A 55780-nucleotide genomic window follows, 5' to 3' on the forward strand; every position below is an offset into this window, starting at 1 on the left:
ACCGCCGCAGTGAGTACCAAAGCCGCGACCGACCCGCGAACCGTGGGCACGCAGGTGGATGACGGCACCCTTGAACTGCGCGTGAACAGCGCACTCTCCAAAGACCAACAGATTAAGAAAGAAGCGCGTATTAACGTAACGGCTTATCAGGGCAAGGTTTTACTGGCCGGCCAGGCGCCGAATACCGAACTTGCCTCCCGCGCGAAGCAAATTGCGATGGGTGTAGAAGGGACGACCGAGGTATTTAACGAAATACGTCAGGGCCAGCCGATTGGCCTGGGTGCCGCCTCAAATGACACCTGGATCACCACCAAAGTGCGCTCCCAGCTGCTGGGTAGCGATCAGGTGAAATCCTCTAACGTGAAAGTGACCACCGAGAACAGCGAAGTCTTCCTGCTCGGCCTGGTGACCGAGCGTGAAGGTAAAGCGGCGGCGGATATCGCCAGCCGGGTGAGCGGCGTGAAACACGTGACTACCGCCTTCACCTACATCAAGTAATCTCCCCCGCCCTCTGCCGCTGGCAGAGGGCGCTCATTCCTCTCCCTGCGCCTGCTCCCTGATTTTCGCCGACGGAATAACATTGACTCCTGCCGGTGCTGCACCCAGCGCCTCCTGCAGCATAACCTGCGCCACATCCCGCGCCTCGACAGACTTCCAGTTGCCGGGCAGCAGACTGAACAGCGGGGAAAACAGCGACTCGCTGAAGCGATGCTTCTCCCGCTCCCCCAGCAGCATTGACGGACGCACAATGGTCAGCCGCTCCCACTTCTGGGCGATCAGGGCCTCTTCCATTTTGCCTTTCACCTTGTTGTAGAAGAACGGTGAATGCGCGTTAGCTCCCATGGCGCTCACTACCAGGAAATGCTTCGCCCCGAGTCGTTTGCCGGTCAGCGCAGTATCCACCACCAGCGTGTAATCGGCATGGATAAAGGCCTCTTTGCTGCCCGCCTCACGCCGGGTGGTGCCCAGACAGCAAAAGACGGTATCTACCGGATCCTGAACCTGTGCCAGCGCATCGGTCAGTTGCGGATCGTGGGGATTAAACACCCCTTCGATATCGCCCAGCGGGCGACGCGTCGGGGCGGCGATATAGTTGATCTTCTGCTCCTGGATTAGCATACGCAGCAGGTGCCCACCCACAAGGCCAGTCGCGCCGGTAATTAAAACCTGACTCATTACTCCTCCTTTGCAGATTAGTCCGTATGCGATTTCATGCCGCTCAACCACACTTAGTGGTCTGAACGTTAAGTATTTACCACAAGCTGGAAAAAAGCTGTCTGAAGCCAAAACAACGGAGGAAGCATGAGCAAGAAAATTGCGGTCTTGATTACCGACGAGTTTGAAGATTCAGAATTTACCTCACCTGCCGAGGCGTTTCGTAAGGCGGGCCATGAGGTGATCACCATTGAAAAAGAGGCAGGCAAAACGGTAAAAGGCCATAAGGGCGAGGCCAACGTGACCATCGATAAAACCATCGATGAGGTGAGCCCGTCTGACTTTGACGCCCTGTTACTGCCGGGTGGGCACTCCCCGGACTCGCTACGCAGCGATACGCGTTTCGTGACCTTTACCCGGGATTTTGTCTCCAGCGGGAAACCGGTCTTTGCTATCTGCCACGGTCCACAGCTGCTCATCAGCGCTGAGGTTGTGCGCGGACGTAAACTGACGGGCGTGAAATCGATCGCCATCGATCTGAAAAACGCCGGGGCCGATTTTCACGATCAGGAGGTAGTTATCGATAACGATCAGCTGGTTACCAGCCGGACGCCAGAAGATCTTATCGCCTTTAACCGTGAGGCGTTGCGCTTACTCGGCGCGTAGCCAGTGATGTTTTTTGCCAAAGCCTAACGTGTTGTCAGTGAACTTCAGTTCATCCAGACGGATCTCCCATACCGGAGCTGGCATGGCAGCGGCAACCGGAAAGCGACGAAGATAGTGCTTGCGCATCACGTCGCTTTCCTCTCCTTCCAGACGACGAATCTCCCCTTTGAACTGCACCCCGCGGATTAACGCCACGGTTTTGGGCTGCCCGTTGACGGTGCCTGCAACTTTCGCCTGTTTGCCGCTCATCTGCGCATGACGGGTTTTGTCTTCGCTTAAGATGTAGAACGCGACGCGCTGCGGGTCATAATAGTAAAAGGCATTGGCACACCACAGCTCATCGTCATGGTGTACGCACCAGGTGACCACGTGCTGCTTCGCCAGCCAGCGGTTGATGGCGGCCAGAATTTCCATTTCGCTTCTCTCTCATGCTAAGGTGCACTCACCTTAACATACTGAATCTGTCGCCGTGTGCTGGTTTCTCTATCTTGTTCGAACCGCTGATAATGCGCTCTATACGGGCATCACAACCGATGTGCCGCGCCGCTTCCTGCAACATCAGACGGGAAAAGGGGCGAAGGCGTTGAGGGGTAAAGGAGAGCTGACGCTGGCGTTTTCCGCGGTCGCAGGCGATCGCTCGCTGGCGCTCCGGCTGGAGTACCGCATTAAACAGCTCACGAAGCGCCAGAAAGAGCGCCTCGTCAGCGGAGACGGGACGTTTGAGGCGCTACGCGAGAGCCTGCAAAGGCCGCCGGTTAAAAGCTATTGAAGCGATCGTGGTATTCCACCAGGCCGCTCACGCCGTTAAGCGCATCGTCGGCCAGACGGTGGACCTGGAAAGCCGACTCGGTGCCCGGCCAGCGGCAACGCAGATCGTAATGTGCCGCTTTCTCGAAGCCTAAACGGCTGTAGAAATCCGGATCGCCCAGCGTCACGACCGCGGCGTAGCCAAACTCATTGAGTGAATCCAGCCCTTCGTAGACCAGCTGGCGCGCCAGGCCCTGTCCGCGATAGTTTTCATCCACCGCCAGCGGCGCCATGGCAACCCACTGCAGCTCTTCGCCCTGCACGATGACCGGGCTAAAGGCCACGTAGCCAACGACCTGACCTTCATCATCGGTGGCGACCAGACCCAGCGTAATCAGGCCGTCTTCACGAAGATCGCGAACCAGTTGCGCTTCACCTTCCCCTTCAAACGACCGGCGTAATAAGGCGTCAATACCCGGGGCATCGATGCCAATTTCTACTCGAATCAACATGGCTCACCTACAGAAGTGTGTTTACTTTCCGGCGGAGTTTTCAGACCCGCCTCGACAAAATCGGCCAGTTGCAACAGGGCCACGCGCAGCGGCTTCGGCATCTGTTCCAGTTCAATCGCATCCATCAGGTTTTTGACATACAGACCTAACTCGGTATCGCCTTCAATCACCAGACGACGCTGGAAGAAGAGCGTGTCGGGATCCTGCTTGCGTGCCGCGATCAACAGCAGATCGCTGGCGTCAGCGCTAAAGCTGACGTCCGCCTCGGCGGATTCGCGCACCACCAGCTGTTCATTTTCAACGGAGGTGTACCAGCGCAGACCAATATCCCGCACCTCGATACGTAACCAGCGCCCTTCAAGAAATTCCAGCTCGCCATCCGCCAGCGCCTGGCGGAATTGCCAGCTGAGCACCTGCTCCAGTACCTGGCGCTTCAGGGCAAAGGGCGCGAGCTTAACCGGCACGCTCAGCAGCGACGGGCCAAATTGTACGAGACGTGAACGCAGTTTATCCAGCACGAGCAATACTCCTGATATCTATGGTCCTGATATTTTGCCATATCCAGTCGTCGGTATAGCGGGGTAAATCAACAAACTGACATCCGGCGTAACCCATTATTGGTGTCATCAATACGCCATTAGCTGCCTTAAATCAAAAATTGTCGCCGGATGGTTAATTAAAATCCCTGTTCGATAACAATTTTGCATCCCTCTGGGGCTGCGAACGTCAGGATAAATTATGGAGCTGCTCTGCCCTGCCGGGAACTTACCGGCGCTAAAGGCGGCCATCGAAAACGGCGCCGATGCGGTTTATATCGGGCTGAAGGACGATACCAATGCCCGTCACTTCGCTGGTCTCAATTTTACCGAGAAAAAACTGCAGGAAGCGGTGAGCTTCGTACATCTTCATCGCCGTAAACTGCATATCGCTATCAATACCTTTGCCCACCCCGACGGCTATCAACGCTGGCAGCGCGCGGTGGATATGGCGGCACAGCTGGGTGCCGACGCCCTGATTCTGGCCGATCTCGCCATGCTGGAGTATGCCGCAGAACGCTATCCCCACATTGAGCGCCATGTCTCCGTACAGGCGTCTGCTACCAACGAAGAGGCCATACGCTTTTATCATCGACATTTTGAGGTGTCGCGCGTGGTGCTGCCGCGCGTGCTCTCTATTCATCAGGTTAAGCAACTGGCGCGGGTCACGCCAGTTCCGCTGGAAGTTTTTGCCTTTGGCAGCCTGTGCATCATGGCTGAAGGGCGTTGCTACCTCTCTTCTTATCTCACCGGGGAATCGCCCAACACCGTGGGCGCCTGCTCCCCTGCCCGCTACGTGCGCTGGCAGCAAACCCCGCAGGGGCTGGAGTCGCGTCTGAACGAGGTGCTGATTGACCGCTATCAGGATGATGAAAACGCCGGCTATCCGACGCTGTGCAAAGGTCGCTATCTGGTGGATGGCGAGCGCTACCATGCGCTGGAGGAGCCCACCAGCCTGAACACCCTTGAACTGCTGCCGGAACTGCTGGCCGCCAATATCGCCTCGGTGAAAATCGAAGGACGCCAGCGCAGCCCGGCCTATGTCAGCCAGGTGGCAAAAGTGTGGCGCCAGGCGATCGATCGCTGCATGGCAAATCCGCAGAGCTATACGCCAGAACCGGCGTGGATGGAGACGCTCGGCTCGATGTCCGAAGGCACGCAGACCACGCTGGGTGCGTATCACCGTAAATGGCAGTGAGATAAAGCATGAAATATTCATTAGGACCGGTGCTCTATTACTGGTCGAAAGAGACGCTGGAAGACTTTTATCAGCAGGCGGCAACCAGCCAGGCGGATGTGATCTACCTCGGCGAGGCGGTCTGTAGTAAGCGTCGCGCTACAAAGGTGGGTGACTGGCTGGAGATGGCGAAAACCCTGGCCGACAGTGGCAAGCAGGTCGTGCTCTCTACACTGGCGCTGGTTCAGGCCTCGTCAGAACTGAATGAGCTCAAGCGCTACGTGGAGAACGGTGAATTTCTGCTGGAGGCCAGCGATCTCGGCGTAGTGAACCTGTGCGCCGAGCGCAAGCTGCCGTTTGTCGCCGGGCATGCGCTGAACTGCTACAACGCCGTGGCGCTGCGCCTGCTGCTCAGACAGGGGATGACACGCTGGTGTATGCCGGTGGAACTCTCCCGAGACTGGCTGGTGAACATCCTGGCGCAGTGCGACAAGCTGGGGATCCGCAATCAGTTTGAAGTGGAAGTGCTCAGCTACGGGCATCTGCCGCTGGCTTACTCCGCCCGCTGCTTTACCGCGCGTTCAGAGAACCTGCCGAAAGATGAGTGCGAAACCTGCTGCATCAAATACCCCAACGGACGCAGTATGCTGTCGCAGGAGAAACAGCAGGTGTTTGTCCTCAACGGCATTCAGACCATGAGCGGCTACGTTTACAACCTCGGCAACGAACTGGCCTCAATGAAAGGGCTGGTGGATATGGTGCGTCTGTCGCCGCTGGGCACCGATACCTTCGCCATGATCGACGCCTTCCGCGCCAATGAAAATGGCGCAGCCCCACTGCCGCTGACGGCGAACAGCGAGTGCAACGGCTACTGGCGACGTCTCGCCGGGCTGGAGCTGCAGGACTAAAAAAGGCTCACTTTGTTAACAACGACTGTAAAATTTTAATGCACTATTAAAGATTCACCGTCGACAAAGTGAGCTGCTATGACTGATAAATCCATTCCGTTTTCGGTGCTGGACCTGGCGCCGATCCCTGAAGGCTCCTCGGCAAGGGAAGCCTTTACCCACTCACTGGATCTCGCCCGCCTGGCTGAACAGCGCGGCTATCATCGCTACTGGCTGGCGGAACACCACAATATGGCCGGGATCGCCAGCGCCGCCACCTCAGTGCTGCTCGGCTATCTGGCGGCGAATACCACGACGCTCCATTTAGGCTCGGGCGGCGTGATGCTGCCTAACCATTCGCCGCTGGTTATTGCCGAGCAGTTTGGCACCCTCAATACCCTCTATCCGGGCCGTATCGACCTGGGATTGGGTCGCGCACCGGGCAGCGATCAGCCTACCATGCGCGCCCTGCGTCGCCATATGAGCGGTGACATCGATAACTTCCCCCGCGACGTGCTTGAACTGGTGGAGTGGTTTGATGCCCGTGACCCAAATCCGCAGGTGCGTCCGGTGCCGGGCTACGGCGAGCAGATCCCGGTGTGGCTGTTAGGCTCCAGCCTCTACAGCGCGCAGCTGGCCGCGCAGCTGGGCCTGCCGTTTGCGTTTGCGTCGCACTTTGCGCCGGATATGCTGCACCAGGCACTGCATCTCTATCGCACTAACTTTAAGCCTTCGGCGCGGCTGGAAAAACCGTATGCGATGGTGTGCATCAACATCATTGCCGCTGACAGCAACCGCGATGCGGAATTCCTGTTTACCTCCATGCAGCAGGCCTTTATGAAGCTGCGCCGCGGCGAGACGGGGCAACTGCCACCGCCGGTGGAGAATATGCACCAGCTATGGTCGGCATCAGAACAGTATGGCGTGCAGCAGGCGTTAAGCATGTCGCTGGTAGGGGATAAAGCGAAGGTGCGTCACGGGCTGGAAGCGGTGCTGCGTGAGACGCAGGCTGATGAGATCATGGTCAACGGCCAGATCTTCGATCACCAGGCGCGTCTGCATTCGTTCGATCTGGCGATGCAGGTGAAAGAGGAGCTGGTGGGGTAGTTTTTTGCCGGGCGGCGCTGCGCTTGCCCGGCCTACTCCATCCCTGTAGGCCCGGTAAGCGAAGCGCCGCCCGGCATTATGTTCACTGATATACAGGCAGCAGATTTAAGCTCGACAGCACGTGGACCACTGCGTTGCCGATACCGAACACCAGGATCAGCGCAATCATCGGCTTGCCGCCCCAGACGCGGAATTTTGGGCTACCGAAGCGCTTGCGTGATTTACGCGCCAGCAGCGCCGGAACAATCGCCGCCCAGATCGTTGCCGCCAGCCCCGCATAGCCAATGGCATACAGGAAACCGTTCGGCCACAGCAGGCCACCAATGACCGGCGGCAGGAAGGTCAGCAGCGCGGTTTTCAGACGCCCCAGCGCAGAGTCATCAAAGCCACAGAGATCGGCCAGATAGTCAAACAGCCCCAGGGTCACGCCAAGGAACGAGCTCGCCACGGCGAAGTTGGAGAAGATCACCAGCAGCAGGTCCAGACTGCGGCTGTTGAGCACGCCACTCAGCGCCTGCACCAGCACATCAATATTCCCGCCCTTCTGCGCAATGCCGATGAACTCCGGACGCGGAATGTTACCCATCGTCCCCAGCAGCCAGATGACATACAGCCCCAGCGCCAGCAGCGTGCCGTAGACCAGGCAGCGGGTGATGGTGCGCGGATCTTTGCCGTAATATTTCATCAGGCTCGGCACATTACCGTGATAGCCAAACGACGCCAGACAGAACGGCAGGGTCATCAGCAGATAGGGTGAATACGACGTGTTGCTCTGCGCCACGTTAAACAGCGTGGCGGGCGTAACATGCCCCAGCAGGCTGCCGAAGGTCAGGAAAAAGGTGATGACTTTGGCGCCCAGCACAATGGCCGTCATCCGGCTCACCGCTTTGGTACTCATCCAGACGATAAACGCCACACCCAGGGCGAAGCAGAGCCCCGCCAGCCGCGCCGGTACGTTCAGCGACATCTCTGCGAAGGTGTGATGCAGAATCGAACCGCTCGCCGAGATATAGGCGTAGGTCAGGATATAGAGCACAAAGGCAATGGAGATACCGTTGACGATATTCCAGCGCTTGCCCAGCAGGTCGCGGGTGATGGTGTCAAAGCTCGACCCAATGCGGTAGTTGAGATTAGCTTCGAGGATCATCAGCCCCGAGTGCAGCATACAGAACCAGGTAAAGACCAGCGCCGCCAGCGACCAGAAGAACCACGCCCCGGACATGACCACCGGCAGGGAGAACATCCCCGCACCTATGATGGTGCCGCCGATGATCACCACACCGCCGAGCAGTGAAGGTGACGTTTGGGTGGTGGTTAGTGTCGCCATACAGCCTTTTCTCCAGTCAATAATTTGGGACCTGCATCTTAATGTGCTGCACTGTACCAGTACAATAGTACAAAAGGAATAAAAAAAGCCCCGATAAAAATATCGGGGCTGTATATTTTACTTTACGCTACAGGGCGTGAAGCTTACGCGTCACGACGACGAACCGGGCCATCTTCGCGACGTGGGCCACGGCTTTCACGACGCTCACCGCTGAAACGGCCTGCACCTGGTGCAGCCCCTTCACGACGAGGACCACGACCGCCTTCACGACGCTCGCCACCGAAGCTGCGGCCACCGCCACGACGTTCGCCGCCACGGTCCGGACGCGGCTGAGCATCGCCCAGCAGCTGCATGTTCATCGGCTTGTTCAGGATGCGGGTACGGGTAAAGTGCTGCAGAACCTCGCCCGGCATACCTTTTGGCAGTTCGATGGTGGAGTGGGTACCGAACAGCTTGATGTTACCGATGTAACGGCTGCTGATGTCGCCTTCGTTAGCGATCGCGCCAACGATATGACGAACTTCAACACCATCATCACGACCCACTTCAATGCGGTACAGTTCCATTTCGCCAGCATCACGACGTTCGCGACGTGGACGGTCTTCACCACCACGCTCTGGACGGTCGCCACGCGGGCCACGATCGTTGCGGTCGCCACGACGTTCGAAACGATCGTCACGGTCACGGAACTCACGCTTAGGACGCATCGGTGCATCTGGCGGCACGATCAGAGAACGTTCGCCCTGCGCCATCTTCAGCAGTGCAGCGGCCAGCGTTTCGATATCCAGCTCTTCGCCTTCGGCGGTCGGCTGGATCTGCGTCAGCAGCGCACGGTACTGATCCAGATCGCTGCTCTCCAGCTGCTGCTGGACTTTCGCGGCGAATTTTTCCAGACGGCGTTTGCCCAGCAGCTCTGCGTTTGGCAGGTCTGCTTCTGGAATGGTCAGCTTCATGGTGCGTTCGATGTTACGCAGCAGACGACGCTCGCGGTTCTCAACGAACAGCAGCGCACGGCCCGCACGACCTGCACGACCGGTACGGCCGATACGGTGAACGTAAGACTCGGAGTCCATCGGGATGTCGTAGTTAACAACCAGGCTGATACGTTCAACGTCCAGACCACGTGCTGCCACGTCGGTTGCAATCAGGATATCCAGACGACCGTCTTTCAGACGCTCCAGCGTCTGCTCACGCAGCGCCTGGTTCATGTCGCCATTCAGCGCTGCGCTGTTGTAGCCGCTACGCTCCAGGGCTTCTGCCACTTCCAGGGTCGCATTTTTGGTACGAACGAAGATGATCGCCGCATCAAAATCTTCTGCTTCCAGGAAACGCACCAGCGCTTCGTTTTTACGCATACCGTACACAGACCAGTAGCTCTGGCTGATGTCCGGGCGAGTGGTCACGCTGGACTGGATGCGCACTTCCTGCGGCTCTTTCATGAAGCGGCGGGTAATGCGACGGATCGCTTCCGGCATGGTGGCAGAGAACAGGGCGGTCTGATGACCTTCCGGGATCTGCGCCATGATGGTTTCTACGTCTTCGATGAAGCCCATGCGGAGCATTTCGTCAGCTTCATCCAGTACCAGACCGCTCAGTTTAGAGAGATCCAGCGTACCGCGTTTCAGGTGATCCAGCAGACGACCCGGCGTACCGACGACGATCTGTGGACCCTGACGCAGGGCGCGTAACTGCACGTCATAACGCTGGCCGCCGTAAAGGGCAACCACGTTTACGCCGCGCATGTGTTTAGAGAATTCAGTCATAGCTTCCGCCACCTGAACAGCCAGTTCACGGGTCGGAGCCAGTACGAGGATCTGCGGTGCACGCAGGTCCGGGTCAATGTTATTCAGCAGCGGCAGCGAGAACGCTGCGGTTTTACCGCTACCAGTCTGGGCCATGCCCAGCACGTCACGACCAGAGAGCAGATGTGGGATACATTCTGCCTGGATCGGAGATGGTTTTTCGTAACCCAGATCGTTAAGGGCTTCAAGGATAGGAGCCTTCAGGCCCAGATCTGCAAAAGTGGTTTCGAATTCAGCCATGTAGTACGAGTGCCTCAATGTCAATGGCGGCCAGTCTACATAACTTATCGTGAAAATTTTCAGTAATTTTCATTGAAAGTGTGAACCGGCTCAAAGTAGGTGTATTGACGAACAACAACGCCCTCACCAGTAAAGGTGATGGCAATCAAAAGATTACGGGCTGATGTTTATGTCGTCAGCTATTGCTGGTCCGATTCTGCCAGGTCGTCATGCTCCTGGCCCAAGAGCGATAATTCCAACAATGCATAACGGTGCTCAACGTAGTTGTGTACGTTGTTAGCAACCGCTAACTTGAACAGTGCCGTAGCGCTGTCCGTATCCCCCAGACTTAGGTAGTACTTACCTAAATAGAAGTTGGTTTCACTGAGATGCTCAGCGAGCGAGGTGTTATCCGTTGCGTCCGCCTTCAAGCGTTCCATTAGCGTTGCTTCGCTAATGTCGCCCAGGTAGAACTCGACAATATTCCATCCCCACTGCTCCTTGTCCGATTTGTCGAAGCGTTGCTTTAACGCGTCTTTAGCCTGCTTTTCGTCGAGCTTCTGCTCAACAATGAAAAGCCACAGGCTACGGAAAGGATCGTTAGGATCGTCTTGATAAAACGCCAGCAGATCATCTTGCGCTAACTTGTCACGACCGCCGTAATACAATGCGATACCGCGATTCAAGTGCGCGTAGTTGTAAGTTGGATCAAGCTCAAGTACAGAATCAAACGCTTCATAGGCAGCATCAAAATTGCCTGCCTGCGTTAAATAAATGCCTAAGTAATTGAATACTTCAGGCATATCCGGTCGGATCGCCAACGCTTGTGAAAAATCATTTCGCGCCAGTGCCCTCAGACCAAGACTATCATACAACACTCCGCGCTCATATAAAAGCTGTGCGCGTTCGTCATCGGTTAAAGCCCGACTGGCAAGAATTTGTTCCATGCGTGCCAGAATCACTTCCTGCTGCAAAGTCGGTTGCAGTGGCACTGCGAGGACTTCACTTTTACGCCAGGCAGAGTTGCTGCATCCTGCCAGCGTCAAAGCTGTCGCAACGAAACACCAGCGCAGAAAAGGCTTCATTTCCCACTCCCGAAGACAACTATTGGATGAACGTCCTGTCCCCCGGCGGCTTAACAAGGCGTCCTGCCTGATAACAAGCCCCCCGCTTGCACGGGGGGCAAACGGCAACCTTACTCGCCCTGTTCGCCAGCCGGAGCTTCCGGCGCAGCGGCAGGCTGAGACTGCTCGGTCGCTTCTTTGATGCTCAGACGAATACGGCCCTGACGGTCAACTTCGAGAACTTTAACCGGCACTTCCTGACCCATCTGCAGGTAATCGGTCACTTTCTCAACGCGCTTGTCAGCGATCTGAGAGATGTGAACCAGACCTTCTTTACCGCCACCGATGGCAACGAATGCGCCAAAGTCAACGATACGGGTCACTTTACCATTGTAGACACGGCCCACTTCGATCTCGGCAGTGATCTCTTCGATACGACGGATAGCGTATTTCGCTTTCTCGCCGTCGGTCGCTGCGATCTTCACAGTACCGTCATCTTCGATTTCGATGGTGGTGCCAGTCTCTTCGGTCAGAGCACGGATAACAGAACCGCCTTTACCGATAACGTCTTTGATCTTGTCCGGGCTGATCTTAATGGTGTGGATACGTGGAGCGAACTGAGAAATATCGCCACGCGGCGCGTTGATCGCCTGTTCCATCACGCCCAGGATGTGCAGACGTGCACCTTTAGCCTGGTTCAGCGCAACCTGCATGATCTCTTTGGTGATGCCTTCAATTTTGATATCCATCTGCAGGGCAGAGATACCTTCGCGGGAACCCGCGACTTTGAAGTCCATGTCACCCAGGTGATCTTCGTCGCCCAGGATGTCAGACAGAACAACGAAGTTGTCGCCTTCTTTCACCAGACCCATTGCGATACCCGCAACGGCCGCTTTCACCGGTACGCCCGCATCCATCAGTGCCAGAGAAGCACCGCACACGGAAGCCATAGAAGAGGAACCGTTAGATTCGGTGATTTCAGAAACCACACGAACGGTGTACGGGAATTTATCAGCATCTGGCATCACAGCCAGCACGCCGCGCTTCGCAAGACGACCGTGACCAATTTCACGACGCTTCGGCGAGCCAACCATACCGGTTTCACCTACGGAGTACGGAGGGAAGTTGTAGTGGAACAGGAAGCTGTCAGTGCGCTCGCCCATCAGTTCGTCGATGTTCTGTGCGTCACGGGCAGTACCCAGGGTCGCGGTAACCAGCGCCTGCGTTTCACCACGGGTGAACAGCGCGGAACCGTGAGTACGTGGCAGCACGCCAGTACGCACATCCAGACCACGGATCATATCTTTTTCACGGCCATCGATACGCGGCTCGCCTGCCAGAACGCGGCTACGAACAACGTTTTTCTCGATAGCGTGCAGGATTTCGCCGAGCTCGTTAGCGTCCAGGGACTCATCTTCTGCCACCAGCGTAGCGATGGTTTCAGATTTGATCGCGTCAACCTGGGTATAACGCTCTTGCTTGTCGGTGATGCGGTAAGCATCGCTCAGACGCGCTTCGGCCAGGGCTGCAACGCGCGCATTCAGCGCGTCGTTTGCCGCTTCTGGCTGCCAGTCCCAACGTGGTTTACCGGCTTCTTTCACCAGGTCGTTAATGTTCTGGATAACGATCTGCTGTTGGTCGTGGCCAAAGACCACCGCGCCCAGCATCTGGTCTTCGCTCAGCAGTTCTGCTTCGGATTCAACCATCAGTACCGCCGCTTCTGTACCGGCAACAACCAGGTCCAGCTTGCTTGACTTCAGCTCGTCCTGAGTTGGGTTCAGAACGTACTGGTCATTGATGTAACCCACGCGCGCAGCACCGATAGGACCGTTGAATGGAATACCAGACAGGGAGAGGGCTGCGGATGCGCCGATCATCGCAACGATGTCCGGGTTAACCTGTGGGTTAACGGAAACAACGGTCGCGATAACCTGAACTTCGTTAACGAAGCCTTCCGGGAAGAGCGGACGAACCGGGCGGTCAATCAGACGCGCGATCAGGGTTTCGCCTTCGCTTGGACGGCCTTCACGACGGAAGAAACCACCCGGGATTTTACCGGCAGCGTAAGTACGCTCCTGGTAGTTTACGGTCAGTGGGAAGAAGTCCTGACCTGGTTTAGCTTTTTTCTGGCCAACAACGGTCACGAATACCGCGGTGTCATCCATGCTTACCATAACAGCAGCAGTAGCCTGACGTGCCATCATGCCGGTTTCCAGCGTAACGGTATGTTGACCGTACTGGAATTTACGAACGATCGGATTCAGCAAGATTCTGTCCTTTCTTAAATGAATGACAGCACACCAAAGGCGTGCTGACTTTTACCGGACCTTCTTCGCATCCTCGCGACTAATGACAACCGACACCCCCATGGGTGAAGCCTCTCATTAGCCGCGCGAACCTCTGCAATGAAGATCATTTATAGCAACAATACATTAGTTTCCAGTGAATTGCTGCGGTCTGGTTGAAAAAAGGGGCCATAAGGCCCCCTTTTCTGAAACTCGCAAGACTTAGCGACGCAGGCCCAGACGCTCGATCAGCGCGGTGTAGCGTGCAACATCTTTACGTTTCAGGTAGTCGAGCAGTTTACGACGCTGAGAAACCATGCGCAGCAGACCACGACGGCTGTGGTGATCTTTTTTGTGCTCTGCAAAGTGACCCTGCAGGTGGTTAATCTGTGCAGTCAGCAGTGCAACCTGAACTTCGGTAGAACCGCTGTCGTTAGCATCACGACCAAACTCAGAAACGATTTTAGCTTTAGCTTCAACGCTTAGAGACATTTTAAAACTCCAAAATTTAAAGAATGAAAGGAAGCCGATCTCTAATTCAGCTTTCCCATGTATAACGTTTGCCAATTGTTAAACAATTTACCAGACGTTAAGCCGCAATATTCTACCCGCCTCCCCTGCTTATCGCAAGGCAAGGCGTCAGCTTATGCCGGATATTCAACCACCAGACGGCGTGGGGCAACACGACCTTCGTCGTCGATTTCCCCCATCCCGATAAAGGTGTTGTCATCCCCTTCCGTAACGCGCACCAGCCCTTGCGCCGGGACATTCGTCGTGCGCACCGGGTTGCCGTTTTTAAAGTAAACGGAGGAGGTCAGCGGCAGATTGACAACCGGATAGTCCGAAGCAGGACTGTCCATTGGCATCAGTAATGGGTCCAGCAGGTCCGCAGCCTCTGTGCCCTGCTCCTGCGCCTGGTCCACCAGCGCCTGCAGCTGCTCCAGCGTCACCATACGTTCAGCCGGGTACTTGCTGACTGCCAGACGACGCAGATAAATAACGTGCGCGCCACAGCCCAGCTTCTCACCCAGATCGTCGATGATGGTGCGGATATAGGTGCCTTTTGAGCAATGCACTTCCAGCTCCAGCTCATCGCCTTCGTGACGAATGAACAGCAGCTCATAGACCGTAATCGGACGGGCCTCGCGTGGCACCTCAATCCCCTGACGCGCATACTCATAGAGCTTTTTGCCCTGATACTTCAGCGCCGAGTACATGGACGGCACCTGTTGGGTGTCGCCACGGAAGCTCTCGAGCGCGGCATCAAGCTGTTCGCTGCTGAACGTCACCGGACGCTCTTCGACGACCTGACCATCGGCATCGGAGGTGTCCGTGCGCTGGCCAAGCTTTGCAATCACGCGGTAGCGTTTGTCCGAATCCAGCAGATACTGGGAAAACTTGGTCGCTTCACCCAGACAAATCGGCAGCATACCGGTCGCCAGCGGATCCAGCGCCCCGGTGTGCCCCGCGCGGTTGGCGTTATATATACGCTTAACTTTTTGCAGCACGTCGTTACTGGATGCACCCTGCGGTTTATCCAGCAGCAGCACGCCGTGCACGTCGCGACCGCGACGACGAGGACGACTCATCAGTCCTCCTTTTTATCGTCCGGGTTCACACGACGCTCATCATCCTGCTTCACCACGCTGGTGACCAGGTTGGACATGCGCATCCCTTCGACCAGCGAGTTGTCGTAGAAGAAGGTCAGCTCTGGCACGATACGCAGGCGCATCGCTTTGCCAAGCAGAGAGCGGATGAAACCAGAGGCTTCCTGCAGCGCTTTAATACCGTTCTTAACCGCGTCTTCATCCTGGTCATTCAGGAAGGTTACGAACACTTTGGCATACGCCAGGTCGCGGGACATCTCCACGCCAGACACGGTGGTCATCATCCCCAGGCGCGGGTCTTTGATTTCGCGCTGAAGGATGATTGCGATCTCTTTTTGCATCTCCTGAGCCACGCGCTGCGGGCGACCAAATTCTTTCGCCATAATAAATTCTCCAGACAAAAAAGGGGCCAAAGCCCCTTTTGAAATTTAATGCCGGGTGGCGCGAGGCGATCCCGGCCTACAATCGGCAATCTTAGCGAAGATTACGCGATAGTGCGTTGGATCTCGATGATCTCGAACACTTCGATCATATCGCCAACGCGAACGTCGTTGTAGTTCTTAACGCCGATACCACATTCCATGCCGTTACGGACTTCGTTAACGTCATCTTTGAAGCGGCGCAGGGATTCCAGCTCGCCTTCGTAGATAACCACGTTGTCACGCAGTACGCGGATTGGGTTGTGACGTTTGATGTTACCCTCGGTAACCATACAGCCCGCGATCGCACCGAATTTAGGTGATTTGAACACGTCACGCACTTCAGCCAGACCGATGATCTGCTGTTTCAGTTCCGGAGACAGCATACCGCTCATCGCCGCTTTCACTTCGTCGATCAGGTTATAGATGACGGAGTAGTAACGCAGATCCAGGCTTTCCGCTTCGATCACGCGACGCGCAGAGGCATCGGCACGCACGTTGAAGCCAACCAGAATCGCGTTGGAAGCTGCAGCCAGGGTTGCGTCGGTTTCGGTGATACCACCTACGCCGGAACCGATGATCTTCACTTTCACTTCGTCGGTAGAGAGTTTCAGTAAAGAGTCGGAGATCGCTTCCACAGAACCCTGAACGTCGGCCTTCAGAACCACGTTCACTTCGTGAACTTCGCCTTCGGTCATGTTGGCGAACATGTTCTCGAGTTTAGATTTCTGCTGACGAGCCAGTTTAACTTCACGGAATTTGCCCTGACGGTACAGCGCAACTTCACGCGCTTTCTTCTCGTCACGAACAACGGTCACTTCATCACCGGCAGCCGGAACACCGGAGAGACCCAGGATTTCCACAGGAATGGATGGACCCGCTTCCAGCACTTCGCGACCCAGTTCGTCACGCATTGCACGAACACGGCCATATTCGAAGCCACACAGCACGATGTCGCCTTTGTTCAGGGTACCTTCACGTACCAGAACGGTCGCAACCGGGCCACGGCCTTTATCCAGGAAGGATTCGATTACCGCACCGCTCGCCATACCATTGCGAACCGCTTTCAGCTCCAGAACTTCAGCCTGCAGCAGGATAGCGTTCAGCAGGTCATCGATACCGGTACCCACTTTTGCAGAAACCGGGATGAACTGGGACTCACCGCCCCACTCTTCCGGCATAACACCGTACTGGGACAGTTCGTTTTTAACGCGATCCATGTCCGCTTCTGGCTTATCGATTTTGTTCACTGCAACAACCAGAGGCACCTGCGCCGCTTTCGCGTGCTGGATAGCTTCGATGGTCTGTGGCATGACGCCATCGTCTGCTGCGACAACCAGAACAACGATATCCGTTGCCTGAGCACCACGTGCACGCATGGAGGTAAACGCGGCGTGCCCCGGGGTATCCAGGAAGGTGATCATCCCGTTATCGGTTTCTACATGGTATGCACCGATGTGCTGGGTAATGCCGCCTGCTTCGCCGGAGGCAACCTTCGTAGAACGAATGTAGTCCAGCAGAGAGGTTTTACCGTGGTCAACGTGACCCATGATGGTCACAACCGGTGCACGCGGCTCAGCTGCTGCGCCAGTGTCACGGTCGCTCATTACCGCTTCTTCCAGCTCGTTTTCACGACGCAGGATAACTTTGTGGCCCATCTCTTCGGCAACCAGCTGTGCAGTTTCCTGGTCGATAACCTGGTTGATGGTCGCCATTGCGCCCAGCTTCATCATCGCTTTGATGACCTGAGAGCCTTTAACCGCCATCTTGTTAGCCAGATCGCCAACGGTGATGGTTTCGCCGATCACAACGTCACGGTTAACGGCCTGCGCTGGCTTCTGGAAGCCCTGCTGCAGAGCGGAACCTTTACGCTTGCCGCCTTTACCACCGCGAACGGCAGCACGTGCTTCTTCACGGTCAGCTTTTGATTCGGCGTGCTTGTTGCCTTTTTTGGCTGGACGCGCGGCTTTTGCACTACGCGTGCGGCCACGACCACCTTCAACTTCACGGTCGTTGTCATCTTCAGCCTGACGCGCGTGCTGGGAGGTAGTGACGTGATAGTCGCTGGTGTCTTCGGACGGTTCAGCGGTATTCACCCCGTTTTTCTCGTTCTCTTCTGCCATACGGCGCGCTTCTTCAGCAACGCGACGGGCTTCTTCTTCGAGCTTGCGGCGGGCTTCTTCTTCCGCTTTACGCTTCAGCTCAGCTGCTTCATTTTCACGGCGGGCTTTTTCTGCCTGGGCGGTTTTGGTCATATCGTCAGTCTGTTGATTGCTCACTTTGTCTTTTTCCGCAGCGTCGCGCTTCGCTTTTTCAGCGGCGTCACGTTTCGCTTTTTCTGCGGCCTCACGTTCAGCTTTTAATACTGCCTCACGTTTGGCGTTTTCTTCCGCCTCACGCTGGGCTTGCTCTTCCGCTTCACGCTGTGCCTGCTCTTCCGCAGCGAGGCGCTCTGCCTCTTGCGGATCACGTTTTACAAAGGTGCGCGTCTTGCGGACTTCGATTTGTACCGATTTGCTTTTTCCACCGGTACCTGGAATGTTTAACGTGCTACGCGTTTTGCGCTGCAGCGTTAACTTGTCAGGCGTTGAACCATGTTCACGGTTCAGATGCGTTAACAAGGTTTGTTTTTCTTGCGCGGTCACCGAGTCATCAGCGGACTTCGGGATCCCTGCATCAGCAAATTGCTGTACCAGGCGATCCACGGAGGTCTGAATCTCAGCAGCCAGCGTTTTTACAGTTACATCAGTCATGCTGTTCCTTCCTGCTACAGTTTATTACGCTTCATCGCCGAACCAGCAGATATTACGTGCGGCCATGATGAGTTCGCCGGCTTTCTCGTCGGTTAAACCTTCGATATCGGCCAGGTCATCAACGCCTTGCTCAGCGAGATCTTCCAGCGTACAAACACCACGGGCAGCCAGCTTGAACGCGATCGCACGATCAAGACCTTCCAGATTCAGCAGGTCATCAGCCGGCTTGTTATCACCAAGGCTTTCTTCCTGAGCCAGTGCCAGGGTGGTCAGTGCGTTTTTAGCGCGTTCACGCAGGGCTTCAACGGTGGCTTCATCCAGACCGTCAATTTCCAGCAGTTCTTTCATTGGCACATAGGCCAGTTCTTCCAGCGTAGAGAAGCCTTCTTCAACCAGAACGGTGGCGAACTCTTCGTCAATGTCCAGATGCTTAGTGAAGGTATCAATCGCTGCATGGGCTTCAGCCTGGTGCTTCGCCTGCAGGTCGTCAACGGTCATCACGTTGAGTTCCCAGCCGCTCAGCTGCGACGCCAGACGGACGTTCTGACCGTTACGGCCAATCGCCTGTGCCAGGTTACCGGCTTCAACGGCGATATCCATGGTGTGCTTATCTTCGTCGACGACGATAGAGGCAACATCCGCCGGAGCCATCGCGTTAATCACGAACTGCGCCGGGTTGTCGTCCCACAGAACGATATCAATACGCTCGCCGCCGAGTTCAGTCGAAACGGCCTGAACGCGCGCGCCACGCATACCGACGCAAGCACCGACCGGATCGATACGTTTGTCGTTGGTTTTCACCGCGATTTTCGCACGGGAACCCGGATCGCGGGCAGCTGCTTTAATCTCGATAACTTCTTCGCCGATTTCCGGCACTTCGATGCGGAACAGTTCGATCAGCATCTCAGGCTTAGAACGGGTCACGAACAGCTGAGCACCGCGGGCTTCTGGACGCACGGAATAGAGTACGCCGCGAATACGGTCGCCCGGACGGAAGTTTTCGCGTGGCAGCATATCTTCACGCAGGATAACCGCTTCCGCGTTGTTACCCAGATCCAGGGAGATGTTGTCGCGGTTAACTTTTTTCACCACGCCGGTGATGATCTCACCTTCGTGCTCGCGGAACTGGTCAACAACCATCGCACGCTCAGCTTCACGTACTTTCTGTACGATAACCTGTTTCGCGGTCTGCGTGGTGATACGGTCGAAGGTCACAGATTCGATCTGATCTTCAACGTAATCATCAATGTTCAGGCTTTCATCTTCGAAACGCGCCGCTTCGAGGGTGATTTCCTTCGTGGGTTGGGTCACTTCTTCAACGATAAGCCAACGACGGAAAGTATCGAAGTCACCGCTTTTGCGATCGATTTCAACGCGGACATCGATCTCTTGTTCATATTTTTTCTTGGTTGCCGTAGCCAGTGCACTTTCCAGCGCTTCGAAAATTTTCTCACGCGGCAGGGCTTTCTCGTTGGAAACGGCTTCAACAACAGCCAAAATTTCTTTGTTCATCGCGGGCTTTTCACCTCAATCCAGACTGTTAAAAGTGGGGAACCAGGTTCGCCTTCTGGATATTACTCAGCGCGAACACTTCATCTTTGCCTTCGACTGTAACCGTGATCATCTCACCATCAACGGCTTTAATAACGCCTTGCCATTTACGGCGGTTCTGTACGGCCATGCGCAGAACGAGAGCCACTTCTTCACCAGTAAAGCGCGTGTAGTGTTCAGCCGTGAACATTGGTCTGTCGAGACCAGGCGAGGAAACTTCCAGGTTGTAGGCAACAGTAATGGGATCTTCAACGTCAAGAACCGCACTCACCTGGTGGCTGACATCAGCACAATCATCAACATTGATGCCATCTTCACTATCAATATAGATGCGCAGCGTGGATGTACGACCCCGAACGAATTCGATGCCGACCAGTTCGTAGCCCAGTGCTTCGACCGGTGCTGTAATCATCTCTGTTAATTTTTGCTCTAATGTGGACAAGCCCACCCCCAAGACGTAAAAAAAGGGCATAAAGCCCAGTTATTCTGTAGTCAGATAACAAAAAACCCCGATAAATCGGGGCTTTAGATAACTGAACCCTATAGCCACAACTGTGGCCTGGAGCACTTTCAAAAAGAATTTTTTCAAATCCAGCTACGAAGGCGCTAAGTCTTCACAGTATATTTGAAAAAGGACTTTATAGGAAAGTGGTTGCGGGGGCCGGATTTGAACCGACGACCTTCGGGTTATGAGCCCGACGAGCTACCAGGCTGCTCCACCCCGCGCCTGAAACGTGGCAAATTCTACTCGCTGTGGGTAAAAAATGCAAATAATGCTGGGATTTGGTACCGAGGACGGGACGTAAAATCGGCATACAGTATATTGATAGCGCACCCCCGCTGTCAACCTTGTGAACAGCAGCGATTAAGGCGGGAAATTTTTACAAAAAATCCACGAATCTCTTTCGGTACTTGCCAAAAGATGATTAAATGAAAACTCACTTATTCTGCATAAACATGCATTTTAGAGTGAAGCGTTCACTCATCAGTCAATCAAGCAGGGTTTTATTTTATGACGACGATTCTCAAGCATCTTCCGCAAGGACAACGTATTGGCATCGCTTTTTCCGGCGGTCTGGACACCAGCGCTGCACTGCTGTGGATGCGCCAGAAGGGAGCGGTTCCGTATGCATATACTGCGAACCTGGGTCAGCCGGATGAGGACGATTACGAAGCCATCCCGCGTCGCGCCATGGAGTACGGTGCAGAGAACGCACGCCTGATTGACTGCCGTAAGCAGCTGGTTGCCGAAGGTATCGCTGCTATTCAGTGCGGCGCTTTCCACAACACTACCGGCGGGCTGACCTATTTCAACACCACGCCGCTGGGCCGTGCTGTTACCGGTACGATGCTGGTTGCTGCCATGAAAGAAGATGGCGTCAACATCTGGGGCGACGGCAGTACCTATAAAGGCAACGATATCGAGCGCTTCTATCGTTACGGCCTGCTGACAAACGCCGAGCTGCAGATCTACAAGCCGTGGCTCGATACCGATTTCATCGATGAGCTGGGCGGCCGTCATGAAATGTCTGAATTTATGATCGCCTGCGGTTTCGATTACAAAATGTCGGTCGAGAAAGCCTATTCAACCGACTCCAACATGCTGGGTGCTACCCACGAAGCAAAAGACCTGGAATACCTGAACTCCAGCGTGAAGATCGTCAACCCGATCATGGGCGTGAAGTTCTGGGACGAAAACGTCAATATCCAGGCAGAAGAAGTGACCGTGCGTTTTGAACGCGGCCACCCGGTTGCCCTGAACGGTCAGACCTTCTCTGACGACGTGGAACTGATGCTGGAAGCTAACCGCATTGGTGGCCGTCACGGTCTGGGTATGAGCGATCAGATTGAAAACCGTATCATCGAAGCGAAGAGCCGTGGCATCTATGAAGCCCCGGGGATGGCGCTGCTGCACATCGCTTACGAGCGTCTGCTGACCGGCATTCATAACGAAGATACCATCGAGCAGTATCACTCCCACGGTCGCCAGTTAGGTAAACTGCTGTACCAGGGCCGCTGGTTCGATCCGCAGGCGCTGATGCTGCGTGATGCCCTGCAGCGTTGGGTGGCGAGCGCCATCACCGGTGAAGTGACCCTAGAACTGCGTCGCGGCAATGACTACTCGATTCTGAATACGGTCTCTGACAACCTGACCTACCAGCCAGAGCGTCTGACCATGGAAAAAGGTGATTCTGTCTTCTCGCCGGACGACCGTATTGGTCAGCTGACGATGCGTAATCTGGATATCACCGATACCCGCGCCAAGCTGTTCACCTATACCGAGAACGGTCTGCTCTCCGTCTCCACCGGTAACGGCCTGCCGCAGGTTGAGAATCAGGAAAACAGCGATAAGCAGTAATCGCGAATTAAGATGCAAAAGGCGCCTGAGGGCGCCTTTTTTATTGCCGAATTTCGTGACATGTAGGGCGGGCAAGCGCGGCGGTGCAACGCTTGCCGGGCCTACGAAAAGACAACGCACAGACGAAAAAAAAGACGTCTTTCGACGTCTTTCTTTCGGAATATTGGTACTGAGGATGGGACTCGAACCCACAAGCCCGTTAGGGCACTACCACCTCAAGGTAGCGTGTCTACCAATTCCACCACCTCAGCACAGATACTACTCTTACTGCGGGATATCGCTGGTCGGCTTACCCGGTGCAGCTGGCTGAGTCTGCTCAGATTTCGCTGGCGCGCTCAGGTTATCCCACTCGCTTCCTTTGTTGATCTTGTTGCTATTGATATTGCCAAGCGCCAGACTGATGATGAAAAACAGCGTTGCCAGAATCGCCGTTGCGCGGGTCATGAAGTTACCAGAACCACTTGAACCGAACAGCGTACCAGAAGCGCCTGCTCCAAAAGAGGCCCCCATATCAGCGCCTTTACCTTGCTGCAGCATGATCAGCGCTACCAGAGCGATGGCTACAATAAGGAAAACAACCAAAAGAGCTTCGTACATAATCAACCTGTTCCTTGCGGATTTGCCGCATACCAATGCTTCAACCAATAAGCAGGAATTTTGCTTTCCCACTGAAGCGGGTGTGAATACTAACCAAAGCGAATGACCTTCGCAAGGGCAATTTCAGCTCATTGTATCAAGTGCGGAAAAAAACAGCAAAACCGCCACAACTGTACAAAACAAAGGCGGCATAAGCCGCCTTTTTAAACACTTACCAGAGGTTATGCAGCTTTTACCGCATCCGCGATGCGATGGGCAAACTCGGTGACCTGTGCTTCGTCTTCCCCTTCCACCATCACACGGATCAGCGGTTCGGTACCCGACTTACGCAGCAGAACGCGGCCACGGGAGCCCAGCGCCGCTTCCACTTCAGCCATCACCGCTTTCACGTTCTCGTTTTCCAGTGGATCGCCCTTACCTGCCGTAAAGCGAACATTGACCAGGATCTGCGGGAACATTTTCATCCCACTGCACAAATCGTGCAGGGACATATGGTTACGCACCATCGCTGCCACAACCTGCAGGCTCGCCACGATCCCGTCACCGGTAGTGGTTTTATCGAGCAGGATCACGTGACCGGAGTTCTCCGCACCGATGCGCCAGCCTTTCTCCTGCAGTTTTTCCAGTACGTAACGGTCGCCAACCTTCGCGCGCGCAAACGGGATACCCAACTGCTTGAGCGCCAGCTCCAGGCCCATGTTGCTCATCAGCGTTCCAACGGCGCCACCGCGCAGCTGTCCCTGACGCAGCCCTTCGCGGGCGATGATATAGAGGATCTGGTCGCCATCGACTTTATTGCCTTCATGGTCAACCATGATGACGCGGTCACCATCGCCATCGTAAGCAATCCCGAGATCGGCCTTCTCCGCCAGTACGCGCGCCTGCAGAGCGCGAACATCCGTTGCACCTACCTCGGCATTGATATTCAGACCGTTTGGCTCGCAACCGATGGCAACAACCTGCGCGCCCAGTTCGCGGAATACGTTAGGGGCGATGTGGTAGGTTGCACCGTTAGCGCAGTCCACCACGATTTTCAGATGACCCAGGCTGAGTTCGTTCGGGAAGGTGCCTTTGCAAAATTCAATGTAGCGACCCGCAGCATCGACGATACGGCTGGCTTTACCCAGCTCAGCGGAGTCAACGCAGGTCAGCTCTTTTTCCATTTCCGCTTCAATCGCTTCTTCAACGTCATCCGGCAGTTTGGTGCCGTCAATGGAGAAGAATTTGATGCCGTTATCGTAGAACGGGTTATGCGAGGCAGAGATCACGATGCCCGCTTCGGCACGGAACGCGCGGGTCAGATAGGCCACTGCGGGGGTCGGCATAGGGCCCGTGAAAGAGGCGGAGAGCCCAGCGGCAGACAGACCCGCTTCCAGTGCGGATTCGAGCATGTAACCGGAAATACGCGTATCTTTACCGATAATGATTTTGCGCGACCCGTGGCTTGCCAGCACCTTGCCAGCCGCCCAGCCTAACTTCAGTACAAACTCAGGAGTGATTGGCGCATCGCCCACGCGTCCACGAATGCCGTCGGTACCAAAAAATTTACGATTACTCATAGCGGGAGTTTTCCTTAGCTGCCAGTGTGGCTTCCACCACTCGCATGGCTTCTGCTGTTTCTTTTACGTCATGGACGCGAATTATATGTGCTCCCTGCATCGCTGCAATCACCGCACAGGCCAGGCTGCCACTTAGACGTTCTGATGGCCCAACGTTAAGCAGTTGGCCTATCATGGATTTTCTCGACATTCCGACCAGCAGCGGCAGGCCAAAATGGTGAAACTCCGATAAGCGCGCAAGAAGTTCGTAGTTGTGAGAGAGATTTTTACCGAAACCGAAGCCCGGGTCGAGCAGCAATTTCGCTTTTGCGATACCGGCACGTTCACAGCGCGCAATATGCTCTTCAAAGTAGCGGTTCACGTCCGCAAACACGTCGCTGTATTTCGGCGCATCCTGCATGGTTTTCGGCTGGCCCTGCATATGCATCAGGCATACCGGTAAACCGGTCTCAGCAGCCGCCTCAAGCGCACCGGGCTCGGTGAGGGAGCGAACGTCATTGATAATGTGAGCGCCCACTCTTGCCGATTCGCGAATCACCTCAGGTTTGGAGGTATCGACAGAGATCCAGACTTCGAAACGCTGGGCTATCGCCTCAACGACCGGGATAACGCGCGATAACTCTTCATCAACACTGACATCCGCAGCCCCAGGTCGCGTTGACTCTCCACCTACGTCGATGATCGTCGCGCCAGCGTTGATCATCAGATTCGCATGCCTGACCGCATCAATAAGCGAGTTATGCGTGCCGCCATCGGAAAAAGAGTCTGGCGTGACATTCAGGATCCCCATCACATGGGGATGAGAAAGATCGAGATAAGAATCCTGGGCGAAGAGTTTCATAGCAAATCCCTGATTTTTGGTTAAGCAGACAAGAAAAACCCCGGGGCAAGCCCCAGGGTTTCAGGTTAAGAGAAGATCATTGACAGCGGTGGCTTATTTATCGCCCAACTGTTCTGACATGGTGTTACCCGGGTTTGGCGTACGCGGTTCATCGACCGGACGCGGCGCACGTGGCGTACCGTTGTTGTCAGAGTTGTTAGAGGCACCTGGATCTTCCCAGCCCGCAGGCGGACGAACATCACGGCGAGCCATCAGGTCATCAATCTGCGGCGCATCGATGGTCTCATATTTCATGAGCGCATCTTTCATGGCGTGCAGGATATCCATATTGTCATTCAGGATCTGACGGGCGCGACCGTAGTTACGTTCAATCAGCGCTTTCACTTCCTGGTCGATGATACGAGCTGTCTCATCGGACATATGTTTCGCTTTCGCCACGCTGCGGCCAAGGAACACTTCGCCTTCTTCTTCCGCATAGAGCAGCGGACCAAGTTTGTCGGAGAAGCCCCACTGGGTCACCATGTTACGCGCCAGGTTGGTCGCGACTTTAATGTCGTTAGACGCACCGGTCGAAACATGTTCCACACCGTAGATAATCTCTTCTGCCAGACGACCACCATAGAGGGTTGAAATCTGGCTTTCCAGTTTCTGGCGGCTGGCACTGATAGCATCGCCTTCCGGCAGGAAGAACGTTACGCCAAGCGCACGGCCACGTGGAATAATCGTCACTTTATGCACCGGATCGTGTTCCGGCACCAGGCGACCGATAATCGCGTGACCCGCTTCGTGGTAAGCCGTGGACTCTTTCTGCGCTTCCGTCATCACCATGGAGCGACGTTCCGCACCCATCATGATTTTGTCTTTCGCTTTCTCGAACTCCACCATGGAGACCACACGCTTGTTGCCACGGGCAGCAAACAGTGCAGCTTCGTTCACCAGGTTAGCCAGATCGGCACCGGAGAAGCCCGGCGTACCACGTGCAATAATTGCCGCATCGATGTCCGGAGAGAGTGGTACGCGACGCATATGCACTTTCAGGATCTGCTCACGGCCACGAACGTCTGGCAGACCAACCACAACCTGACGGTCAAAACGACCTGGACGCAGCAGCGCAGGGTCAAGAACGTCCGGACGGTTAGTTGCGGCGATAACGATAATGCCTTCGTTACCTTCAAAGCCATCCATCTCAACCAGCATCTGGTTCAGCGTCTGCTCACGTTCATCGTGACCACCGCCCAGGCCCGCGCCACGCTGGCGGCCTACGGCGTCGATTTCATCGATGAAGATGATGCACGGTGCGGCTTTCTTGGCCTGTTCGAACATGTCACGCACACGAGATGCACCCACACCCACGAACATTTCAACGAAGTCAGAACCGGAAATGGTAAAGAACGGCACCTTCGCTTCACCTGCGATGGCTTTCGCCAGCAGGGTTTTACCGGTACCAGGAGGACCTACCATCAGAACGCCTTTCGGGATCTTACCGCCCAGTTTCTGGAAACGGCTCGGCTCACGCAGGTATTCAACCAGTTCACCCACCTCTTCTTTCGCTTCGTCGCAACCTGCAACGTCAGCAAAAGTGGTTTTGATCTGGTCTTCCGTCAGCATACGCGCCTTGCTCTTGCCGAACGACATGGCGCCTTTGCCACCGCCGCCCTGCATCTGACGCATAAAGAAGATCCAGACGCCGATAAGCAGCAGCATCGGGAACCAGGAAATGAAGATAGAAGCCAGCAGGCTTGGCTCTTCCGGCGGCTCGCCGACAACCTTAACGTTTTTAGTCAGCAGGTTATCAAGCAGCTTAGGATCGTTCACCGGAATGTAAGTCGTGTAACGGTTACTATCTTTCTTGGTAACGTTGATCTCACGTCCGTTGATACGCGCTTCGCGAACCTGATCCTGGTTGACCTCTTGCAGGAAGGTAGAGTAGTCCACCTTACGGCCATTAGACTCGCTGGGCCCAAAGCTCTGGAATACTGACATCAGCACAACGGCAATGACCAGCCAGAGTATTAGGTTTTTCGCCATGTCACTCAAGGGATTAACCTCTTATTACAACTGTGTTAAAAACAGCGTCAGGATACTCTGTATCCGATTTATTTCAAACTTTCGCCTGAAATTCACCGGTTATCATTTTCGCCCGGTCGCTACAATATACACTTCACGTGAACGCGCACGCGAAGAGTCCGGTTTACGAACTTTGACCTTCGTAAACAGGGAGCGAATTTCCTTCAGATACTCCTCGAAACCTTCGCCCTGGAACACCTTTACTAAAAAACTACCACCCGGCGCTAATACATCACGACACATTTCTAACGCCAGTTCTACCAGATACATGGAGCGGGGGATATCCACCGCCGGTGTTCCGCACATATTTGGCGCCATATCGGACATGACAACCTGAACTTTACTGTCACCTACCCGTTCAAGTAACGCTTTCAGTACTAATTCATCACGAAAATCGCCCTGAAGGAAGTCCACACCAACGATAGGATCCATAGGTAAAAGATCGCAGGCGATAATTCGGCCCGTTCCGCCGATTTGCGTTACCGCATATTGCGACCATCCACCGGGCGCTGCACCGAGGTCAACAACTGTCATCCCCGGTTTAAAGAGTTTGTCACTTTGCTGTATTTCATCAAGTTTAAACCAGGCACGGGAACGTAACCCCTTTTTCTGTGCCTGTTGAACATATTTATCGCTAAAGTGTTCCTGGAGCCAGCGGCTCGAGCTAGCAGAACGCTTTTTACCTGTCATTTAACTTTCCGTCCTGGTTCATCGTAGCCTGTGGTGTAAATTTCCACTCAGCAATTTGGCGATATTAGGGAGATGGCGGTAGAATGAACCGTTTTCAATCCCAACGTAAGCAAAAATATACGATGAATCTGAGTACTAAACAAAAACAGCACCTTAAAGGTCTGGCACATCCGCTCAAGCCTGTAGTTATGCTTGGCAACAATGGTTTGACCGAAGGGGTACTGGCCGAGATTGAACAAGCGCTGGAGCACCACGAATTAATCAAGGTGAAAATCGCCTCTGAAGACAGAGACACCAAGACCTTGATCGTGGAAGCAATCGTGCGCGAGACCGGCGCCTGTAATGTACAGGTCATCGGTAAAACGCTGGTGCTCTACCGCCCATCTAAAGAGCGTAAAATCTCGCTGCCACGCTAAGATTATCCTGAATTGAACACATTTACTGTGTAAAACGAGGGGTTTTTCTTTAGCAGGTGAGCAAAATGCCATGCTCCTTGAGTTGATAAAAGGCCGCTATGCGGCCTTTTTCCTATCTTTACAATCTATCAACATCTGTCCGGGGATGCGAATTACAGGTAATCAACCTTGGTAATTTCGAATTCCACTTCGCCGCCTGGCGTACGGATGGTGACGACATCGTCCTGCTCTTTCCCCACCAGACCGCGTGCGATTGGCGAGTTTACTGAGATCAGATTCTGCTTAAAATCAGCCTCGTCATCACCCACGATGCGGTAGGAGACCTCTTCGTCCGTATCCAGATTGATCACGGTGACGGTAGAGCCAAAAATCACGCGTCCGTTATTTGGCATTTTTGTGATATCAATCACCTGCGCATTTGACAGCTTGGCTTCGATATCTTTGATACGCCCTTCGCAGAACCCCTGCTGCTCACGCGCGGCGTGATACTCAGCATTCTCTTTCAGATCGCCATGCTCACGTGCTTCCGCAATGGCGGCGATGATTTCAGGGCGGCGAACAGATTTCAAAAAATCCAGCTCTTCACGCAGTTTTTCAGCACCACGTAAGGTCATCGGAATAGCTTGCATTTGTTATACCTCTTTGACATTCCTGTTAGGTACGGTTAACCGACCCGACTACTGGCCCCGCAGGCATCGCAGCCTGGCACAGGTCAGAAGCAAAAGAAAACTGACCCGGAAACAATGTTCCAGGTCAGCAGCAATTATTCAGTTTGATACGTATTTTAACGCGAAGTTCAGTATGGGTCATCGTTTACTTTACAGGGCGTTGGGCCGTAGTATGACGGTTTGTTTCCGGGTTGTTAGCGCGAGATTATGCGATTTTCCAGATTTATCATCGGATTGACCACCACTGTTGCGTTCACTGTCCAGGCAGCGAACGTTGATGAGTATATTAATCAGCTGCCCGATGGCGCCAATCTTGCCCTGGTCGTGCAAAAGGTAGGAGCTCAGGCGCCTGAGATTGATTATCACAGCCAGCAGATGGCGCTGCCTGCCAGTACCCAAAAGGTGATCACGGCGCTGGCTGCCCTGCTGCAGCTTGGGCCCGACTTTCGTTTTACGACCACGCTTGAAAGCAAAGGCAGCATTGAGAACGGTGTGCTGAAAGGCGATCTTATTGCCCGTTTTGGCGGCGATCCGACATTTAAGCGTCAGGATATCCGCAACATGGTCGCCGTGCTAAAGAAGTCTGGCGTACAGCGCATTGAAGGCAATGTGCTTATCGATACGTCCATTTTTGCCAGCCACGATAAAGCCCCCGGCTGGCCGTGGAATGATATGACTCAGTGCTTTAGCGCCCCGCCCGCGGCCGCGATCGTCGATCGCAACTGCTTCTCCATTTCGTTATACAGCGCGCCCAAACCGAACGATTTAGCCTTCATTCGGGTGGCCTCTTACTATCCGGTCAACATGTTCAGCCAGGTGCGTACCCTGGCGAAAGGTTCCCCGGAAGCGCAGTACTGCGAACTGGATGTCGTCCCGGGCGATTTGAACCGCTTTACCCTGACCGGCTGCCTGACGCAGCGGGCCGATCCACTGCCGCTGGCCTTCGCCATTCAGGATGGCGCAAGCTATGCCGGGGCGATCCTTAAGAATGAACTGAAGCAGGCCAACATCACTTACAGCGGTACCCTGCTGCGTCAGACGCAGAGCAACGAGCCCGGCACCGTGATTGCCAGTAAGCAGTCGGCGCCGCTGCACGATCTGCTGAAGATCATGCTGAAAAAATCGGACAACATGATCGCCGATACCGTATTTCGCATGATTGGGCATGCCCGCTTTGGCGTACCTGGCACCTGGCGTGCCGGTTCAGATGCGGTTCGTCAGATCCTCCGCCAGCAGGCTGGCATCGATCTTGGCAACACCATCGCAGTCGATGGTTCGGGTCTGTCGCGCCATAACCTGATCTCTCCTGCCACCATGATGCAGGTCCTTCAGTACATTGCTCAGCACGACACTGAACTAAACTTTATCTCAATGCTGCCGCTCGCCGGTTATGACGGCTCCCTGCAGTACCGTGCGGGCCTGCACGCCGCGGGCGTCGATGGCAAAGTCTCCGCCAAAACGGGCTCCCTGCAGGGGGTGTATAACCTTGCCGGGTTTATCACCACCGCCAGCGGACAGCGGATGGCATTCGTGCAGTATCTTTCTGGCTACGCGGTGGAACCTGCCGACCAGCGTAACCGCCGTATCCCGCTGGTGCGCTTTGAAAGCCGGCTTTACAAGGACATTTATCAGAACAACTAGCGATGAAATTACTCATTGTTGAAGACGATCTGCTGTTACAGGAAGGACTGGCGCTGGCGCTCTCGGCTGAAGGTTACACGCTTGATTGCGCGGGTACCGCCGCCGAAGCTGATGGCCTTATCCAGAGCGGCGAATACAGCCTGGTGATCCTCGATCTTGGCCTGCCCGATAAAGATGGCGCCACCCTGCTAAGCCAGTGGCGCCGACGGGGTATCGATAATCCTGTGCTGATCCTGACCGCCCGCGACGCGCTGGAAGACCGGATTAACGGCCTGGACTCCGGTGCCGATGACTATCTGGTGAAGCCCTTTGCGCTGGCAGAACTTCAGGCGCGCGCCAGAGCGTTGATCCGGCGCTATCAGGGGCACAGCGATAACCTGCTCAGCGATGGCGATCTGACGTTAAATCTGCAAACCCAGCAGGTTTTACAGCAATCCCAGCCGGTCGAAGTGACCCCTAAAGAGTTTGCTCTGCTAACCCGGCTGATTATGCGCACCGGTCAGACCGTCCACCGGGAAACCTTACAGCAGGATATTTACTCCTGGCAGGACGATCCCGGCTCTAATACGCTGGAGGTGCATATTCATAATCTGCGACGCAAGCTGGGCAAAGACCGGATCAAAACGGTACGCGGCGTGGGATATCGCCTTGAGAGTCAAAAATGAACAGCATGCGCCGTCGTCTGATGGTGCTGTTGGCAGTCATTCTGCTTTTCTTTCAACTGATCAGCGTCATCTGGCTCTGGCATGAGAGCCGGGAGCAAATTAGCTTTCTGGTGAGCGAGACGCTGTCGGCAAAATCCCGCAACCAGCATGTCGAGAAAGAGATCCGGGAGGCGATCGCCTCGTTGCTGGTCCCTTCGCTGGTGATGGTCGGATTTACCCTGCTCTTCTCTTTCTGGGCCGTCAGCTGGATCACCCGTCCGCTGAATCAGCTACGCACCAGCCTTGCGAACCGTTCTGCCGATAATCTTACGCCGCTGCCGATGTACTCCGATATGGAGGAAATAGGCGCCGTCACCACCTCGCTGAATCAACTGCTCGCCCGGCTGGATCAAACCATTCAGCAGGAGCGCCTGTTCACCGCTGATGCCGCACATGAGCTGCGTACGCCGCTGGCGGGTATTCGCCTGCATCTGGAGCTGATGGCGCAGTCAGGCTCGCCTCAGGCGACGACGCTGATTACCCGAATCGATCAACTGATGCATACCGTAGAGCAGCTGCTAATGCTGGCCCGGGCGGGTCAAGCTATGGCCAGCGGCCACTACGACACGGTTAACTGGAGCGAAGCCATTATTGCGCCGCTGGCGCTGGAGAATGAGGTAAAAAGCCATACCCTCATCTGGCCGCAGGCGAGCCCACAGAACGTACAGGGCGATGCAATCCTGTTACGGCTAATGTTGCGCAATTTGCTGGAAAACGCAGTGCGTTACAGCCCGGCGGGAACCACTATTGAAGTCGCCATGCAGGAGGTCGACGGCGGTACGCAGGTGAGCGTCAGCGATCAGGGGCCTGGCATAGATGAAGCCCATCGCCAGTCGATTACCGAGCCGTTTCGCCGCATCGATCAACGCTATGGCGGAAGCGGGCTAGGGCTGAGCATCGTTCAGCGTATTGTACAGCTGCATCGCGGCAAGCTGACGCTGGAGAATCGCCCCGAAGGCGGCTTGATAGTCACCTGCTGGCTGCCAGAAACACTGAATTAAAAAGCCCCCTTGATAAGGGGGCTCTTGACGGTCTTAACGCTTATAGATGAATTCGACGCCTTCTTCGTCATCTTCATCCCAGTCGTCATCCCACTCTTCGTCGTCTTCTTCCACCTGCTCTTCAAGCTGCTGACGGTGGTAGTCATCCCACATGAATTCGACTTTCTCAGGCTGTTTCGCTTCTTCTGCCTGCGTTACCGGGTTCTCGATGATGAAGGTCATCACATCCCAGCACAGCTCTTTCACGCCCATCTGGCTTGCGGCGGAGATGAGATAGTACTTGTCTTCCCAGCCCATCGCTTCGGCAATGGCTTTCGCCTTCGCTTCGGCTTCCGCTTTATCCATCAGGTCGATCTTGTTGAAGACCAGCCAGCGCGGCTTGGCAGCCAGTTTGTCGCTGTATTTTTCCAGCTCGCCGATAATGATACGGGCGTTTTCCACCGGATCGGAACCGTCGATAGGATCGATATCGATGAGGTGCAGCAGAACGCGGCAACGCTCAAGGTGCTTCAGGAAGCGAATACCCAAGCCCGCCCCTTCGGCAGCGCCTTCGATCAGGCCCGGGATATCGGCCACGACGAAGCTCTTCTCGTTGTCCATACGCACCACGCCGAGGCTGGGTACCAGGGTGGTAAACGGATAGTCGGCCACTTTTGGTTTGGCCGCAGAGACAGCACGGATAAAGGTGGATTTACCTGCGTTTGGCATCCCCAGCATACCCACGTCCGCCAGCAGCATCAGTTCCAGCTGCAGATCGCGCTTATCACCCGGCGTACCCATCGTCTTCTGACGCGGGGTACGGTTAACGGAGGATTTGAAACGGGTGTTACCCAGACCATGCCAGCCGCCTTTAGCGACCATCAGGCGCTGACCATGCTTGGTCATATCACCCATGGTTTCGCCAGTACCCTGATCGATAACGCGCGTTCCGACAGGGACTTTAACCGTGACGTCTTTTCCGCGTTTACCGGTACAGTCACGGCTCTGGCCATTCTGACCGCGCTCAGCACGGAATGATTTTTCGAAACGGTAATCGATCAGGGTGTTGAGGTTTTCGTCCGCCTCTAACCACACGTCACCGCCGTCGCCGCCGTCGCCGCCGTCAGGGCCGCCACGGGGAATGTATTTTTCGCGGCGGAAGCTTACGCAACCATTACCGCCATCACCTGCCACGACCAGGATCGTTGCTTCATCAACAAACTTCATTTTACTCTCCGTAAATCATTCGCCTGAGCGGGGGCCGCTTCATTTTTGCGCCAACGTCCCCAAAGACGATGACCAATGGCGGAATACATCGCGCCCGCAACCACGACAAACGCACCGAGATAAGCCAACAGGTTTAACATCGGTTTGACGAAGAAATCGGGCCAGGCCATTGATAATAAATCTGAAAATAACAGTGTAAACAGTGGCGTTAGCGTAATCAGCGCACTTACCTGCGCTGCCTGCCAGCGCGCCATCGCTTCTGCCAGCGCGCCATAACCCACTAACGTGTTCAGACCACAAAAGATCAGACACGCCAGCTGCCAGTCGCTTAACTGGGAAATGACTCCCGGCTTCGCCAGTGGCAACAGGGCAATAGTACATAAAGTGTACAGCAAAAACAGAATCTGCTGTGACGCCAGACGGCGTAATAACACCTTTTGCGCGACGCCATAACTTACCCATACCGCCGCCGCGCCCACCCCAAAAATCACACCCCAGGTGTAATCCGTCAGGCGGGTAAAAATCTCTATCAGACTGGTATTGAAGAACAACACCAGACCGCAAAGCAGCATCAGTGCCCCGATAATCTGCGTGCCGCGCATCTTCTCCTTCAGGATAAAGACGCTGGCAACCATCATGCCTACCGGCGAGAGCTGGCCAATTACCTGCGAGGCCGTGGGACTGAGGTATTGCAGGGAAGAACTGAACAGAATGAAGTTCCCGAACAGGCCGCCTGTCGCAATCGCCAGCAGCACCAGCCAGCGCGGTTTGCGAAAGATGCGCAGCGGAGGAAGCTTACCCTTTAGCGCAAGGATAATGCCCAATCCAATACCGGCCATCAGGAAGCGGTAGAAGACCACCGTTGGCGGCTCCATCACTTCCAGTACCTGCTTCATTGCAATTGGCAGCGCACCCCAGCACATTGCGGTAGTGAGCGCCAAAAGAATACCAATGCCGGCCTGCTGCTTCATGCCCGTTTTCCCTACCGAAAAAATTACCGGGTTTCCAATGTAAAAAGCCCCGCAACACGTTGCGGGGCTTTAATCCGTTACCGGACCGAGAAAACCTTACTCAGCAACAATGCTGATGTATTTACGGTTGTTCGGGCCTTTAACTTCAAATTTCACTTTACCGTCTGCTTTAGCAAACAGAGTGTGGTCACGACCGCAACCTACGTTGTTACCCGCGTGGAACTTAGTGCCACGCTGACGAACGATGATGCTACCCGCCAGAACGGTTTCGCCACCGAAACGCTTAACGCCGAGGCGTTTAGCTTCTGAATCGCGACCGTTACGTGTGGAGCCGCCAGCCTTTTTATGTGCCATTTAAATCTCTCCTCAGGTCTTAGGCGCTGATGCCAGTAATTTTCACATCAGTGAACCACTGACGGTGGCCCTGCTGCTTACGGTAGTGTTTACGACGACGAAACTTAACGATTTTAACTTTCTCGCCACGACCATGAGCAACAACTTCAGCTTTGATAACGCCGCCATCAACGAAAGGAACGCCGATTTTGACTTCTTCACCGTTTGCGATCATCAGAACTTCAGCGAATTCAATAGATTCGCCAGTTGCGATGTCCAGCTTTTCCAGGCGAACGGTCTGACCTTCGCTTACTCGGTGTTGTTTACCACCACTTTGGAAAACCGCGTACATATAAACTCCGCTTCCGCGCACATCCTCGTGTGATTCAGAGTGCGCTATAAATATTCACAATAGGGCGCGAATATTACGCAAAACGCGAGCCTTTGACAAGTGCTACAGTCAATACATGAAGAAAAAAAACACAACACGTACGGTAACGTTTATCTGCCGCGTTTTTTCAGTACAATCAGCGCTACTATTGATAAACCGAACCCTTCGTTAGCCCATTTGACATGTGGTAAACAGGACTTAAAGCCCGGCTTTTGCGATGAATTTAGAAAAAATCAATGAGTTAACCGCGCAAGATATGGCGGGTGTGAATGCAGCGATCCTGGAACAGCTCGATTCTGACGTTCAACTAATCAATCAGTTGGGTTATTACATCGTCAGCGGCGGGGGTAAACGCATCCGTCCGATGATCGCTGTGCTGGCCGCCCGCGCGGTCGGCTATCAGGAGAACGCGCACGTAACGATCGCAGCGCTGATCGAATTTATCCATACCGCCACGCTGCTGCATGATGACGTTGTCGATGAGTCCGATATGCGTCGTGGCAAAGCCACTGCCAACGCCGCGTTCGGCAATGCAGCCAGCGTACTGGTAGGCGATTTTATCTATACGCGCGCTTTCCAGATGATGACCAGCCTGGGATCGTTGAAGATCCTGGAAGTGATGTCCAAAGCGGTGAACGTCATCGCGGAAGGTGAAGTTCTGCAGCTGATGAACGTCAACGACCCGGACATCACCGAAGAGAGCTACATGCGGGTGATCTACAGCAAAACCGCCCGTCTGTTTGAGGCCGCTGCCCAGTGCTCCGGTATTCTGGCCGGCTGTACTGACGAGCAGGAGCGTGGGCTGCAGGATTACGGGCGCTACCTTGGCACCGCCTTCCAGCTGATTGACGATCTGCTCGACTATAGCGCCGACGGCGAAACGCTCGGCAAGAACGTCGGTGATGACCTGAACGAAGGTAAACCGACGCTGCCGCTGCTGCATGCTATGCGTAACGGCACCCCTGAGCAGGCTAAGCTTATCCGCGAAGCCATTGAGCAAGGAAACGGCCGACACCTTCTGGAACCAGTACTGGAAGCAATGGCAACCTGTGGTTCCCTGGAATGGACGCGCCAGCGTGCAGAGGAAGAGGCCGATAAAGCGATCGCCGCACTTCAGGTCATCCCTGACAGCCCATGGCGAGATGCCCTGATCGGGCTCGCGCATATTGCCGTTCAGCGCGATCGATAATCCTCAATGAACTCTCTTTTACGTGAAAAGAGAGTTCCAATAAGCTCCAGTTTTTATCCATCAAATTGTTAAATAATCCGCTTACAGGCCGCATGATTAAAGCCCTGGCAAAATCCGAATATTGCCTCCTGTAATGCGAACTTTTTAGAACCGATGTTCGAAGAAGGTATAGTAACACTGTCATTTAAGAGGAAATGACGTACATGTACCCGAACAGAGGGATAGCTGAATGGATAAGAAATTTACCGACTGGCACTCGGCCGATATCATCGCCGCGCTGCGTAAAAAGGGAACATCGCTTGCTGCAGAATCCCGCCGTAATGGCCTGAGTTCATCCACCCTGGCAAATGCGCTGACCCGCCCCTGGCCAAAGGGAGAACTGATCATTGCTACGGCACTCGGCACTGACCCCTGGATTATCTGGCCATCGCGCTACTACGACCCGATCACGCACGAATTTGTCGACAGAACGCGCATGATGCGCCAGAAAAAACAAGAAAAAGAGCGCCAGGAATGACGCTCATCTAAACGGGACTAGCAACCCCCCGGTCAATGTGGCAGGGGGCTGCCGGGACGATTACTCGCCTTTTACACGCTCAATATTTGCACCCAGGGCGCGCAGTTTATCTTCAATGCGTTCATAGCCGCGATCGATGTGATAAATACGATCCACGAGCGTCGTACCTTCCGCAATACAACCTGCCAGCACCAGGCTCGCAGAAGCACGCAGATCGGTTGCCATCACCTGAGCACCAGACAGTTTCTCTACGCCATGACAGATCACGGTATTACTTTCGATCTCAGCGTGGGCGCCCATACGGATCAGTTCCGGTACGTGCATAAAACGGTTTTCAAAGATCGTTTCAGTGATCACACCCGTCCCTTCCGCCACCAGGTTCAGCAGAGTGAACTGGGCCTGCATATCGGTCGGGAATGCCGGATGCGGAGAGGTACGCACGTTAACGGCTTTCGGACGCTTACCGTGCATATCCAGGCTGATCCAGTCTTCGCCAGTTTCAACATCGGCACCGGCTTCGCGCAGTTTTGCCAGTACCGCGTCCAGCGTATCAGGCTGGGCGTTGCGGCAGACGATCTTACCGCCGGAGATGGCTGCAGCGACCAGGAAGGTCCCGGTTTCGATACGGTCAGGCAGGACGCGATATACACCACCACCCAGACGTGCAACGCCTTCAATGGTAATACGATCGGTGCCCTGACCGGTGATCTTCGCGCCCAGCGTATTCAGGAAGTTCGCGGTATCCACGATCTCCGGCTCGCGCGCGGCGTTCTCGATGATGGTGGTCCCTTCGGCCAGCGTCGCTGCGGACATGATGGTGACGGTAGCGCCAACGCTTACCTTGTCCATCACGATGTGGGCGCCTTTCAGACGGCCATTCACGGAGGCCTTCACGTAGCCCTCTTCCAGCTTAATTTCTGCGCCCAGCTTCTCAAGGCCAAAAATGTGCAGATCCACCGGACGCGCACCAATGGCGCACCCGCCCGGCAGAGAGACCTGGCCCTGCCCAAAACGGGCCACCAGCGGACCCAGCGCCCAGATGGATGCGCGCATGGTCTTCACCAGATCGTAAGGGGCTGAGAAGTTATTTACGTTGCTGGCATCGATCCATACGGATCCGTTACGCTCAACCTTGGTACCCAACTGGCCGAGCAGTTTCATGGTGGTATCAATGTCTTTCAGCTTCGGTACGTTCTGGATCTCTACCGGCTCTTCCGCAAGCAGTGCGGCGAAGAGGATCGGCAGCGCGGCATTTTTAGCGCCGGAAATTGTGACTTCGCCCTGGAGACGCGTCGGCCCCTGAACACGAAATTTGTCCATGTAATTACTCTCTGTATGAATTCAACCGTGCTGCGGGCAAATCACCCTCAGCTCAAAAACCGTTTAGTTTGCGATCGCGTGCCCACTCTGTAGGGGTAAACGCCTTGATCGACAGGGCATGGATACGATTATCCGCGATATATTCCATCAGCGGCGCATAGACAGCCTGCTGCTTCTTCACGCGGCTCATGCCGTCAAAAATCTCACCCACAGCAATAACCTGAAAGTGGCTGCCGTCGCCGGAGACGTGGACTTCCTGAAGGGCAAGTGCGTTCATCAGCACTGTCTGGATTTCATGATTTTCCATGGGTTCTATATCATCTGGTAGTGAAAACAAGCCCAACATCTTAGAGCAAAGTGGCGCGGTCTTAAATAAGCAAAAAGCCCCGACGATGAAACTGTCAGGGCTTTTGATAGTAACGTACTGAAAAAATTAGCGGGGCAATACGTCTTCCGGCAGATTATAGAGCTGGGCCAGGGTGACGACATTGTCGCTGACGCCCGAAAGCGTCACCGGGATGCCCTGCTGCTTGCCCGTTGAGACCAGATGAACCAGCAACGCTACACCCGCCGTATCCACGCGAGAGATACCGCTCAGGTCGATACGGGAAACCCCCTTCATGGCATCGTCCCGCGCATCCCACAGAGGATTCAGATAATCCTGATCCAGCTCGCCTGAGAGTAATAACGTCTCACCCTCACGGGTCCAGCTCAACTGCGACATAATTACTTGTTTCCTTCCAGGGTAATTTTCTGACGTGCGATGCTGTTCAGCTGCGCGGTCAGACCATCAATGCCCTTGGTACGCAGCAGATCGCTCCATTCGTTCTGCTTGGTGGTGATCATGCTGACGCCTTCCGCAATCATGTCGTAAGCCTGCCAGTTACCGCTCTGGGTGTTCTTACGCCACTGGAAATCCAGACGCACTGGCGGACGACCGTTCGGATCGACGATGGTCACGCGAATAGGCACGATGGTCGCAGAACCCAGCGGCTGTTCCGGTGCGATCTGATACGTCTGACCGTGGTACATGGCGAGAGCCTGACCGTAGGCCTGCTTCAGATATTCACGGAACGCAGCGAAATAGGCTTCGCGCTGCGCAGGCGTTGCGTCTTTGTAGTAACGGCCCAGCACCAGCGCGCCGGCATATTTCACCTGGACATAGGGCAGCAGTTCCTGGTCAACCACATCACGCAGGTAATCAGGATTGGAGCGGATCTTCGGCTGCTCATTTTTAAGGCGATCGAAGGTTTTCTTTGCTGCCTCATTCATCTGTTGATAAGGATTGCTCTGATCGGCTGCGTTAGCTGCAGTCAGAGGGGCAATCATCAGCATGGCAACCATTAACAGTCGTTTAATCATGAATTACTTCTCCTGAGATGAATTCGTCGTGCCAACAGGCGGCGTAATGTCACTCTGCGCAGGGGTCTGCGCAGCTTGATTCTCGTCACCCCCTTTACTGTTGCTGTTGTAAAGGAACTGACCAATCATATCTTCCAGCACCATGGCTGATTTCGTATCCTGAATCACGCCACCGTCTTTCAGGATAGTCGTTCCCAGCTCGGGATCCTCAAAACCGACGTTCAGCGCCAGATATTGTTCCCCTAACAGACCGGATGTACGGATAGAGAGGGAGCTGGTGTCCGGGATATGGTTGTAGCGCTCTTCGATATCCAGCGCCACGCGTGGCAGATAGGTTTTCTCATCGAGGGTGATATCGGCAACACGCCCTACTACCACCCCGCCAATACGCACCGGAGAACGGCTCTTCAGGCCACCGATGTTATCGAAGGTGGCATAAATACGGTATGTCGGCTCGGTGCGGATGGTCGTTACGTCCGCCACTTTAAAGCTTAAAAAGAGTGCTGCCAGCAGCGCCAGCAGGACAAATACGCCAACCCAAATTTCTACTTTTTTCGTTTGCATGAACTCATTTCCCAAACATCAGTGCGGTGAGCACAAAATCCAGAGCCAGTATGGCCAGCGACGAATGAACAACGGTACGGGTGGTTGCCCGGCTGATACCGGCAGAGGTCGGGATCGCATCGTAGCCATTGAACAGCGCAATCCAGGTGATCGTCACGGCAAATACCGCGCTTTTAATCAGGCAGTTAACCAGATCCAGACGCCAGTCAACGGCGCTTTGCATCGCTGACCAGAAGAAGCCGGCATCGATCCCTTTCCACTGCACGCCAACCATCGAACCGCCCCAGATGCCGACCGCGACAAAGAGGATCGTTAACAGCGGCAGCGAAATCATACCGGCCCAGAAGCGCGGCGAGATGACCCGACGCAGCGGATCCACGGCCATCATTTCCATACTGGAGAGCTGCTCCGTGGCGCGCATCAGGCCGATTTCAGCGGTCAGCGCTGAACCGGCACGCCCTGCGAATAACAGCGCGGCGACCACCGGCCCCAGCTCACGCAGCAGGGAGAGCGCCACCAGCATTCCGAGGCTGGTTTCTGCGCTGTAGGTGGTGAGAACCAGATACCCCTGCAGCCCCAGCACCATCCCGATAAAGACCCCGGAAACGATGATAATGAGCATCGACAGCACGCCGACATTATACAGCTGGCGTACCAGCAGAGGGGCATGTTTGCGGAATTCCGGTTTCCCGACCAGCGCATTGAATAACATCAACCCGGCACGCCCGAACGTCCTGATGGTTTTTATGCCACGGTGTCCGAGAGCGGCCAACGCATTTAACAGCATGAGTGGCTTAACTCCCTATTCCCAATAGATCTTTATGATAATCACCCGCAGGATAACGGAACGGCACGGGGCCATCTGCAATGCCGTCGAGGAACTGACGAACTCGCGCATCGCTGTTGGTCTGCAATGATTGGGCACTGCCATGCGCCACAATTTTTTTATCCGCTACGATATAGGCGTAGTCGGCAATGCTCAGCACTTCCGGTACGTCGTGAGATACCACAATACAGGTTACACCCAGCGCGCTGTTCAGCTCAGAGATAAGTTTGACCAGCACGCCCATGGTGATAGGGTCCTGCCCGACAAACGGCTCATCGAACATGATCAAATCGGGTTCCAGCGCAATCGCGCGCGCCAGCGCCGCCCGGCGGGCCATACCACCAGAGAGTTCAGAAGGCATCAGCTTCGCCGCCCCACGCAGTCCCACAGCCTCGAGCTTCATCATCACGGTGCTTTTCAGCAGCGCCGGCGGCAGGCGCGTATGCTCGCGCAGCGGGTAGGCGACATTATCGAAGACATTCATGTCAGTAAATAGCGCCCCGGACTGGAACAGCATGCTCATGCGTTTACGCACGGTATAGAGGCGCGAACGTGACATCGCCGGAATATTTTCGCCATCAAAAAGGATCTCGCCCTCGCCTGGCGGAATTTGCCCCCCAATCAGGCGTAACAGCGTTGTTTTACCAATGCCGGAAGGGCCCATGATGGCGGTAATTTTACCGCGGGGCACGGTGAGAGAGATGTTGTCAAAAATGACCCGGCTGCTGCGCGTGAAGCTGACGCCACGGACATCGACTATATTCGCCTCATTCAGGCTCATGTACATTTCCTTTCTGTTGCCGGTTCAGGATCAGCTTGATGCCTGATTTCGCCGCAAACCCAACATTTTTACAGAATATTACCTCTGCAGGTAAGCGAAAGCTGGCATTTGTTTTACTTTTACAGCGCATAAAGTCAAAATTAGGATTCGTTACATCTACAGACAGTATGCAGCGGCAGAGATTTTTTCTCAGTGGACCGGCGAGTATACCTGAAGAAAGGACTTTTGATGCTTCTTGCAACGGCACTGTTAATAATTGGTTTACTTTTGGTGGTCTACAGTGCCGACCGTCTGGTGTTCTCCGCTTCTATCCTCTGCCGTTTGTTGGGTGTTCCCCCCCTGATTATTGGGATGACGGTGGTCAGCGTAGGCACTTCCCTGCCGGAGATCATCGTCTCTGCGGCCGCCTCGATGCACGATCAGGTTGATCTTGCGGTGGGAACGGCTATTGGCTCCAATATCGTCAATATCTTGCTCATCCTGGGCCTGGCTGCGCTACTGCATCCTTTTCGCGTGCATTCTGATGTTCTGCGGCGTGAATTACCGCTAATGTTAATTGTCAGCCTGCTGGCGGGTTATGTGTTATATGACGGGCAGTTAACCCTCAGCGATGGCATTTTTCTGCTGGCGCTGGCGGTCATCTGGCTGTTTTATATCGTGAAGCTTGCCCGGGCGGCAGAAAAGCAAGGCAGTGACACGTTAACCCGCGAACAGGTGGCAGAGCTGCCGCGTGAGGGGAACTTACCCGTCGCGCTGCTCTGGCTGGGCGTGGCGTTAATCATCATGCCCATGGCGACGCAGATGATTGTAGATAACGCTACGGTTCTGGCCAACTATTTCGCCATGAGCGAGTTAACCATCGGCCTGACGGTGATTGCCATTGGTACCAGTTTGCCTGAGCTCGCAACGGCTATCGCCGGGGCGCGTAAGGGTGAAGACGACATGGCGATTGGCAATATCATCGGCTCGAATATTTTTAATATTGCTATCGTGCTTGGCCTGCCTGCCCTGATTGCCCCTGGCGCGTTTAATCCGCTCGCGTTCAGCCGCGATTATGGGGTGATGGTCTTAGTCAGCGTAATTTTCGCCCTGCTCTGCTGGCGGCGAAAAAGGCAGATTGGTCAGGGCGCTGGTGCGCTGCTGACGGTGGGATTTGTCGTATGGATGGCGATGCTGTACTGGCTCTCGCCGCTTCTCTCTGGGTAAACGGAAACGCATTATGTCGCAAATAGAATTGCAGCCGGGTTTTGACTTTCAGAAAGCAGGAAAAGAGGTTCTGGAGATTGAACGTGAAGGTCTGGCGCAGTTAGATCAATACATTAATCAGGACTTTAGCCTGGCGTGCGAAAAACTTTTCCACTGTCCTGGCAAAGTCGTGGTGATGGGGATGGGTAAATCTGGCCATATTGGCCGTAAAATGGCAGCGACCTTCGCCAGTACCGGCACGAAAGCGTTTTTCGTCCATCCCGGCGAAGCGGCGCATGGCGATTTGGGTATGGTTTCGTCACAGGATATCGTCATTGCGTTATCCAACTCGGGCGAATCGAATGAGATCCTGGCGCTGATCCCGGTCCTGAAACGCCTGCACGTTCCCCTGATCTGTATTACGAGCCGTCCGGAGAGCAGCATGGCGCGCGCCGCAGATATCCACCTGTGCGTTAAAGTGCCAAAAGAAGCCTGTCCCCTGGGGCTGGCGCCGACCTCCAGCACCACTGCCGCGCTGGTTATGGGTGATGCGCTGGCCGTCGCCCTGCTGGAAGCGCGCGGCTTTACCGCCGAAGATTTCGCCCTCTCCCATCCGGGCGGTGCGCTGGGACGTAAACTGCTGCTGCGCGTGAATGATATTATGCATACGGGGGATGAAATTCCGCACGTCAGTAAAGAGGCCTCCCTGCGCGATGCGCTGCTGGAAATTACCCGTAAAAACCTGGGGATGACCGTCATCTGCAACGATCAGATGAAGATTGAGGGTATCTTTACCGATGGGGATCTCCGTCGCGTGTTCGATATGGGTGTGGATGTCCGTAAGCTGGGTATCGCCGATGTGATGACCTCAGGCGGCATTCGGGTGCGTCCCGGCACGCTGGCCGTTGAGGTACTGAACCTGATGCAGTCCCGCCATATCACCTCCGTTATGGTTGCCGATGGCGACCAGTTACTGGGTGTGGTACATATGCATGATCTTTTGCGCGCAGGCGTAGTGTAATGAAGGATAAGACAATGATTAATACGGGTGCATCCCTTGCAACCTGTTATGGCCCGGTAAGCGCGCAGATGATGTCGCAGGCCGAGAAAATTCGCCTGCTGATCCTGGATGTGGATGGCGTGCTGTCAGACGGCCTGATTTACATGGGCAATAATGGTGAAGAGCTGAAAGCGTTCAACGTGCGTGATGGCTATGGGATTCGCTGTGCCCTGACGTCTGGCATAGAAGTTGCCATCATCACCGGACGTAAGGCTAAACTGGTAGAAGATCGGTGCGAAACGCTGGGCATTACCCATCTCTATCAGGGGCAATCCGATAAGATGGTCGCTTTCAGGGACTTACTTGGTAAACTTGCCATCGCCCCGGAAAACGTTGCCTATGTCGGAGACGATCTTATTGACTGGCCAGTGATGGCAGAAGTTGGGCTTAGCATCGCCGTGGGCGATGCCCATCCGCTTTTGATCCCACGCGCTGACTATGTCACCCGTATTAACGGTGGCCGTGGCGCAGTACGAGAAGTCTGCGACCTGTTACTGCTGGCGCAAGGTAAGCTTGATGAGGCCAAAGGGCAATCGATATGAGTAAAACCAGACGTTGGGTTATTATTCTGCTAACGCTTGTCGCACTGGTACTGATTGGTGTGAATCTCGCTGACCGGGACGACGAACAAGCGCCTACGGTCAACACCAACGATCCAACGTATAAAAGCGATCACAGCGATACCGTCGTTTACAGCCCGGAAGGGGCGCTGAATTATCGCCTTATCGCTCAGCACGTTGAGTATTTTTCCGAACAGGGCGTCTCATGGTTTACTCAACCCGTGATGACCACGTTTGATACCGATAAAATTCCGACATGGTCGATTAAAGCAGATCGGGCAAAACTGACGAATGACCGTATGCTTTATCTGTATGGCCATGTTGAAGTGAATGCGCTGACCGCAGATGCGCAGTTGCGCAAAATCACGACCGATAACGCACAGATAAACCTTGTGACGCAGGATGTAACATCGCAGGATCTGGTCACGTTATACGGCACAACATTTAATTCCAGCGGTCTGAGAATGCGCGGGAACTTACGCAGCAAGAACGCAGAGCTGATTGAAAAGGTTAGAACCTCTTATGAAATTCAAAACAAACAAACTCAGCCTTAATTGTGTTATAGCCAGCGCCCTGCTGGCCCTTAGCCTGCCTGCGCTTGCTGTGACGGGTGATACCGAGCAGCCGATTCATATCGAATCCGATACGCAATCACTCGATATGCAAGGCAACGTGGTGACCTTTACCGGCAACGTGGTTGTGACTCAGGGCACCATCAAAATTAATGCCGACAAAGTGGTGGTGACGCGTCCTGGCGGTGAGGACGGGAAAGAGATTATCGATGGCTACGGCAACCCGGCCACCTTCTATCAGATGCAGGATAACGGCAAGCCGGTGAAAGGCCACGCCTCCCAGATGCACTACGAGCTGGCGAAAGATTTCGTTGTCCTTACCGGTAATGCGTATCTGGAGCAGCTCGACAGCAACATCAAGGGCGACAAGATCACCTACCTGGTCAAAGAGCAGAAAATGCAGGCCTTCAGCGAGAAAGGCAAACGCGTGACCACCGTACTGGTTCCATCGCAGCTGCAGGACAAAAATAGCAATCAGGCCCCGGCACAGAAAAAGAGTAACTAATTCGTTATGGCAACATTAACTGCAAAGAATCTCGCCAAAGCCTATAAGGGCCGCCGCGTCGTGGAAGATGTCAGTTTGACCGTCAACTCCGGCGAGATTGTCGGCCTGTTGGGTCCTAACGGTGCAGGTAAAACCACCACCTTTTATATGGTGGTGGGCATTGTTCCGCGCGACGCGGGTAACATCATTATTGATGAAGAAGATATCAGCCTGCTGCCCCTGCACGCCCGTGCGCGCCGCGGGATCGGTTATCTGCCGCAGGAAGCCTCAATTTTCCGTCGTCTGAGCGTTTTCGATAACCTGATGGCGGTGCTGCAGATCCGCGATGATCTGACCGCCGAACAGCGTCAGGATCGCGCCAACGAGCTGATGGAAGAGTTCCATATCGAACACCTGCGCGACAGCATGGGCCAGGCGCTCTCCGGCGGTGAACGCCGCCGTGTGGAAATTGCCCGTGCGCTGGCGGCTAATCCGAAATTTATTCTGCTCGATGAACCGTTTGCCGGGGTTGACCCCATTTCGGTTATCGATATCAAACGTATTATTGAGCATCTGCGCGACAGTGGCCTCGGGGTTCTCATCACCGACCACAACGTACGTGAGACGCTGGCGGTGTGTGAGCGTGCCTATATCGTCAGCCAGGGCCACCTCATCGCCCACGGTACCCCGCAGCAGATCCTCGAAGACGATCATGTTAAGCGCGTGTATCTTGGGGAAGACTTCAGACTCTGATAGGGTAGAAGTTAAGACTCGCGTAAACGGAGAAAAATGCTCTGAACATGAAGCAAGGTTTGCAATTAAGGCTCAGCCAACAGCTGGCAATGACGCCGCAGTTACAACAGGCTATTCGTCTGTTGCAACTGTCGACGCTGGAACTGCAGCAGGAGCTCCAGCAAGCGCTGGAAAGTAACCCTCTGCTCGAGCAAACCGATCTTCACGATGAGGTAGAAACGCAACAAAGCCAGGATAACGAGACCCTCGACACGGTGGATGCTCTTGAGCAAAAAGAGATGCCTGACGAGCTCCCTCTCGATGCCAGCTGGGATGAGATCTACACCGCCGGCACGCCATCCGGTACGCGCGCAGACTACCAGGATGACGAGCTGCCGGTCTATCAGGGCGAGACCACCCAGTCACTGCAGGATTACCTGATGTGGCAGGTGGAGCTGACGCCGTTCTCCGATACCGATCGCGCCATCGCCACCTCCATTGTGGATGCCGTGGATGAGACCGGCTATCTGACCGTGTCGCTGGACGATATTCTGGAGAGCATAGGCGATGACGAGATTGAGCTTGAAGAGGTCGAAGCGGTCCTGAAACGCGTTCAGCGCTTTGACCCGATTGGCGTTGCCGCGAGAGATCTCCGTGACTGCCTGCTCATTCAGCTTTCGCAGTTTGTTAAAGAGACCCCGTGGCTGGAAGAGGCCCGGCTTATCATCAGCGAACATCTGGATCTGCTTGCCAACCACGATTTCCGCTCACTGATGCGCGTCACGCGGCTGAAAGAGGAGATCCTGAAAGAGGCGGTCAACCTGATCCAGTCGCTGGATCCGCGCCCGGGGCAATCTATCCAGACCAGCGAGCCGGAGTATGTTATTCCCGATGTGCTGGTGCGCAAACATAACGGTCTGTGGACCGTAGAGCTGAATTCCGACAGCATTCCCCGCCTGCAAATCAATCAGCAATACGCCTCAATGTGCACCAGCTCGCGCAACGACTCGGATAACCAGTTTATCCGCAGTAATCTGCAGGAAGCCCGCTGGCTGATCAAAAGCCTTGAGAGCCGCAATGATACACTACTGCGCGTCAGCCGCTGCATCGTGGAGCAGCAACAGGCGTTTTTTGAGCAGGGTGAAGAGTTTATGAAACCGATGGTGCTGGCGGATATCGCCCAGGCCGTCGAGATGCATGAGTCGACCATTTCTCGCGTGACGACGCAGAAGTATCTGCACAGTCCGCGTGGCATTTTTGAGCTTAAGTATTTTTTCTCCAGCCATGTCAACACCGAAGGCGGCGGCGAAGCCTCGTCGACGGCCATTCGGGCGCTGGTGAAAAAATTGATCGCCGCGGAAAACCCCGCGAAACCGCTGAGTGACAGTAAGTTGACCACCATGCTGTCCGAACAAGGTATCATGGTGGCACGCCGCACTGTTGCGAAGTATCGAGAGTCTTTATCCATTCCGCCGTCAAACCAGCGTAAACAACTGGTCTGACACAACCGATAAGGAAGACACTATGCAGCTCAACATCACAGGACACAATGTCGAAATCACTGAATCCCTGCGTGAATTTGTTAATACCAAATTCGCTAAGCTCGAGCAGTATTTCGAGAGGATCAACCAGGTCTATGTTGTGTTAAAAGTGGAAAAAGTGACTCATATCTCGGATGCTACCTTGCACGTCAACGGGGGCGAAATCCATGCCAGTGCGGAAGGGCAGGACATGTACGCGGCTATCGACGGCTTGATTGACAAGCTGGCACGACAGCTAAACAAACATAAAGACAAACTGAAACAACACTAATTGTCCGGGCAGTTAACGGGTGCAGGACGGCCTGTTGTGAAACACAACGGGCCCTTTGTACAGTTAGCGCTTAGGTGAAATTATGATGAATAACGATTCCACTCTACAACTGAGCAGTGTCCTTAATCAGGAATGTACCCGCAGTGCCGTTCACTGCCAGAGCAAAAAACGTGCGCTGGAGATCATCAGTGAACTGGCCGCAAAACAGCTGAGTCTGGCGCCACAAGTGGTCTTTGAAGCGATCCTCACCCGCGAAAAAATGGGCAGTACCGGCATCGGTAACGGCATCGCCATTCCACATGGCAAACTGGAAGAGGATACTCTGCGCGCTGTAGGGGTGTTTGTTCAACTGGAAACACCTATCGCCTTCGATGCCATTGATAACCAGCCGGTCGATCTGCTGTTTGCCCTGCTGGTGCCAGCCGATCAGACCAAAACGCATCTGCACACGCTCTCGCTGGTGGCTAAACGTCTGGCGGATAAAACCATCTGTCGTCGTTTACGCGCGGCGCAGAGCGACGAAGAGCTTTATCAAATTATTACAGAAACGGAAGGCAATCAGGATGAGGCGTAATCGGGTGATGGCTTTAACATCTGTGGTCCTGAGGAGAAACGGTACATGGTGCTGATGATCGTCAGCGGGCGTTCGGGCTCCGGGAAATCGGTCGCCCTGCGCGCGCTGGAAGATATGGGCTTTTACTGCGTGGATAACCTGCCGGTGGTGCTTCTGCCCGAGCTGGCCCGTTCGCTGGCGGATCGGCAGATCTCTGCGGCAGTCAGCATCGACGTGCGTAACATGCCTGAATCGCCGGAGATCTTTGAGCAGGCGATGAGCAACCTGCCGGAGGCCTTTTCACCTCAGCTGCTGTTCCTTGATGCCGATCGCAACACGCTGATTCGTCGCTACAGTGACACCCGCCGGCTGCATCCGCTCTCCAGTAAAAACCTGTCGCTGGAAAGTGCCATTGACCAGGAGAGCGATCTGCTGGAGCCGCTGCGCTCGCGCGCCGATCTGATCGTCGATACCTCAGAGATGTCGGTCCATGAGCTGGCGGAGATGCTGCGCACCCGTCTGCTGGGTAAACGCGAACGCGAGCTGACGATGGTCTTTGAATCGTTCGGCTTTAAGCACGGTATCCCTATCGATGCAGACTACGTGTTTGATGTGCGCTTCTTACCGAACCCGCACTGGGATCCGAAGCTGCGCCCGATGACCGGTCTGGATAAGCCGGTTGCTGCCTTCCTTGACAGACATACGGAAGTGCATAACTTTATCTATCAGACGCGCAGCTATCTTGAACTCTGGTTGCCGATGCTGGAGACAAACAATCGCAGCTACCTGACGGTGGCGATTGGCTGTACCGGGGGCAAACACCGTTCGGTCTATATTGCTGAGCAACTGGCTGACTATTTCCGCTCGCGCGGTAAAAACGTGCAGTCCCGTCATCGTACGCTGGAAAAACGTAAAACATGACCGTAAAGCAGACCGTTGAAATCACCAACAAGCTGGGCATGCATGCGCGCCCGGCGATGAAGTTATTTGAACTGATGCAGGGATTTGACGCGGAAGTGCTGCTGCGTAACGACGAAGGCACCGAAGCCGAAGCCAACAGCGTAATCGCTCTGCTGATGCTGGATTCGGCAAAGGGCCGTCAGATTGAAATTGAAGCCACCGGCCCGCAGGAAGTGGAGGCGCTGGCAGCGGTTATTGCGCTGTTCAACGCCGGGTTTGATGAGGATTAATGCAGCTTATTGGCCTGCATAAATCCTTCCCCACCGAGCTGGCGCATCTGGCGCAGGATCCATGCCTGACGGCTACGTACATAGCCTGATGGCGCACTGGCCTTAAAGCGAATCGGGTTCGGTAACACAGCCGCCAGCAGCGCGGCCTCCGACGCCGTCAGACGGCTGGCAGGTTTGTTGAAATAGCGCTGCGCCGCAGCTTCGACACCAAATATCCCTTCGCCAAATTCCGCGATATTGAGATATACGGTCAGGATCCGTTTCTTACTCCACACCGTTTCGATCCCCAGCGTCAGCCCGGCTTCAAAGCCCTTTCTCACCCAGCTGCGACCGTCCCATAAATACAGGTTTTTCGCCGTCTGCTGAGAAAGCGTGGATGCTCCGCGGATACGGCTCTCGTTACGATCGTTATGCGCTAGCGCCTTCTCGATCGCCCCGACGTCAAACCCCCAGTGCTGAGGGAATTTTTGATCTTCGGCGGCAATCACGGCCAGCCCCATCCAGGGGGAGATCTCATCCATACTCACCCAGTCAGAGTGCGCAACGTAGCTGAAATTACCGCTCAGCCAGTTACTCACCTGACGTTCAACCATTACCGCTGAAAACGGCACCGGAAGAAAGCTGAACAGGGCGATGCCCCCACCCCAGAAGACCGCCATAACCAACAGAATGCGAATGACGATCCGTCTTAACCAACCCGCTTTCGGACGTCTTAACTTCATGCAGCGAGCACCAGTACGCGCGTAACCAGCTTCTCAATGCCCGTCGCCGCTTCCGCAATAGTTTGTGCCAGCATGTAAGCGGGTGTGGTGACGATCCTGTTCTCTTCGTCGACCACGATATCATCCACCGGACAGGGGATATGCTCACCGCCCATATCCTCGATAGCCTCAGCAGTATCAATATCCGTTCCGATGGTCAGGCGCAGCGGCATATCAAAAATGGCCGGCAACATCGCAGGGGCGATACAGATAAAGCCCAACGGTTTGCCGGCTTCATGCATCTGCAGCGCCAGCGCTTTTAAATCACTGTCTACCCGGCAACCACTCCCCTGGGCGGCAAAATCACTCAGGTTTTTTGCCGCGCCAAAACCGCCTGGCACAATCAGCGCGTCCAGCTCGGTAGCCCGCGCCTCGCTGAGCGGACGAACCTGTCCACGGGCGATCCGCGCAGCCTCAATCAGGACATTACGGCTCTCGGCCATCGTTTCGCCGGTCAGGTGGTTGATCACGTCTACCTGGGTTTTATCCGGTGCGAAGCAGACCGCTTCGGCGCCGTTACGCGCCAGAGCCAGTAGCGTCAAAACAGCTTCATGAATTTCAGAACCATCGTAAACACCACACCCGCTGAGTACCACGCCAACCTTTTTCATCCTGCGATCCCTCTCGAAAAATGTTAAATGCACATTAAAGATTCTGATTAAAACGGTATGCTTCACACATTTAACTGATTCATGTAACAACGTATTTAAGATTTGCTATCTTAACTGCGTGCGGCCTAAAGTTTCCGGCTACGCCATTTACGAAAAAACTATTCCTATTCAGGCGCAGCCAAGATTTCCCTGGTGTTGGCGCAGTATTCGCGCACCCCGGTCTACCGGGGTCATTTTTTTCTGCTTTCCACCCAGGCTTTTAGCACGGCGACATCGTTCTGCCACTCCTGCTTCATCTCCTCAACCCATTCACCCACGTTATCTTCCCAAGCGGGTAAATCCGGAGACTGAATCTGCTGTCCAAGCTGCTGCAGATGGCGCAAACCCACCGATCCGGCCGCACCTTTGATCTTGTGGCCCTCTTCAACGATGCCTTTCTTGTCCCGCGCCGTCAGGTTTGACTCGAGCAAGTTTAAATAGCCCGGCATCATCTTCTCGAAGATGGCCAGGCCATCGGTGATCAACTTCGGACCAACCAGATCGATGTACTGCTCGAGCATGTCGATATCCAGCAAAGACTGTGCTTTCTCTGTATCTACCTTCGTCATGGTGCTCTCCTCTTCGTCACAGGTGTCCCAGAACTTCTTGATCATGGCGGTTAAGGCGGGTACCGCCAGCGGTTTGCTCAGTACATCGTCCATACCGGCATCCAGGTACTCTTTTTTGTCTTTCAGCACGTTGGCGGTCAGCGCCACCAGCGGCGGCAGTTCGTCGCTGGTGTAACGGCTCGTCAGCTCGCGCGAGATATCCAGCCCGGTCATGTCCGGCAACTGAATATCCAGCAGCACCAGGTCATATTCGCCCGGCGTGAACATCTCCAGCGCGGCTTTACCGGTCATAGCAACATCCACGCTGCTGCCCAGTTTCTCCAGCACCGATCGCGCGACAATCACGTTCAGCTCGATATCTTCCACCAGCAGCACATGCAGGGCAGGCAGCGGCATATCATCATGGGCAAAGGTGTCCTCGACCTCTTCCGCCACTGCCGGGGCCCGAACGCTAAGTTTAAATACAGAGCCGTGCCCAGGGTTGCTGGTCACCGTGATATCACCGCCCATGCTCTTCGCCAGACGGCGCGATACCGCCAGACCGATGCCGGTCCCGGTAGCGGGTTTGCCCCCGTGGCTGTCTTTAACCTGGTAATACATGGCAAAGATTTTGTCCTGCTCCTCCTGGGGAATACCAATCCCGGAATCTTCCACCTCGAAGTGCAGCATCTCCCCCTCGCCGTAGCGCACGCGAACTGCCACCTGGCCACTCTGGGTAAATTTGACCGCGTTGCTGATCAGGTTCCACAGGATCTGGCGCAGGCGCGTACCGTCGGTCACCACCTTATGCGGCAGCGGCAAGGTCGGCTCCAGCACAAAGCGTAGCCCTTTCTGCTGCGCCTGCAGACCGGAGAGGTTTTCCAGATCGGCCAGGAAGCTGGTGAAATCCACCGGCTGGTTATCCAGCTGGACTTTGCGCCGCTCCATCTTATCCATATCAATAATATCGTTGAAGATATTGCCGAGCGTAACCGCCGAGACATGGATGGTTTTAAGATATTTCTCCTGCTCGGCCGTCAGTTCGGTGTCGAGCAGAATGCGGCTTAACCCGACGATACCGTTAAGCGGAGTACGCAGTTCATGGCTGATAGTGGAGATAAAGGTCGTTTTATCCCGGCTGGCGCGCTCCAGCGCATCCTGGTAACGCTTACGCTCGGTAATATCACGCCCGAAGCCCATCAGCCCGTGGCGTTTCCCGACGCGGTCGTAATAGGGCACTTTACGGATTTCGAAGCAGGCTTTGCGCCCGTCCGGGTAGTCGAGCCACTGCTCGTAGGTCAGGGAGACGTTGTGACGGAACACCTTTTCATCGGTTTCGATAACTTTGGCTGCCGCCTCCGGAGAGTAGACATCCTGCGGACGCAGATTGATAAGCTGTTTTTCGCTCTTTCCGGTCAGTAACTCCATCGCCCGGTTACAGCCGGAAAACTCTTTATCTTCATTGCGGTAGAAAACCAGGTCCGGGGAGGCATCAAGGAAAGAGCGCAGGAACGAAGACTGCTGCTCAAGCTGGATCTGCGTCTGCTCACGCTCTTTCATCTCGATTTTCAGCTGTTCCAGCGTAGTCTGGCGCTCAGCCTCCGCTTTTTCTCGATCTGAGATCTCCTGGTTCAGCTGAGCGATGTTGTCTTTTAGCTGCACGTTGAGCTTCAGATCGCGCTCGCGCATCTCTTCCAGCTTTTCCACCAGCCGGGTCAGCCGCTGGCGGGACTCCTCCAGCTGCTCAACCACTACCGAGAGGAAATAGACCGCCCAGGGCGTAATCAACAGGCCAAAGAAAATGGAACGTATAAGATCGATACTCTCAACCTGGCCATGGAGCACCATGGTAATGGCCATCTGCACCACAATCGCCAGCACTACCAGCGCCAGCGCCAGCAACAGGGAGAAGCGCACCAGGCCAAGCTTCATCATCAGATCGACATAGTATTGCGCCAGTAACCGAATTTGCTTCATAAGGGATCTCTTCACGACGTCATCGCACAATAATACTCAAATTCCAGGCAAGACGTTGAAGGTTGTGCAAAAAAGTGAGGGGTAAAACAGGGGATGCGCCTCACTTCCCGGGCAGGGAAGCGAGGCGGGAGGGGGTCAGGAGCGCTTCAGCAGCAGCCAGAGGCTGATCACGAAGAAGGAGGCACTCGGCAACAGCGCGCCAATCACTGGCGGTATACCGTACACCAGCGTCAGCGGGCCGAAGATTTGGTCCAGAACGTAGAAGACAAAGCCGAAGCTGATACCTGTCACGACACGCACCCCCATCGGGACGCTACGCAGCGGGCCAAAGATAAACGACAGCGCCATCAGCATCATCACCGCCACCGAGAGCGGCTGGAAGACCTTGCTCCACATGTTGAGCTGATAACGTCCGGAATCCTGGCCACTCGATTTCAGGTACTTCACGTAGTTGTACAGGCCGCTGATGGAGAGTGCATCCGGATCCAGCGCAACCACACCGAGCTTATCCGGCGTCAGGTTGGTTTTCCAGGTGCCAGAGACCGTTTGCGACCCGGTGATCTGTTTTGGATCCTGCAGGTTTGATTCATCTACCTGCGACAGACGCCAGACCTTGTTATCAGTATCAAACGTGGCCGACGCGGCGTAACGCACCGCCTGCAGACGACGCTGGTCGTTAAAGCTGTAAATGCTCACACCGCCGAGGGAGTTATCGCCCGTGACGCGTTCGATGTAGACAAAGTTATTGCCATCTTTCGCCCACAGTCCCTGCTGGGTAGAGAGCAACGAGCCGCCATACATCATTTGCGCGCGGTAGTTACGCGCCATCTGTTCGCCCTGTGGCGCAACCCACTCGCCCATCGCCATGGTCAGCAATACCAGCGGGATGGCCGTTTTCATGACGGAGAGCGCCACCTGCATACGGGTAAAGCCGGAGGCCTGCATGACCACCAGCTCACTGCGCTGCGCCAGCATCCCCAGCCCCAGCAGCGCCCCTAACAGCGCCGCCATCGGGAAGAAGATTTGCACATCTTTTGGAATGCTGAGCAGGGTATACATGCCCGCCCCCATGGCATCGTAGCTCCCCTGCCCGGCCTTTTTCAGCTGGTCCACAAACTTGATGATGCCGGAGAGCGACACCAGCATGAATAAGGTCATCATGATGGTGGTGAAAATGGTTTTACCGATATAGCGGTCAAGAACGCCAAACGCCTGCATTACACCGCTCCTTTACGCATAAACCGGGCCCGCACGCGGCGCATCGGCACGGTGTCCCACAGGTTGAGGGCAACGGCCAACAGCAGATAGAGTCCGTTAATCACCCATGTCCAGATAACCGGGTCAATTTTTCCTTTGCCACCGTTCGATTTGATCGATGTCTGCAGCAGGAAGAAGACCAGATAAAGCAGCATGGCGGGCAACATGGAGAGCACCCGTCCCTGACGTGGGTTTACCACGCTAAGCGGCACCACCATCAACGCCATCATAAAGACGGTAAACACCAGCGTGATTCGCCAGTGCAGCTCCGCGCGGGCGCGATTGGTATCGGTGTTGATCAGCGTGCGCATATCCATCTGCTCGGTATCGCTGGGATCCAGCGCAACCGCCTGATGACCAATAATTGCCTGATAGTTCTGGAAGTCAGTGATACGGAAATCACGCAGCAGCGCCGTACCTTCAAAGCGGGTGCCTTTGTTCAGCGTCACAATCTGCGAACCGTCTTTCCCCTGCGCCAGCTGACCGGAATCGGCCACCACGACAGAGGGACGGGCATTGCCCTTGGGACGGATTTGCGCAAGGAATACATCGTTAAAGCGGTTGCCATCCACGCTTTCGATAAACAGCACGGAGTTACCATCCGTTGCCTGCTGGAACTGCC

Annotated in this window: 61 protein-coding genes and 2 tRNA genes (2 of these 63 running past the window's edge); 24 read left to right on the forward strand and 39 right to left on the reverse strand. The window is 54.8% G+C overall.

The annotated features are described in order from the left end of the window. A protein-coding gene (dolP, locus tag C2U54_RS01810; protein ID WP_103177149.1) for a division/outer membrane stress-associated lipid-binding lipoprotein crosses the window boundary here: on the forward strand, positions 1–498 show its 3' portion. The gene continues 78 nt to the left of window position 1, outside the view; 498 of the gene's 576 nt are visible here — the last part of the coding sequence; its start codon lies beyond the left edge, outside the window; the stop codon is at positions 496–498. 33 nt (positions 499–531) lie between these two features. On the opposite strand, the gene C2U54_RS01815 is transcribed toward dolP, so the two are convergent. Then, the gene (locus tag C2U54_RS01815; protein ID WP_103177150.1) at positions 532–1176 is read right to left on the reverse strand and encodes an NAD(P)H-binding protein; all 645 of its coding nucleotides are present in this window, start codon (positions 1174–1176) and stop codon (positions 532–534) included. Positions 1177–1302: 126 nt separating this feature from the next. Between C2U54_RS01815 and C2U54_RS01820 the strand changes: the two genes are divergently transcribed. Continuing rightward, positions 1303–1821, forward strand: coding sequence for a type 1 glutamine amidotransferase domain-containing protein (locus C2U54_RS01820; RefSeq protein WP_103177151.1), 519 nt, complete (start codon positions 1303–1305; stop codon positions 1819–1821). On the opposite strand, the gene C2U54_RS01825 is transcribed toward C2U54_RS01820, so the two are convergent. Next, complete coding sequence (locus tag C2U54_RS01825; protein WP_103177152.1) at positions 1807–2235, reverse strand: YhbP family protein; 429 nt, start codon at positions 2233–2235, stop codon at positions 1807–1809. The genes C2U54_RS01820 and C2U54_RS01825 overlap by 15 nt on opposite strands. 55 nt (positions 2236–2290) lie before the next feature. On the opposite strand from C2U54_RS01825, the gene C2U54_RS01830 reads away from it, so the two are divergent. Beyond that, the gene (locus tag C2U54_RS01830) at positions 2291–2590 is read left to right on the forward strand and encodes a GIY-YIG nuclease family protein (RefSeq protein ID WP_103177153.1); all 300 of its coding nucleotides are present in this window, start codon (positions 2291–2293) and stop codon (positions 2588–2590) included. On the opposite strand, the gene C2U54_RS01835 is transcribed toward C2U54_RS01830, so the two are convergent. Continuing rightward, a complete protein-coding gene (locus C2U54_RS01835) occupies positions 2577–3080 on the reverse strand; it encodes a GNAT family N-acetyltransferase (protein ID WP_103177154.1) in 504 nt (167 codons plus the stop codon). The genes C2U54_RS01830 and C2U54_RS01835 overlap by 14 nt on opposite strands. Beyond that, a complete protein-coding gene (gene ubiT / locus C2U54_RS01840; protein WP_103177155.1) occupies positions 3074–3598 on the reverse strand; it encodes a ubiquinone anaerobic biosynthesis accessory factor UbiT in 525 nt (174 codons plus the stop codon). Before ubiT ends, C2U54_RS01835 begins: the two co-directional genes overlap by 7 nt. Positions 3599–3818: 220 nt before the next feature. Here ubiT and ubiU point away from each other — a divergent pair, with 220 nt between their 5' ends. From ubiU to C2U54_RS01855, 3 genes are all read left to right on the forward strand, one after another. Next, on the forward strand, positions 3819–4814 hold the full coding sequence (gene ubiU, locus C2U54_RS01845; RefSeq protein WP_103177156.1) for a ubiquinone anaerobic biosynthesis protein UbiU: 996 nt from the start codon (positions 3819–3821) through the stop codon (positions 4812–4814). Positions 4815–4822: 8 nt separating this feature from the next. Next, entirely contained in the window at positions 4823–5701 is an 879-nt protein-coding gene (locus tag C2U54_RS01850; RefSeq protein ID WP_103177157.1) for a U32 family peptidase, read from the forward strand. A 78-nt stretch (positions 5702–5779) separates the two neighbouring features. Further along, complete coding sequence (locus C2U54_RS01855; RefSeq protein WP_103177158.1) at positions 5780–6787, forward strand: luciferase-like monooxygenase; 1008 nt, start codon at positions 5780–5782, stop codon at positions 6785–6787. Between the two features lie 82 nt (positions 6788–6869). Here the strand turns inward: C2U54_RS01855 and mtr are convergent, their stop codons facing one another. The 12 genes from mtr to C2U54_RS01915 form a co-directional block, all read right to left on the reverse strand. After that, complete coding sequence (gene mtr, locus C2U54_RS01860; protein WP_103177159.1) at positions 6870–8114, reverse strand: tryptophan permease; 1245 nt, start codon at positions 8112–8114, stop codon at positions 6870–6872. Positions 8115–8257: 143 nt separating this feature from the next. Beyond that, a complete protein-coding gene (locus C2U54_RS01865; RefSeq protein ID WP_103177160.1) occupies positions 8258–10156 on the reverse strand; it encodes a DEAD/DEAH family ATP-dependent RNA helicase in 1899 nt (632 codons plus the stop codon). Continuing rightward, complete coding sequence (gene yrbN / locus C2U54_RS28050) at positions 10149–10229, reverse strand: protein YrbN (RefSeq protein WP_103177161.1); 81 nt, start codon at positions 10227–10229, stop codon at positions 10149–10151. Before yrbN ends, C2U54_RS01865 begins: the two co-directional genes overlap by 8 nt. A 106-nt stretch (positions 10230–10335) precedes the next feature. Beyond that, positions 10336–11220: a lipoprotein NlpI gene (gene nlpI / locus C2U54_RS01875; protein WP_103177162.1), complete on the reverse strand. Its 885-nt coding sequence runs from the start codon at positions 11218–11220 to the stop codon at positions 10336–10338. Between the two features lie 110 nt (positions 11221–11330). Next, positions 11331–13466, reverse strand: coding sequence for a polyribonucleotide nucleotidyltransferase (gene pnp / locus C2U54_RS01880; protein ID WP_103177163.1), 2136 nt, complete (start codon positions 13464–13466; stop codon positions 11331–11333). Between the two features lie 240 nt (positions 13467–13706). After that, positions 13707–13976 carry a 30S ribosomal protein S15 gene (rpsO, locus tag C2U54_RS01885; protein WP_032614416.1) on the reverse strand — a complete coding sequence of 90 codons (270 nt, stop codon included), beginning with the start codon at positions 13974–13976 and terminating at the stop codon, positions 13707–13709. Positions 13977–14128: 152 nt separating this feature from the next. Continuing rightward, complete coding sequence (gene truB, locus C2U54_RS01890; RefSeq protein ID WP_103177164.1) at positions 14129–15073, reverse strand: tRNA pseudouridine(55) synthase TruB; 945 nt, start codon at positions 15071–15073, stop codon at positions 14129–14131. Next, positions 15073–15474 (reverse strand): 30S ribosome-binding factor RbfA, encoded by a 402-nt coding sequence (gene rbfA, locus C2U54_RS01895; protein WP_103177165.1) that lies wholly within the window; start codon positions 15472–15474, stop codon positions 15073–15075. Before rbfA ends, truB begins: the two co-directional genes overlap by 1 nt. Positions 15475–15575: 101 nt before the next feature. Continuing rightward, on the reverse strand, positions 15576–18263 hold the full coding sequence (gene infB / locus C2U54_RS01900) for a translation initiation factor IF-2 (protein ID WP_103177166.1): 2688 nt from the start codon (positions 18261–18263) through the stop codon (positions 15576–15578). Between the two features lie 24 nt (positions 18264–18287). Further along, positions 18288–19775: a transcription termination factor NusA gene (gene nusA, locus C2U54_RS01905; RefSeq protein ID WP_103177167.1), complete on the reverse strand. Its 1488-nt coding sequence runs from the start codon at positions 19773–19775 to the stop codon at positions 18288–18290. A 28-nt stretch (positions 19776–19803) separates the two neighbouring features. Next, positions 19804–20256, reverse strand: a complete 453-nt coding sequence (gene rimP / locus C2U54_RS01910) for a ribosome maturation factor RimP (RefSeq protein ID WP_139156304.1) — start codon at positions 20254–20256, stop codon at positions 19804–19806. Between the two features lie 207 nt (positions 20257–20463). After that, a tRNA-Met gene (locus C2U54_RS01915) sits at positions 20464–20540 on the reverse strand. Between the two features lie 286 nt (positions 20541–20826). On the opposite strand from C2U54_RS01915, the gene argG reads away from it, so the two are divergent. Continuing rightward, positions 20827–22173: an argininosuccinate synthase gene (argG, locus tag C2U54_RS01920; protein WP_103177169.1), complete on the forward strand. Its 1347-nt coding sequence runs from the start codon at positions 20827–20829 to the stop codon at positions 22171–22173. A gap of 164 nt (positions 22174–22337) precedes the next feature. On the opposite strand, the gene C2U54_RS01925 is transcribed toward argG, so the two are convergent. From C2U54_RS01925 to rlmE, 6 genes are all read right to left on the reverse strand, one after another. Then, a tRNA-Leu gene (locus C2U54_RS01925) sits at positions 22338–22424 on the reverse strand. Between the two features lie 13 nt (positions 22425–22437). After that, positions 22438–22770 (reverse strand): preprotein translocase subunit SecG, encoded by a 333-nt coding sequence (gene secG, locus C2U54_RS01930; protein WP_103177170.1) that lies wholly within the window; start codon positions 22768–22770, stop codon positions 22438–22440. Positions 22771–22991: 221 nt separating this feature from the next. Next, entirely contained in the window at positions 22992–24329 is a 1338-nt protein-coding gene (gene glmM, locus C2U54_RS01935; protein ID WP_103177171.1) for a phosphoglucosamine mutase, read from the reverse strand. Beyond that, positions 24322–25170 (reverse strand): dihydropteroate synthase, encoded by an 849-nt coding sequence (gene folP / locus C2U54_RS01940; RefSeq protein ID WP_103177172.1) that lies wholly within the window; start codon positions 25168–25170, stop codon positions 24322–24324. Before folP ends, glmM begins: the two co-directional genes overlap by 8 nt. 93 nt (positions 25171–25263) lie before the next feature. Next, a complete protein-coding gene (gene ftsH, locus C2U54_RS01945; protein WP_039031647.1) occupies positions 25264–27198 on the reverse strand; it encodes an ATP-dependent zinc metalloprotease FtsH in 1935 nt (644 codons plus the stop codon). A 102-nt stretch (positions 27199–27300) separates the two neighbouring features. Further along, entirely contained in the window at positions 27301–27927 is a 627-nt protein-coding gene (rlmE, locus tag C2U54_RS01950) for a 23S rRNA (uridine(2552)-2'-O)-methyltransferase RlmE (protein ID WP_103177173.1), read from the reverse strand. Positions 27928–28049: 122 nt separating this feature from the next. Here rlmE and yhbY point away from each other — a divergent pair, with 122 nt between their 5' ends. Further along, complete coding sequence (yhbY, locus tag C2U54_RS01955) at positions 28050–28343, forward strand: ribosome assembly RNA-binding protein YhbY (RefSeq protein WP_032614629.1); 294 nt, start codon at positions 28050–28052, stop codon at positions 28341–28343. A gap of 152 nt (positions 28344–28495) precedes the next feature. Here yhbY and greA read toward each other — a convergent pair whose 3' ends face one another. Next, complete coding sequence (gene greA, locus C2U54_RS01960) at positions 28496–28972, reverse strand: transcription elongation factor GreA (protein ID WP_103177174.1); 477 nt, start codon at positions 28970–28972, stop codon at positions 28496–28498. 246 nt (positions 28973–29218) lie between these two features. On the opposite strand from greA, the gene dacB reads away from it, so the two are divergent. From dacB to pmrB, 3 genes are read left to right on the forward strand one after another with little or no spacing between them, the layout of a single operon-like run. Further along, positions 29219–30652: a serine-type D-Ala-D-Ala carboxypeptidase gene (dacB, locus tag C2U54_RS01965; protein ID WP_103177175.1), complete on the forward strand. Its 1434-nt coding sequence runs from the start codon at positions 29219–29221 to the stop codon at positions 30650–30652. Positions 30653–30654: 2 nt separating this feature from the next. Beyond that, complete coding sequence (gene pmrA, locus C2U54_RS01970; protein ID WP_103177176.1) at positions 30655–31317, forward strand: two-component system response regulator PmrA; 663 nt, start codon at positions 30655–30657, stop codon at positions 31315–31317. Further along, positions 31314–32357, forward strand: coding sequence for a two-component system sensor histidine kinase PmrB (gene pmrB, locus C2U54_RS01975; protein ID WP_103177177.1), 1044 nt, complete (start codon positions 31314–31316; stop codon positions 32355–32357). The genes pmrA and pmrB overlap by 4 nt, the downstream gene beginning before the upstream one ends. Positions 32358–32390: 33 nt before the next feature. On the opposite strand, the gene cgtA is transcribed toward pmrB, so the two are convergent. The 4 genes from cgtA to rplU all read right to left on the reverse strand — a co-directional run bounded on the left by cgtA (position 32391) and on the right by rplU (position 35219). Next, complete coding sequence (gene cgtA, locus C2U54_RS01980; protein WP_103177178.1) at positions 32391–33563, reverse strand: Obg family GTPase CgtA; 1173 nt, start codon at positions 33561–33563, stop codon at positions 32391–32393. After that, positions 33560–34534, reverse strand: coding sequence for a DMT family transporter (locus C2U54_RS01985; protein WP_103177179.1), 975 nt, complete (start codon positions 34532–34534; stop codon positions 33560–33562). The genes cgtA and C2U54_RS01985 overlap by 4 nt, the downstream gene beginning before the upstream one ends. A gap of 96 nt (positions 34535–34630) precedes the next feature. Next, positions 34631–34888 carry a 50S ribosomal protein L27 gene (gene rpmA, locus C2U54_RS01990; protein ID WP_007673187.1) on the reverse strand — a complete coding sequence of 86 codons (258 nt, stop codon included), beginning with the start codon at positions 34886–34888 and terminating at the stop codon, positions 34631–34633. A gap of 19 nt (positions 34889–34907) precedes the next feature. Beyond that, positions 34908–35219: a 50S ribosomal protein L21 gene (gene rplU, locus C2U54_RS01995; protein ID WP_042325074.1), complete on the reverse strand. Its 312-nt coding sequence runs from the start codon at positions 35217–35219 to the stop codon at positions 34908–34910. Between the two features lie 256 nt (positions 35220–35475). Here rplU and ispB point away from each other — a divergent pair, with 256 nt between their 5' ends. Together ispB and sfsB are read left to right on the forward strand one after the other, a co-directional pair. After that, a complete protein-coding gene (gene ispB, locus C2U54_RS02000) occupies positions 35476–36447 on the forward strand; it encodes an octaprenyl diphosphate synthase (RefSeq protein ID WP_103177180.1) in 972 nt (323 codons plus the stop codon). 229 nt (positions 36448–36676) lie between these two features. Next, positions 36677–36964 (forward strand): DNA-binding transcriptional regulator SfsB, encoded by a 288-nt coding sequence (gene sfsB / locus C2U54_RS02005; protein WP_103177181.1) that lies wholly within the window; start codon positions 36677–36679, stop codon positions 36962–36964. 60 nt (positions 36965–37024) lie between these two features. Here the strand turns inward: sfsB and murA are convergent, their stop codons facing one another. The 7 genes from murA to mlaF all read right to left on the reverse strand — a co-directional run bounded on the left by murA (position 37025) and on the right by mlaF (position 41817). Next, positions 37025–38284, reverse strand: coding sequence for a UDP-N-acetylglucosamine 1-carboxyvinyltransferase (gene murA / locus C2U54_RS02010; protein WP_039031637.1), 1260 nt, complete (start codon positions 38282–38284; stop codon positions 37025–37027). Positions 38285–38336: 52 nt separating this feature from the next. Then, a complete protein-coding gene (gene ibaG / locus C2U54_RS02015) occupies positions 38337–38591 on the reverse strand; it encodes a BolA family iron metabolism protein IbaG (RefSeq protein WP_103177182.1) in 255 nt (84 codons plus the stop codon). Between the two features lie 126 nt (positions 38592–38717). Beyond that, positions 38718–39011, reverse strand: a complete 294-nt coding sequence (mlaB, locus tag C2U54_RS02020; RefSeq protein ID WP_103177183.1) for a lipid asymmetry maintenance protein MlaB — start codon at positions 39009–39011, stop codon at positions 38718–38720. Continuing rightward, positions 39011–39646: a phospholipid-binding protein MlaC gene (gene mlaC, locus C2U54_RS02025; protein ID WP_103177184.1), complete on the reverse strand. Its 636-nt coding sequence runs from the start codon at positions 39644–39646 to the stop codon at positions 39011–39013. The genes mlaB and mlaC overlap by 1 nt, the downstream gene beginning before the upstream one ends. Before the next feature lie 3 nt (positions 39647–39649). Next, positions 39650–40210: an outer membrane lipid asymmetry maintenance protein MlaD gene (gene mlaD / locus C2U54_RS02030; RefSeq protein ID WP_103177185.1), complete on the reverse strand. Its 561-nt coding sequence runs from the start codon at positions 40208–40210 to the stop codon at positions 39650–39652. Between the two features lie 4 nt (positions 40211–40214). Beyond that, positions 40215–40997, reverse strand: a complete 783-nt coding sequence (gene mlaE / locus C2U54_RS02035; RefSeq protein ID WP_032614466.1) for a lipid asymmetry maintenance ABC transporter permease subunit MlaE — start codon at positions 40995–40997, stop codon at positions 40215–40217. Positions 40998–41004: 7 nt separating this feature from the next. Beyond that, positions 41005–41817, reverse strand: a complete 813-nt coding sequence (mlaF, locus tag C2U54_RS02040) for a phospholipid ABC transporter ATP-binding protein MlaF (RefSeq protein ID WP_103177186.1) — start codon at positions 41815–41817, stop codon at positions 41005–41007. Positions 41818–42045: 228 nt separating this feature from the next. Here mlaF and C2U54_RS02045 point away from each other — a divergent pair, with 228 nt between their 5' ends. From C2U54_RS02045 to npr, 11 genes are all read left to right on the forward strand, one after another. Then, the gene (locus tag C2U54_RS02045; protein WP_103177187.1) at positions 42046–43023 is read left to right on the forward strand and encodes a calcium/sodium antiporter; all 978 of its coding nucleotides are present in this window, start codon (positions 42046–42048) and stop codon (positions 43021–43023) included. A gap of 13 nt (positions 43024–43036) precedes the next feature. Continuing rightward, positions 43037–44023: an arabinose-5-phosphate isomerase KdsD gene (gene kdsD, locus C2U54_RS02050; RefSeq protein WP_103177188.1), complete on the forward strand. Its 987-nt coding sequence runs from the start codon at positions 43037–43039 to the stop codon at positions 44021–44023. A 14-nt stretch (positions 44024–44037) separates the two neighbouring features. Next, positions 44038–44604 (forward strand): 3-deoxy-manno-octulosonate-8-phosphatase KdsC, encoded by a 567-nt coding sequence (gene kdsC / locus C2U54_RS02055; protein WP_103180991.1) that lies wholly within the window; start codon positions 44038–44040, stop codon positions 44602–44604. Next, the gene (gene lptC, locus C2U54_RS02060) at positions 44601–45176 is read left to right on the forward strand and encodes an LPS export ABC transporter periplasmic protein LptC (RefSeq protein ID WP_103177189.1); all 576 of its coding nucleotides are present in this window, start codon (positions 44601–44603) and stop codon (positions 45174–45176) included. The genes kdsC and lptC overlap by 4 nt, the downstream gene beginning before the upstream one ends. Next, positions 45145–45699, forward strand: coding sequence for a lipopolysaccharide ABC transporter substrate-binding protein LptA (lptA, locus tag C2U54_RS02065; RefSeq protein ID WP_103177190.1), 555 nt, complete (start codon positions 45145–45147; stop codon positions 45697–45699). Before lptC ends, lptA begins: the two co-directional genes overlap by 32 nt. A gap of 6 nt (positions 45700–45705) precedes the next feature. Beyond that, entirely contained in the window at positions 45706–46431 is a 726-nt protein-coding gene (lptB, locus tag C2U54_RS02070) for an LPS export ABC transporter ATP-binding protein (protein ID WP_103177191.1), read from the forward strand. A gap of 47 nt (positions 46432–46478) precedes the next feature. Then, entirely contained in the window at positions 46479–47912 is a 1434-nt protein-coding gene (gene rpoN, locus C2U54_RS02075) for an RNA polymerase factor sigma-54 (protein WP_103177192.1), read from the forward strand. Positions 47913–47934: 22 nt separating this feature from the next. Next, positions 47935–48222, forward strand: a complete 288-nt coding sequence (gene hpf / locus C2U54_RS02080; protein WP_103177193.1) for a ribosome hibernation promoting factor — start codon at positions 47935–47937, stop codon at positions 48220–48222. Between the two features lie 82 nt (positions 48223–48304). Further along, a complete protein-coding gene (gene ptsN / locus C2U54_RS02085) occupies positions 48305–48796 on the forward strand; it encodes a PTS IIA-like nitrogen regulatory protein PtsN (protein WP_103177194.1) in 492 nt (163 codons plus the stop codon). A 45-nt stretch (positions 48797–48841) separates the two neighbouring features. Continuing rightward, positions 48842–49696 (forward strand): RNase adapter RapZ, encoded by an 855-nt coding sequence (gene rapZ, locus C2U54_RS02090; protein WP_032614487.1) that lies wholly within the window; start codon positions 48842–48844, stop codon positions 49694–49696. Beyond that, positions 49693–49965: a PTS phosphocarrier protein NPr gene (npr, locus tag C2U54_RS02095; RefSeq protein WP_032614489.1), complete on the forward strand. Its 273-nt coding sequence runs from the start codon at positions 49693–49695 to the stop codon at positions 49963–49965. Before rapZ ends, npr begins: the two co-directional genes overlap by 4 nt. Here npr and mtgA read toward each other — a convergent pair. The 5 genes from mtgA to lptF all read right to left on the reverse strand — a co-directional run. Further along, on the reverse strand, positions 49962–50687 hold the full coding sequence (mtgA, locus tag C2U54_RS02100) for a monofunctional biosynthetic peptidoglycan transglycosylase (protein WP_103177195.1): 726 nt from the start codon (positions 50685–50687) through the stop codon (positions 49962–49964). The genes npr and mtgA overlap by 4 nt on opposite strands. Next, positions 50684–51337 (reverse strand): isoprenoid biosynthesis glyoxalase ElbB, encoded by a 654-nt coding sequence (elbB, locus tag C2U54_RS02105; RefSeq protein ID WP_103177196.1) that lies wholly within the window; start codon positions 51335–51337, stop codon positions 50684–50686. Before elbB ends, mtgA begins: the two co-directional genes overlap by 4 nt. 230 nt (positions 51338–51567) lie before the next feature. Next, positions 51568–53901: an aerobic respiration two-component sensor histidine kinase ArcB gene (gene arcB, locus C2U54_RS02110; protein ID WP_103177197.1), complete on the reverse strand. Its 2334-nt coding sequence runs from the start codon at positions 53899–53901 to the stop codon at positions 51568–51570. 135 nt (positions 53902–54036) lie between these two features. After that, a complete protein-coding gene (gene lptG / locus C2U54_RS02115; RefSeq protein ID WP_103177198.1) occupies positions 54037–55119 on the reverse strand; it encodes an LPS export ABC transporter permease LptG in 1083 nt (360 codons plus the stop codon). Continuing rightward, positions 55119–55780: the 3' portion of an LPS export ABC transporter permease LptF gene (gene lptF / locus C2U54_RS02120; RefSeq protein WP_103177199.1), read on the reverse strand. Its footprint extends 439 nt past the window's final position; the window shows 662 of its 1101 coding nt (coding positions 440–1101); the start codon falls outside the window, past its right edge; the stop codon is at positions 55119–55121. The genes lptG and lptF overlap by 1 nt, the downstream gene beginning before the upstream one ends.

This window comes from Leclercia sp. LSNIH1 (assembly GCF_002902985.1).
GTDB lineage: Bacteria > Pseudomonadota > Gammaproteobacteria > Enterobacterales > Enterobacteriaceae > Enterobacter.

Excerpts from the sequence above, each read along its gene's own strand:
- C2U54_RS01815 (WP_103177150.1), bottom strand. The coding sequence starts at position 1,176 with ATGAGTCAGGTTTTAATTACCGGCGCGACTGGCCTTGTGGGTGGGCAC.
- C2U54_RS01820 (WP_103177151.1), top strand. The coding sequence starts at position 1,303 with ATGAGCAAGAAAATTGCGGTCTTGATTACCGACGAGTTTGAAGATTCA.
- C2U54_RS01825 (WP_103177152.1), bottom strand. The coding sequence starts at position 2,235 with ATGGAAATTCTGGCCGCCATCAACCGCTGGCTGGCGAAGCAGCACGTG.
- C2U54_RS01835 (WP_103177154.1), bottom strand. The coding sequence starts at position 3,080 with ATGTTGATTCGAGTAGAAATTGGCATCGATGCCCCGGGTATTGACGCC.
- ubiU (WP_103177156.1), top strand. The coding sequence starts at position 3,819 with ATGGAGCTGCTCTGCCCTGCCGGGAACTTACCGGCGCTAAAGGCGGCC.
- C2U54_RS01850 (WP_103177157.1), top strand. The coding sequence starts at position 4,823 with ATGAAATATTCATTAGGACCGGTGCTCTATTACTGGTCGAAAGAGACG.
- C2U54_RS01855 (WP_103177158.1), top strand. The coding sequence starts at position 5,780 with ATGACTGATAAATCCATTCCGTTTTCGGTGCTGGACCTGGCGCCGATC.
- mtr (WP_103177159.1), bottom strand. The coding sequence starts at position 8,114 with ATGGCGACACTAACCACCACCCAAACGTCACCTTCACTGCTCGGCGGT.
- C2U54_RS01865 (WP_103177160.1), bottom strand. The coding sequence starts at position 10,156 with ATGGCTGAATTCGAAACCACTTTTGCAGATCTGGGCCTGAAGGCTCCT.
- yrbN (WP_103177161.1), bottom strand. The coding sequence starts at position 10,229 with ATGAAAATTACTGAAAATTTTCACGATAAGTTATGTAGACTGGCCGCC.
- nlpI (WP_103177162.1), bottom strand. The coding sequence starts at position 11,220 with ATGAAGCCTTTTCTGCGCTGGTGTTTCGTTGCGACAGCTTTGACGCTG.
- rpsO (WP_032614416.1), bottom strand. The coding sequence starts at position 13,976 with ATGTCTCTAAGCGTTGAAGCTAAAGCTAAAATCGTTTCTGAGTTTGGT.
- truB (WP_103177164.1), bottom strand. The coding sequence starts at position 15,073 with ATGAGTCGTCCTCGTCGTCGCGGTCGCGACGTGCACGGCGTGCTGCTG.
- rbfA (WP_103177165.1), bottom strand. The coding sequence starts at position 15,474 with ATGGCGAAAGAATTTGGTCGCCCGCAGCGCGTGGCTCAGGAGATGCAA.
- infB (WP_103177166.1), bottom strand. The coding sequence starts at position 18,263 with ATGACTGATGTAACTGTAAAAACGCTGGCTGCTGAGATTCAGACCTCC.
- nusA (WP_103177167.1), bottom strand. The coding sequence starts at position 19,775 with ATGAACAAAGAAATTTTGGCTGTTGTTGAAGCCGTTTCCAACGAGAAA.
- argG (WP_103177169.1), top strand. The coding sequence starts at position 20,827 with ATGACGACGATTCTCAAGCATCTTCCGCAAGGACAACGTATTGGCATC.
- secG (WP_103177170.1), bottom strand. The coding sequence starts at position 22,770 with ATGTACGAAGCTCTTTTGGTTGTTTTCCTTATTGTAGCCATCGCTCTG.
- glmM (WP_103177171.1), bottom strand. The coding sequence starts at position 24,329 with ATGAGTAATCGTAAATTTTTTGGTACCGACGGCATTCGTGGACGCGTG.
- folP (WP_103177172.1), bottom strand. The coding sequence starts at position 25,170 with ATGAAACTCTTCGCCCAGGATTCTTATCTCGATCTTTCTCATCCCCAT.
- ftsH (WP_039031647.1), bottom strand. The coding sequence starts at position 27,198 with ATGGCGAAAAACCTAATACTCTGGCTGGTCATTGCCGTTGTGCTGATG.
- rlmE (WP_103177173.1), bottom strand. The coding sequence starts at position 27,927 with ATGACAGGTAAAAAGCGTTCTGCTAGCTCGAGCCGCTGGCTCCAGGAA.
- yhbY (WP_032614629.1), top strand. The coding sequence starts at position 28,050 with ATGAATCTGAGTACTAAACAAAAACAGCACCTTAAAGGTCTGGCACAT.
- greA (WP_103177174.1), bottom strand. The coding sequence starts at position 28,972 with ATGCAAGCTATTCCGATGACCTTACGTGGTGCTGAAAAACTGCGTGAA.
- dacB (WP_103177175.1), top strand. The coding sequence starts at position 29,219 with ATGCGATTTTCCAGATTTATCATCGGATTGACCACCACTGTTGCGTTC.
- pmrA (WP_103177176.1), top strand. The coding sequence starts at position 30,655 with ATGAAATTACTCATTGTTGAAGACGATCTGCTGTTACAGGAAGGACTG.
- pmrB (WP_103177177.1), top strand. The coding sequence starts at position 31,314 with ATGAACAGCATGCGCCGTCGTCTGATGGTGCTGTTGGCAGTCATTCTG.
- cgtA (WP_103177178.1), bottom strand. The coding sequence starts at position 33,563 with ATGAAGTTTGTTGATGAAGCAACGATCCTGGTCGTGGCAGGTGATGGC.
- C2U54_RS01985 (WP_103177179.1), bottom strand. The coding sequence starts at position 34,534 with ATGAAGCAGCAGGCCGGCATTGGTATTCTTTTGGCGCTCACTACCGCA.
- rpmA (WP_007673187.1), bottom strand. The coding sequence starts at position 34,888 with ATGGCACATAAAAAGGCTGGCGGCTCCACACGTAACGGTCGCGATTCA.
- rplU (WP_042325074.1), bottom strand. The coding sequence starts at position 35,219 with ATGTACGCGGTTTTCCAAAGTGGTGGTAAACAACACCGAGTAAGCGAA.
- ispB (WP_103177180.1), top strand. The coding sequence starts at position 35,476 with ATGAATTTAGAAAAAATCAATGAGTTAACCGCGCAAGATATGGCGGGT.
- sfsB (WP_103177181.1), top strand. The coding sequence starts at position 36,677 with ATGGATAAGAAATTTACCGACTGGCACTCGGCCGATATCATCGCCGCG.
- murA (WP_039031637.1), bottom strand. The coding sequence starts at position 38,284 with ATGGACAAATTTCGTGTTCAGGGGCCGACGCGTCTCCAGGGCGAAGTC.
- ibaG (WP_103177182.1), bottom strand. The coding sequence starts at position 38,591 with ATGGAAAATCATGAAATCCAGACAGTGCTGATGAACGCACTTGCCCTT.
- mlaC (WP_103177184.1), bottom strand. The coding sequence starts at position 39,646 with ATGATTAAACGACTGTTAATGGTTGCCATGCTGATGATTGCCCCTCTG.
- mlaD (WP_103177185.1), bottom strand. The coding sequence starts at position 40,210 with ATGCAAACGAAAAAAGTAGAAATTTGGGTTGGCGTATTTGTCCTGCTG.
- mlaE (WP_032614466.1), bottom strand. The coding sequence starts at position 40,997 with ATGCTGTTAAATGCGTTGGCCGCTCTCGGACACCGTGGCATAAAAACC.
- mlaF (WP_103177186.1), bottom strand. The coding sequence starts at position 41,817 with ATGAGCCTGAATGAGGCGAATATAGTCGATGTCCGTGGCGTCAGCTTC.
- C2U54_RS02045 (WP_103177187.1), top strand. The coding sequence starts at position 42,046 with ATGCTTCTTGCAACGGCACTGTTAATAATTGGTTTACTTTTGGTGGTC.
- kdsD (WP_103177188.1), top strand. The coding sequence starts at position 43,037 with ATGTCGCAAATAGAATTGCAGCCGGGTTTTGACTTTCAGAAAGCAGGA.
- kdsC (WP_103180991.1), top strand. The coding sequence starts at position 44,038 with ATGATTAATACGGGTGCATCCCTTGCAACCTGTTATGGCCCGGTAAGC.
- lptC (WP_103177189.1), top strand. The coding sequence starts at position 44,601 with ATGAGTAAAACCAGACGTTGGGTTATTATTCTGCTAACGCTTGTCGCA.
- lptA (WP_103177190.1), top strand. The coding sequence starts at position 45,145 with ATGAAATTCAAAACAAACAAACTCAGCCTTAATTGTGTTATAGCCAGC.
- lptB (WP_103177191.1), top strand. The coding sequence starts at position 45,706 with ATGGCAACATTAACTGCAAAGAATCTCGCCAAAGCCTATAAGGGCCGC.
- rpoN (WP_103177192.1), top strand. The coding sequence starts at position 46,479 with ATGAAGCAAGGTTTGCAATTAAGGCTCAGCCAACAGCTGGCAATGACG.
- hpf (WP_103177193.1), top strand. The coding sequence starts at position 47,935 with ATGCAGCTCAACATCACAGGACACAATGTCGAAATCACTGAATCCCTG.
- ptsN (WP_103177194.1), top strand. The coding sequence starts at position 48,305 with ATGATGAATAACGATTCCACTCTACAACTGAGCAGTGTCCTTAATCAG.
- rapZ (WP_032614487.1), top strand. The coding sequence starts at position 48,842 with ATGGTGCTGATGATCGTCAGCGGGCGTTCGGGCTCCGGGAAATCGGTC.
- npr (WP_032614489.1), top strand. The coding sequence starts at position 49,693 with ATGACCGTAAAGCAGACCGTTGAAATCACCAACAAGCTGGGCATGCAT.
- mtgA (WP_103177195.1), bottom strand. The coding sequence starts at position 50,687 with ATGAAGTTAAGACGTCCGAAAGCGGGTTGGTTAAGACGGATCGTCATT.
- elbB (WP_103177196.1), bottom strand. The coding sequence starts at position 51,337 with ATGAAAAAGGTTGGCGTGGTACTCAGCGGGTGTGGTGTTTACGATGGT.
- arcB (WP_103177197.1), bottom strand. The coding sequence starts at position 53,901 with ATGAAGCAAATTCGGTTACTGGCGCAATACTATGTCGATCTGATGATG.
- lptG (WP_103177198.1), bottom strand. The coding sequence starts at position 55,119 with ATGCAGGCGTTTGGCGTTCTTGACCGCTATATCGGTAAAACCATTTTC.